The organism is Pantoea sp. SJZ147 (assembly GCF_007828605.1).
Taxonomy (GTDB): Bacteria; Pseudomonadota; Gammaproteobacteria; order Enterobacterales; family Enterobacteriaceae; genus Pantoea; species Pantoea allii.
Genome location: NZ_VIVB01000009.1, coordinates 145,399 through 202,422, shown reverse-complemented (window position 1 = coordinate 202,422; position 57,024 = coordinate 145,399). Strand labels below are relative to the sequence as shown.

General features: G+C 54.8%; 54 protein-coding genes and 1 tRNA gene (1 of these 55 only partly in view). 18 read left to right on the top strand and 37 right to left on the bottom strand.

Annotated elements, in window-relative coordinates; translation table 11 throughout:
- The 10 genes from surE to cysG form a co-directional block, all read right to left on the bottom strand.
- A protein-coding gene (gene surE, locus FBY13_RS14775; protein ID WP_063880729.1) for a 5'/3'-nucleotidase SurE crosses the window boundary here: on the bottom strand, positions 1–558 show its 5' portion. The gene continues 204 nt to the left of window position 1, outside the view; only the first 558 of its 762 coding nucleotides appear in the window; it begins with the start codon at positions 556–558; the stop codon falls past the left edge of the window.
- Between the two features lie 284 nt (positions 559–842).
- Entirely contained in the window at positions 843–1,883 is a 1,041-nt protein-coding gene (gene truD / locus FBY13_RS14770; protein ID WP_063880730.1) for a tRNA pseudouridine(13) synthase TruD, read from the bottom strand.
- Positions 1,880–2,362, bottom strand: a complete 483-nt coding sequence (gene ispF / locus FBY13_RS14765) for a 2-C-methyl-D-erythritol 2,4-cyclodiphosphate synthase (protein WP_063881240.1) — start codon at positions 2,360–2,362, stop codon at positions 1,880–1,882. The genes truD and ispF overlap by 4 nt, the downstream gene beginning before the upstream one ends.
- Complete coding sequence (gene ispD / locus FBY13_RS14760; RefSeq protein WP_096011731.1) at positions 2,362–3,078, bottom strand: 2-C-methyl-D-erythritol 4-phosphate cytidylyltransferase; 717 nt, start codon at positions 3,076–3,078, stop codon at positions 2,362–2,364. The genes ispF and ispD overlap by 1 nt, the downstream gene beginning before the upstream one ends.
- A 3-nt stretch (positions 3,079–3,081) precedes the next feature.
- A complete protein-coding gene (ftsB, locus tag FBY13_RS14755) occupies positions 3,082–3,399 on the bottom strand; it encodes a cell division protein FtsB (protein WP_063881239.1) in 318 nt (105 codons plus the stop codon).
- A 168-nt stretch (positions 3,400–3,567) separates the two neighbouring features.
- Positions 3,568–3,888, bottom strand: a complete 321-nt coding sequence (locus FBY13_RS14750; RefSeq protein ID WP_063880732.1) for a DUF3561 family protein — start codon at positions 3,886–3,888, stop codon at positions 3,568–3,570.
- Between the two features lie 55 nt (positions 3,889–3,943).
- On the bottom strand, positions 3,944–4,549 hold the full coding sequence (cysC, locus tag FBY13_RS14745) for an adenylyl-sulfate kinase (RefSeq protein ID WP_063880733.1): 606 nt from the start codon (positions 4,547–4,549) through the stop codon (positions 3,944–3,946).
- Positions 4,549–5,976, bottom strand: a complete 1,428-nt coding sequence (cysN, locus tag FBY13_RS14740) for a sulfate adenylyltransferase subunit CysN (RefSeq protein WP_063880734.1) — start codon at positions 5,974–5,976, stop codon at positions 4,549–4,551. Before cysN ends, cysC begins: the two co-directional genes overlap by 1 nt.
- An 11-nt stretch (positions 5,977–5,987) precedes the next feature.
- Positions 5,988–6,896 (bottom strand): sulfate adenylyltransferase subunit CysD, encoded by a 909-nt coding sequence (cysD, locus tag FBY13_RS14735; RefSeq protein ID WP_006120739.1) that lies wholly within the window; start codon positions 6,894–6,896, stop codon positions 5,988–5,990.
- Between the two features lie 11 nt (positions 6,897–6,907).
- A complete protein-coding gene (gene cysG / locus FBY13_RS14730; protein ID WP_109717039.1) occupies positions 6,908–8,323 on the bottom strand; it encodes a siroheme synthase CysG in 1,416 nt (471 codons plus the stop codon).
- A 253-nt stretch (positions 8,324–8,576) separates the two neighbouring features.
- Between cysG and FBY13_RS14725 the strand changes: the two genes are divergently transcribed.
- Positions 8,577–9,587 carry an aminopeptidase gene (locus FBY13_RS14725; protein ID WP_063880736.1) on the top strand — a complete coding sequence of 337 codons (1,011 nt, stop codon included), beginning with the start codon at positions 8,577–8,579 and terminating at the stop codon, positions 9,585–9,587.
- A 9-nt stretch (positions 9,588–9,596) separates the two neighbouring features.
- Entirely contained in the window at positions 9,597–9,881 is a 285-nt protein-coding gene (locus FBY13_RS14720) for a YciI family protein (protein WP_145394518.1), read from the top strand.
- Positions 9,882–9,931: 50 nt separating this feature from the next.
- On the opposite strand, the gene FBY13_RS14715 is transcribed toward FBY13_RS14720, so the two are convergent.
- Positions 9,932–10,684 carry an IclR family transcriptional regulator gene (locus FBY13_RS14715; RefSeq protein WP_063880738.1) on the bottom strand — a complete coding sequence of 251 codons (753 nt, stop codon included), beginning with the start codon at positions 10,682–10,684 and terminating at the stop codon, positions 9,932–9,934.
- Between the two features lie 361 nt (positions 10,685–11,045).
- Here FBY13_RS14715 and FBY13_RS14710 point away from each other — a divergent pair, with 361 nt between their 5' ends.
- The 6 genes from FBY13_RS14710 (at position 11,046) to FBY13_RS14685 (ending at position 15,845) form a co-directional block, all read left to right on the top strand.
- Entirely contained in the window at positions 11,046–11,438 is a 393-nt protein-coding gene (locus FBY13_RS14710; protein WP_063880739.1) for a RidA family protein, read from the top strand.
- A 126-nt stretch (positions 11,439–11,564) separates the two neighbouring features.
- Complete coding sequence (locus FBY13_RS14705) at positions 11,565–12,404, top strand: transporter substrate-binding domain-containing protein (RefSeq protein ID WP_145394517.1); 840 nt, start codon at positions 11,565–11,567, stop codon at positions 12,402–12,404.
- A gap of 47 nt (positions 12,405–12,451) precedes the next feature.
- Complete coding sequence (locus FBY13_RS14700; protein WP_145394516.1) at positions 12,452–13,189, top strand: amino acid ABC transporter permease; 738 nt, start codon at positions 12,452–12,454, stop codon at positions 13,187–13,189.
- The gene (locus FBY13_RS14695) at positions 13,186–13,830 is read left to right on the top strand and encodes an amino acid ABC transporter permease (protein ID WP_063880742.1); all 645 of its coding nucleotides are present in this window, start codon (positions 13,186–13,188) and stop codon (positions 13,828–13,830) included. Before FBY13_RS14700 ends, FBY13_RS14695 begins: the two co-directional genes overlap by 4 nt.
- Entirely contained in the window at positions 13,827–14,564 is a 738-nt protein-coding gene (locus FBY13_RS14690) for an amino acid ABC transporter ATP-binding protein (RefSeq protein ID WP_096011739.1), read from the top strand. The genes FBY13_RS14695 and FBY13_RS14690 overlap by 4 nt, the downstream gene beginning before the upstream one ends.
- A 9-nt stretch (positions 14,565–14,573) precedes the next feature.
- Positions 14,574–15,845, top strand: coding sequence for an alanine racemase (locus FBY13_RS14685; RefSeq protein WP_145394515.1), 1,272 nt, complete (start codon positions 14,574–14,576; stop codon positions 15,843–15,845).
- A gap of 120 nt (positions 15,846–15,965) precedes the next feature.
- On the opposite strand, the gene FBY13_RS14680 is transcribed toward FBY13_RS14685, so the two are convergent.
- From FBY13_RS14680 to cysJ, 3 genes are read right to left on the bottom strand one after another with little or no spacing between them, the layout of a single operon-like run.
- A complete protein-coding gene (locus FBY13_RS14680; protein WP_145394514.1) occupies positions 15,966–16,697 on the bottom strand; it encodes a phosphoadenosine phosphosulfate reductase in 732 nt (243 codons plus the stop codon).
- Complete coding sequence (cysI, locus tag FBY13_RS14675; protein ID WP_109717034.1) at positions 16,694–18,415, bottom strand: assimilatory sulfite reductase (NADPH) hemoprotein subunit; 1,722 nt, start codon at positions 18,413–18,415, stop codon at positions 16,694–16,696. Before cysI ends, FBY13_RS14680 begins: the two co-directional genes overlap by 4 nt.
- Positions 18,415–20,217: an NADPH-dependent assimilatory sulfite reductase flavoprotein subunit gene (gene cysJ, locus FBY13_RS14670; RefSeq protein WP_145394513.1), complete on the bottom strand. Its 1,803-nt coding sequence runs from the start codon at positions 20,215–20,217 to the stop codon at positions 18,415–18,417. Before cysJ ends, cysI begins: the two co-directional genes overlap by 1 nt.
- 274 nt (positions 20,218–20,491) lie before the next feature.
- Between cysJ and FBY13_RS14665 the strand changes: the two genes are divergently transcribed.
- Positions 20,492–21,319 (top strand): arylamine N-acetyltransferase, encoded by an 828-nt coding sequence (locus FBY13_RS14665; RefSeq protein ID WP_145394512.1) that lies wholly within the window; start codon positions 20,492–20,494, stop codon positions 21,317–21,319.
- 129 nt (positions 21,320–21,448) lie between these two features.
- Positions 21,449–21,808 carry a 6-carboxytetrahydropterin synthase QueD gene (queD, locus tag FBY13_RS14660; RefSeq protein ID WP_013026939.1) on the top strand — a complete coding sequence of 120 codons (360 nt, stop codon included), beginning with the start codon at positions 21,449–21,451 and terminating at the stop codon, positions 21,806–21,808.
- Positions 21,809–21,931: 123 nt separating this feature from the next.
- Here queD and queE read toward each other — a convergent pair whose 3' ends face one another.
- The 7 genes from queE to rlmD form a co-directional block, all read right to left on the bottom strand.
- On the bottom strand, positions 21,932–22,603 hold the full coding sequence (gene queE, locus FBY13_RS14655; RefSeq protein WP_145394511.1) for a 7-carboxy-7-deazaguanine synthase QueE: 672 nt from the start codon (positions 22,601–22,603) through the stop codon (positions 21,932–21,934).
- Positions 22,604–22,741: 138 nt separating this feature from the next.
- Positions 22,742–23,857, bottom strand: a complete 1,116-nt coding sequence (locus tag FBY13_RS14650) for an endonuclease/exonuclease/phosphatase family protein (protein WP_145394510.1) — start codon at positions 23,855–23,857, stop codon at positions 22,742–22,744.
- A 249-nt stretch (positions 23,858–24,106) separates the two neighbouring features.
- The gene (gene eno / locus FBY13_RS14645; protein ID WP_145394509.1) at positions 24,107–25,402 is read right to left on the bottom strand and encodes a phosphopyruvate hydratase; all 1,296 of its coding nucleotides are present in this window, start codon (positions 25,400–25,402) and stop codon (positions 24,107–24,109) included.
- A gap of 76 nt (positions 25,403–25,478) precedes the next feature.
- On the bottom strand, positions 25,479–27,116 hold the full coding sequence (gene pyrG, locus FBY13_RS14640; RefSeq protein WP_063880753.1) for a glutamine hydrolyzing CTP synthase: 1,638 nt from the start codon (positions 27,114–27,116) through the stop codon (positions 25,479–25,481).
- Between the two features lie 229 nt (positions 27,117–27,345).
- A complete protein-coding gene (gene mazG / locus FBY13_RS14635; RefSeq protein ID WP_145394508.1) occupies positions 27,346–28,134 on the bottom strand; it encodes a nucleoside triphosphate pyrophosphohydrolase in 789 nt (262 codons plus the stop codon).
- Between the two features lie 92 nt (positions 28,135–28,226).
- Positions 28,227–30,458 (bottom strand): GTP diphosphokinase, encoded by a 2,232-nt coding sequence (gene relA, locus FBY13_RS14630; RefSeq protein WP_063880755.1) that lies wholly within the window; start codon positions 30,456–30,458, stop codon positions 28,227–28,229.
- Between the two features lie 32 nt (positions 30,459–30,490).
- Complete coding sequence (rlmD, locus tag FBY13_RS14625) at positions 30,491–31,810, bottom strand: 23S rRNA (uracil(1939)-C(5))-methyltransferase RlmD (RefSeq protein ID WP_145394507.1); 1,320 nt, start codon at positions 31,808–31,810, stop codon at positions 30,491–30,493.
- Positions 31,811–31,896: 86 nt separating this feature from the next.
- Here rlmD and barA point away from each other — a divergent pair, with 86 nt between their 5' ends.
- Positions 31,897–34,626 (top strand): two-component sensor histidine kinase BarA, encoded by a 2,730-nt coding sequence (barA, locus tag FBY13_RS14620; protein WP_063880757.1) that lies wholly within the window; start codon positions 31,897–31,899, stop codon positions 34,624–34,626.
- Between the two features lie 61 nt (positions 34,627–34,687).
- On the opposite strand, the gene FBY13_RS14615 is transcribed toward barA, so the two are convergent.
- The 6 genes from FBY13_RS14615 to FBY13_RS14590 form a co-directional block, all read right to left on the bottom strand.
- Positions 34,688–35,827 carry a glycerate kinase gene (locus tag FBY13_RS14615; RefSeq protein ID WP_145394506.1) on the bottom strand — a complete coding sequence of 380 codons (1,140 nt, stop codon included), beginning with the start codon at positions 35,825–35,827 and terminating at the stop codon, positions 34,688–34,690.
- A gap of 74 nt (positions 35,828–35,901) precedes the next feature.
- Positions 35,902–36,786 (bottom strand): 2-hydroxy-3-oxopropionate reductase, encoded by an 885-nt coding sequence (gene garR, locus FBY13_RS14610; protein ID WP_145394505.1) that lies wholly within the window; start codon positions 36,784–36,786, stop codon positions 35,902–35,904.
- A gap of 17 nt (positions 36,787–36,803) precedes the next feature.
- The gene (gene garL, locus FBY13_RS14605; protein WP_063880760.1) at positions 36,804–37,574 is read right to left on the bottom strand and encodes a 2-dehydro-3-deoxyglucarate aldolase; all 771 of its coding nucleotides are present in this window, start codon (positions 37,572–37,574) and stop codon (positions 36,804–36,806) included.
- A gap of 46 nt (positions 37,575–37,620) precedes the next feature.
- Positions 37,621–38,952, bottom strand: a complete 1,332-nt coding sequence (gene gudD / locus FBY13_RS14600; protein WP_063880761.1) for a glucarate dehydratase — start codon at positions 38,950–38,952, stop codon at positions 37,621–37,623.
- Between the two features lie 10 nt (positions 38,953–38,962).
- Entirely contained in the window at positions 38,963–40,309 is a 1,347-nt protein-coding gene (locus FBY13_RS14595; protein ID WP_109717026.1) for an enolase C-terminal domain-like protein, read from the bottom strand.
- A gap of 9 nt (positions 40,310–40,318) precedes the next feature.
- Positions 40,319–41,662 (bottom strand): MFS transporter, encoded by a 1,344-nt coding sequence (locus tag FBY13_RS14590; protein ID WP_096011748.1) that lies wholly within the window; start codon positions 41,660–41,662, stop codon positions 40,319–40,321.
- A gap of 511 nt (positions 41,663–42,173) precedes the next feature.
- On the opposite strand from FBY13_RS14590, the gene garD reads away from it, so the two are divergent.
- Positions 42,174–43,733: a galactarate dehydratase gene (gene garD / locus FBY13_RS14585; protein ID WP_145394504.1), complete on the top strand. Its 1,560-nt coding sequence runs from the start codon at positions 42,174–42,176 to the stop codon at positions 43,731–43,733.
- Positions 43,734–43,855: 122 nt separating this feature from the next.
- On the opposite strand, the gene FBY13_RS14580 is transcribed toward garD, so the two are convergent.
- From FBY13_RS14580 to syd, 4 genes are all read right to left on the bottom strand, one after another.
- Positions 43,856–44,302, bottom strand: coding sequence for a flavodoxin (locus FBY13_RS14580; protein WP_063880765.1), 447 nt, complete (start codon positions 44,300–44,302; stop codon positions 43,856–43,858).
- A gap of 12 nt (positions 44,303–44,314) precedes the next feature.
- On the bottom strand, positions 44,315–45,094 hold the full coding sequence (gene truC, locus FBY13_RS14575) for a tRNA pseudouridine(65) synthase TruC (RefSeq protein ID WP_063880766.1): 780 nt from the start codon (positions 45,092–45,094) through the stop codon (positions 44,315–44,317).
- Positions 45,088–45,423: a YqcC family protein gene (locus FBY13_RS14570; RefSeq protein ID WP_063880767.1), complete on the bottom strand. Its 336-nt coding sequence runs from the start codon at positions 45,421–45,423 to the stop codon at positions 45,088–45,090. Before FBY13_RS14570 ends, truC begins: the two co-directional genes overlap by 7 nt.
- A gap of 580 nt (positions 45,424–46,003) precedes the next feature.
- Positions 46,004–46,552 (bottom strand): SecY-interacting protein, encoded by a 549-nt coding sequence (gene syd / locus FBY13_RS14565; RefSeq protein WP_145394503.1) that lies wholly within the window; start codon positions 46,550–46,552, stop codon positions 46,004–46,006.
- A 61-nt stretch (positions 46,553–46,613) separates the two neighbouring features.
- Here syd and queF point away from each other — a divergent pair, with 61 nt between their 5' ends.
- The 3 genes from queF (at position 46,614) to xni (ending at position 49,785) form a co-directional block, all read left to right on the top strand.
- Entirely contained in the window at positions 46,614–47,459 is an 846-nt protein-coding gene (gene queF / locus FBY13_RS14560) for an NADPH-dependent 7-cyano-7-deazaguanine reductase QueF (protein WP_063880769.1), read from the top strand.
- Between the two features lie 169 nt (positions 47,460–47,628).
- A complete protein-coding gene (ppnN, locus tag FBY13_RS14555; RefSeq protein ID WP_014605152.1) occupies positions 47,629–48,993 on the top strand; it encodes a nucleotide 5'-monophosphate nucleosidase PpnN in 1,365 nt (454 codons plus the stop codon).
- A 33-nt stretch (positions 48,994–49,026) separates the two neighbouring features.
- A complete protein-coding gene (gene xni / locus FBY13_RS14550) occupies positions 49,027–49,785 on the top strand; it encodes a flap endonuclease Xni (protein ID WP_145394502.1) in 759 nt (252 codons plus the stop codon).
- 39 nt (positions 49,786–49,824) lie between these two features.
- On the opposite strand, the gene rlmM is transcribed toward xni, so the two are convergent.
- The 4 genes from rlmM to FBY13_RS14530 form a co-directional block, all read right to left on the bottom strand.
- Positions 49,825–50,925, bottom strand: a complete 1,101-nt coding sequence (gene rlmM / locus FBY13_RS14545; RefSeq protein WP_063880771.1) for a 23S rRNA (cytidine(2498)-2'-O)-methyltransferase RlmM — start codon at positions 50,923–50,925, stop codon at positions 49,825–49,827.
- Positions 50,918–51,313 (bottom strand): DUF423 domain-containing protein, encoded by a 396-nt coding sequence (locus tag FBY13_RS14540; protein ID WP_096011753.1) that lies wholly within the window; start codon positions 51,311–51,313, stop codon positions 50,918–50,920. The genes rlmM and FBY13_RS14540 overlap by 8 nt, the downstream gene beginning before the upstream one ends.
- Positions 51,314–51,364: 51 nt before the next feature.
- Positions 51,365–52,282: a transcriptional regulator GcvA gene (locus FBY13_RS14535; RefSeq protein ID WP_063880773.1), complete on the bottom strand. Its 918-nt coding sequence runs from the start codon at positions 52,280–52,282 to the stop codon at positions 51,365–51,367.
- Positions 52,283–52,617: 335 nt separating this feature from the next.
- Positions 52,618–52,839: a YgdI/YgdR family lipoprotein gene (locus FBY13_RS14530; RefSeq protein WP_063880774.1), complete on the bottom strand. Its 222-nt coding sequence runs from the start codon at positions 52,837–52,839 to the stop codon at positions 52,618–52,620.
- A gap of 211 nt (positions 52,840–53,050) precedes the next feature.
- Here FBY13_RS14530 and csdA point away from each other — a divergent pair, with 211 nt between their 5' ends.
- Together csdA and csdE are read left to right on the top strand one after the other, a co-directional pair.
- Positions 53,051–54,259, top strand: a complete 1,209-nt coding sequence (gene csdA / locus FBY13_RS14525) for a cysteine desulfurase CsdA (RefSeq protein WP_145394501.1) — start codon at positions 53,051–53,053, stop codon at positions 54,257–54,259.
- A 2-nt stretch (positions 54,260–54,261) separates the two neighbouring features.
- Positions 54,262–54,711 (top strand): cysteine desulfurase sulfur acceptor subunit CsdE, encoded by a 450-nt coding sequence (csdE, locus tag FBY13_RS14520; RefSeq protein WP_063881241.1) that lies wholly within the window; start codon positions 54,262–54,264, stop codon positions 54,709–54,711.
- On the opposite strand, the gene tcdA is transcribed toward csdE, so the two are convergent.
- Together tcdA and mltA are read right to left on the bottom strand one after the other, a co-directional pair.
- Positions 54,708–55,508, bottom strand: coding sequence for a tRNA cyclic N6-threonylcarbamoyladenosine(37) synthase TcdA (tcdA, locus tag FBY13_RS14515; protein WP_063880776.1), 801 nt, complete (start codon positions 55,506–55,508; stop codon positions 54,708–54,710). The two genes, csdE and tcdA, sit on opposite strands and share 4 nt — an antisense overlap.
- Before the next feature lie 49 nt (positions 55,509–55,557).
- Positions 55,558–56,706 carry a murein transglycosylase A gene (mltA, locus tag FBY13_RS14510; RefSeq protein WP_063880777.1) on the bottom strand — a complete coding sequence of 383 codons (1,149 nt, stop codon included), beginning with the start codon at positions 56,704–56,706 and terminating at the stop codon, positions 55,558–55,560.
- A 204-nt stretch (positions 56,707–56,910) separates the two neighbouring features.
- On the opposite strand from mltA, the gene FBY13_RS14505 reads away from it, so the two are divergent.
- Positions 56,911–56,987 (top strand) — tRNA-Met (locus tag FBY13_RS14505).
- The last annotated feature ends 37 nt before the right edge of the window (positions 56,988–57,024 follow it).

Here is a 57,024-nt window from a genome sequence, read left to right as displayed (position 1 = left end):
AATCACCTGATCGGCGGGATGACGGCTGCCGCAGCGCGTCACGCGAATCCCTTTTATTTCCGCCAACGGCAGGTCAGGCACGTTGATATTCAGTATACGTCCGGTGCGCAAGGGCTGTTGCGTCAGCGCTTTAAGAATCGCACAGGTTACCGCCGCGGCGGTGGCGTAGTGCTGATGACCATGTAGCGATACCGCCACGGCAGGTAATCCAAGATGACGGCCTTCCATTGCGGCCGCCACCGTACCGGAATAGATGACATCATCCCCCAGATTGGGGCCAGCATTAATGCCCGACACCACAATGTCTGGCCGGGGTTGCATCAGCGCGTTCACACCCAAATAGACACAATCGGTGGGCGTGCCCATCTGCACCGCGATATCCCCATTTTCATGGGTAAAAGTGCGCAATGGGGTTTCCAGCGTCAATGAGTTAGAGGCACCGCTGCGATTGCGATCCGGTGCCACGACCTGCACCTCGGCAAATTGACGCAAAGCCTTTGCCAGCGTCTGAATACCAGGCGCATGGATACCATCATCGTTGCTGAGCAATATCCGCATTTAATTCTGACCTTTTCTGTTCAACCGGGCCGCCGTTATATGGACCTGTTTTGAGGCATGGCAACAAGTTAAGAGTGGACAGCGACTGTTGCATTCTAGCGGTGAGCGAGAGGAAGTGGTAGGCGAAAATAAACGAGTGGGCAGGAAAAGGGCAGGTACTTGCCGATATCGAAACGATTCAGGGCGACGACATGCACAGATGAGGCAGCCAACGGGCCGGGGAAAACCATCAGAAGCAGGCCATGCGGCTTCCCCTGTGGTGAGGGACAGGGGGAAGCAGCGGCTTATTCGTCAAGCATTTCAAGAGACTCGGTGCTGTTTAACAGCTCTCTGACGACACTGGTGGCAAAGCTGCCTGCGGGCAGCCAAAATTGCATCTCCAGCGTGGCATCATCCTGCCAGCACCAGCGCAGGTCGCGTGGCACAACCAGCATGGCACGCCGCCCGGCATCTACGCGCTCGCGCTCAAGCAGACCTCGCAGCTCGCCGGCATCGGCCAGGCACTGCTGCTCAAACGCCAGCGCATCGGCCTGCGGGCCGGGATCGCCCTGCCCCGGTAACGGGGCCGTAATACGAAGCGCATGCTGATTCACCCGCGCCTGCAGCTCAGCCAGCTCTTCCGGCTGTGCGACGAACCAACTGCCACGACCAGCTAGTTGCAGAGCATCCCCGTTCATCACCTGAGTCAGCCCACCCTGCTGCTGCAAACGCATGCTGGTGACCTGATTAAACAACGCACTGCGCGCTGCAGAAAGCATCAGGCCGCGCTTGTTGCGATCGCGAATCTGAATCTCGTTGCGCGCCAGCCTGACCGCCGTCACCAGGTTGTTGCCATTGCGACCAAAGCGTTGTTCGCCAAAATAGTTGGGTACGCCGCTGTCGCGAAGGCGCACCAGGCGCGCGTCTGTTTCCTCGCGATGGCTGACCTGGCGAATCACCAGCCGGAAGGCGTTTCCCGCCAGCGCGCCAATGCGAAGCTTGCGTTTATGACGCACGACCTCAAGGATTTCCACGCCTTCCAGCGCAAAACCCGCCAGCACAGGCATGGCATTGCCGGGAACGCGAAAGCACAGCGTCTGTTCGGTGACCGCATGACGATCTTTCATACCTGCATAGCTCAGATCGCGAACGTTCACTTTCATAAACTTCGCCAACGCTTCGGCAACAAAACGGGTGTTAGCACCGCTTTTGCGGATACGCACCAGCACATGTTCACCGTCGCCATCAGGCTGATAGCCCAAATCCTCTACGACCACGAAATCGTCCGCTGTCGCTTTGATCACGCCCGTCGCTGTAGGCTTGCCATAAAGGTAATGCAGCGTCATGCCGGTTCCGCTTTCAGCAGTAGCGCGACCGCTTCACAGGCAATGCCTTCACCCCGACCGGTAAAACCCAGTTTCTCCGTGGTGGTGGCTTTGACGTTGACCTGGTCCATATGGCAACCCAGATCTTCGGCAATATTAATGCGCATTTGCGGTACGTGCGGCAGCATCTTAGGTGCCTGGGCAATCAGGGTGACGTCGACATTGCCAATACAGTAGCCTTTGGCCTCAATACGGCGCCAGGCTTCCCGCAGCAGTCCGCGACTGTCCGCGCCTTTAAACGCCGGATCGGTATCCGGAAACAGCTTACCAATGTCGCCCATGGCCACCGCGCCCAACAGTGCATCGGTGAGGGCATGCAGCGCTACATCGCCATCAGAATGGGCGATAAAACCATACTCAAATGGGATTCGCACACCGCCAATCACCAGCGGACCTTCTCCACCGAAGGCGTGAACGTCAAAACCGTGACCGATACGCATCATGTGCTCTCCTTTGACTGAATCTGACTAAGATAAAAAGCCGCCAGGGCTAAGTCTTCCGGGCGGGTAACTTTGATGTTATCGCTACGACCTGTTACCAGCTCAGGATGGTAGCCACAGTACTCCAGCGCGGAGGCTTCATCGGTGATAGTCGCCCCTTCGTGTAGGGCTCGCGTCAGGCTGGCGGTAAGTAAGGCACGGGGAAAGAACTGGGGCGTTAACGCGTGCCACAGGTTGTCGCGATCGACAGTGTGCGCAATCGCCGCCTTACCGGGTTCCCCGCGTTTCATGGTGTCACAGACCGGGGCAGCCAGAATGCCGCCCGTTTTGCTGGTCTCCCGTAACCGCAGCAGGCGCTGTAAGTCATCAGGATGCAGGCAAGGTCGCGCAGCATCATGGACCAGCACCCAGCCGGCACCTTGCGCAGCCTGAAGGCCAGCCAGTACCGATTCAGCACGCGTATCGCCCCCGGTCACGCGAATCACGCGCGGATCGCTTGCCAGAGGCAAAGTGGCAAAATGCCGATCGTCAGGGCTTAAGGCGACAATAACCTGCGTGACAGCAGGATGGGAAAACAGGCGGGCAATGCTGTGTTCCAGAAGTGTGTGCTGACCAATCGTCAGATACTGTTTCGGACAGGTTGCCTGCATGCGGCTGCCGATACCGGCAGCGGGCACAACGGCAATCACATCCGCAGAGTGGGACTGATTGTTCATGTTTTATCGTTGTTGGTTTTGCGCAGCTTGTTGCGCGTTGCGTTTGTTCTGGTCAGGTACCAGACGATAGAAGGTTTCACCCGGCTTAATCATGCCTAATTCGCTGCGTGCGCGTTCCTCAATCGCTTCAGAGCCGCCATTGAGATCGTCAATTTCAGCAAAGAGTTGATCGTTACGCATTTTCAATTTGGCGTTATTCGCCTTTTGTACCGCAACGTCGTCGTCGACGCGCGAAAAGTCATGGATGCCATTCTTACCCAGCCACAATGAATATTGCAGCCAACCTAACAGCACCAACAGCAGTAACGTCAGTTTTCCCATCCCGCCCCCTAAAAACGGCCCAATCATCCCATAACTTTACTCAGGACTCCACACTGGCAGTAAAAATGCCGTGTAATGCCGTTCACGCAGACAAAAAAGGGAAGAAAAGATCGGGCGCAACGCAGGAAAACTTTTGTAACCTGCTGCTGCGTTTAGACATCAGTCTGGCTACCAGCGAGACAGAAACAGGAACAGTAACCAGAACTGACAAGCGACGGCAACGACGCATATCAGAGAGGTCCAGAGCAACTGCCCACGCAGCCATGTATTCAATACCATGCCTGTCAGGACAGAAACCGGAAACAGCGCCAGGAAAAATGGCCAGGTGTAGAGAAAGAAAAACAGGGTGCTTGAGCCGTACAACAGGAAAGGTATGGCAAGCGCACACCAGTAACATACAAAGCCAATGACCCCGCCCGGAAGGACAGAGCGAGGCTCATCTGGTGTGCCGTGGTCTTTGCGTGCCAGCATGGGAGTAATATTCTGCATAAATATCCTGTCAACGCGAAGGCGGCAAAACGAAAGGCGCTTTGCCGCTGTCTGTTCAGGAACTGATAATATCGCGCTGACGCAGCAGATCTAACAATTGGGCCGTCAGTTTTGTAACCAATTGTTCCCCATTAAGCGAGATTTCTGGCTGGTCCGGCGCTTCATAAACGCTATCTATACCGGTGAAGTTTTGTAGTTCACCTGCCCGGGCCTTTTTGTATAACCCTTTAGGATCTCGCGCTTCACAGACCGCCAGCGGCGTATCAACGTAAACCTCGATAAACCGGCCGCTGTCCAGCAGGTCGCGCACCATTTGGCGCTCGGCACGATGAGGCGAGATAAACGCGGTAAGGACCACTAAACCCGCATCCACCATCAGTTTAGCCACCTCACCAACACGGCGGATATTCTCTTTGCGGTGCTCATCGCTAAAGCCCAGGTCGCGACACAGTCCGTGACGAACATTATCCCCGTCCAGCAGATAGGTGCTGACACCGAGGCGGTGAAGCGCCTGTTCCAGCGCCCCCGCTACGGTCGATTTCCCTGACCCCGACAGGCCGGTAAACCACAGCACCACGCCCTGATGGCCGTGCTGCTGTTCACGCGCCTGGCGCGTCACCGGATGGTCATGCCACACGACGTTTTCATCATGCTGGGCCATTACTGACCGCCCAAAAGATCGCGCGCATTCCAGTGTGGGAAGTGGCGACGCACCAGCGCATTAAGTTCAAGTTCGAACGCGCTGAATTCGCCGTTTTGCTGCGGCCGATCGCTCAGTGGCTCATTGATCAGCCCGGCACCCACGGTAACGTTACTGAGGCGATCGATAATGATCATGCCGCCGGTCACGGGGTTTTGCTGATAGCTGTCGAGCACCAGCGGTTCGTCAAACGTAAACTCAGCCAGACCAATCCCGTTCAGTGGCAGGCTGTCCACCTGGCGTTTCTCCAGTGAATTAATCTCAACCTGATGAATGACCTTTTCTACTCGCCCACGGGCTTTCTTGCCGGCAATTTTAACATCGTAGCTCTGACCGGCCTGAAGCGGCTGCTCAGCCATCCAGACGACATCCACTGTGGCGGACTGAACGGCACGCAGCTCGGCGCTGGCGTCCACTAACAGATCGCCACGACTGATATCAATTTCGTCGTTCAGGACAAGAGTAATGGCTTCTCCGGCACCGGCTTCCTGTAGATCGCCGTCAAAGGTTACGATGCGGGCGATGGTGGATTCGACGCCAGAAGGCAGCACTTTAACCTGTTGCCCCACTTTCACCACACCGGATGCCAGCGTACCGGCATAACCCCGGAAATCGAGATTAGGGCGATTCACATACTGCACCGGGAAGCGCATCGGTTGGTTAGCCACCACCGCGTTTAACTCCACGGTTTCCAGCACATCAAGCAACGTCGGACCGCTGTACCATGGCATGCTCTGGCTCTGCGACGCGACGTTTTCGCCTTCCAGCGCCGACATCGGCACAAAGCGAATATCCAGGTCTTCAGGCAATTGCCCGGCAAAGTCGAGGTAATCCTGCTTGATCTGCTCATACACAGCCTGCTGATAATCCACCAGGTCCATTTTATTGATTGCCACGACCAGGTGTTTAATCCCCAGCAGCGTCGAAATAAAACTGTGTCGACGCGTCTGATCCAGCACGCCTTTACGGGCATCAATTAACAGGATCGCCAGATCACAGGTCGATGCGCCCGTGGCCATATTTCGGGTGTACTGCTCGTGCCCCGGCGTGTCGGCAATAATGAACTTACGCTTTTCGGTAGAGAAATAGCGGTAAGCCACATCGATGGTAATGCCCTGCTCGCGCTCGGCCTGTAAACCATCGACCAGCAGTGCCAGATCCAGTTTCTCGCCCTGCGTACCATGGCGTTTGCTGTCGCTCTGTAACGAAGACAGCTGATCTTCATAAATCTGGCGGGTGTCATGCAGCAGGCGGCCAATCAGCGTACTTTTGCCGTCATCCACGCTGCCGCAGGTCAGAAAACGCAGCAGGCTTTTATGTTGTTGTGCGGTCAGCCAGGCTTCAACGCCGCCCTGTTCGGCAATCTGTTGTGCAATTACGGTATTCATCTGGCGTCTCCTTAGAAATAACCCTGACGTTTTTTCAGTTCCATCGAACCGGACTGATCGCGGTCAATCACACGGCCCTGACGCTCGCTGGTGGTAGAAACCAGCATCTCTTCAATAATCTCAGGCAAGGTTTGCGCTTCAGATTCCACCGCGCCAGTCAGCGGCCAGCACCCAAGGGTACGGAAACGGACCATGCGCTGTTTAATGACTTCACCTGGCTGGAGGTTGATACGATCGTCATCGATCATCATCAGCATGCCATCACGTTCCAGCACGGGGCGCGGCGCAGCAAGATAGAGCGGCACAATCTCAATGTTTTCCAGGAAGATGTACTGCCAGATATCCAGCTCGGTCCAGTTAGACAGCGGGAAGACGCGGATGCTCTCGCCCTTGTTAATCTGACCGTTATAGTTGTGCCATAACTCCGGACGCTGGTTTTTTGGGTCCCAGCGATGAAAGCGGTCACGGAAAGAGTAAATACGCTCTTTAGCACGAGACTTCTCTTCGTCACGACGTGCGCCGCCAAAAGCCGCATCAAAACCGTACTTATTCAGCGCCTGCTTCAGCCCTTCGGTTTTCATGATGTCAGTGTGTTTGGCACTGCCGTGCACAAAGGGGTTAATCCCCATCGCCACGCCTTCCGGGTTGCGATGCACCAGCAGTTCGGCGCCCATGGCTTTCACCGTGCGATCGCGGAATTCGTACATCTCACGAAACTTCCAGCCGGTATCGACATGCAGTAACGGGAACGGCAGCGTGCCCGGGTAGAAGGCTTTACGCGCCAGATGCAGCATGACTGAAGAATCCTTGCCGATGGAGTACATCATGACCGGATTGCCGAATTCGGCTGCCACTTCGCGGATAATATGGATGCTCTCCGCCTCCAGTTGACGCAGATGAGTGAGTCGTTTTTGGTCCATCGTTTTTCCTCTCAAGCCAGATTGACAACGGCGGACTCGCGAGCCCCCTGCTGTGCCGAATGCTGAAACCAGGCAAGTTGCCCATGTAAATTAACCACTTCCCCAATCACCAACAGGGCCGGGGAAGGCGCTGACGCTGCCAGCGTCTCAAGATGTTCAAGCGTGCCGGTCAACACCTGTTGGTCAGACCGGGTACCGCGACCAATCACTGCGACCGGCGTTGTTGCGGCGCGCCCATGAAGAATGAGCTGTTTGCTGATGTGAGCCGCCTTCACGGCACCCATATAAATCGCCAGCGTCTGACGCGCACGCGCCAGGGATGGCCAGTCGATATCATCGCTATCCGGACGACAGTGACCGGTAATAAACAGCACGCTCTGCGCATAGTCACGGTGGGTCAGTGGAATACCGGCGTACGCGGTGGCACCGGCCGCAGCCGTGACGCCTGGCACAACCTGAAACGGAATACCCGCCTGCTGCGCCGCCTGCAACTCCTCGCCACCGCGGCCAAAAATAAAGGGATCACCGCCTTTCAGGCGCACCACGCGTTTGCCTTTTTGGGCCAGTTGCACCATCAACTGGTTAATCTCGTCCTGCGGCAGCAGATGCGCGCTGGCACGTTTGCCCACGCAGATACGGTCGGCATCGCGCCGCACCAGATCGAGGACCTCCTCACTGACCAAATGGTCGTAGAGCACCACGTCAGCCAGTTGCATTACCTGTAGACCGCGCAGCGTCAGCAGGCCGCTGTCGCCAGGCCCCGCACCCACCAGAATAATTTCACCCTGTCGGGGCGGCTGATCGCCCAGTTCGCTGTCGAGCGTCTGTTTCGCGGCCTCAACGTCACCTGTTGCCATCTGACTGGCAAAACGGCCGTTAAATATTCTTTCCCAGTAACGACGGCGGTCAGACATACGGCTGAAACGTGCTTTGACCTTGTCACGCCACTGCCCCGCCAGTTCGGCCATTTGGCCCAGATGAGACGGCAACAGCGTTTCGAGTTTCTCGCGGAGCATGCGGGCAAGCACCGGCGCAGTTCCGCTGGAGGAGATAGCCACGACCAGTGGAGAGCGATCAACAATAGAGGGGAAGATAAAGCTGCATTTAGGCTGATCATCCACCACATTGACCAGCTTGTGACGGGCATTCGCCTCGTCGTAGACCTGCGCATTCAGCGCATTGTCATCGGTGGCGGCAATAACCAGAAAGACCTTGTCGAGCTGAGCGGGTTCAAAGGAGGTTGCCAGCCATTCAAGCTGTTGCTCATCCAGTAAAGCCTGCAGCTCCGGGCAGAGTTCGCGTGAGGCGATTTGAATGCGCGCGCCAGCACGACGCAGCAGTTCGATCTTGCGCGCCGCGATATCTCCACCGCCAACGACCAGTACGGGTCGGCCTGCGAGATCGGCAAAAAGAGGCAAATAATCCACGTTAACCCTAGTGTTGTTACGATGCGTTATCGCGACTATACGTTCCCTGGTTTATTGAGATGAAATTACGAATTGGAATGAGTTGTTACTGAATGGAATAACGCCCGGCAAAAGCTCAGAACAAAATGTGCTTAGCAAATGATCTTATGGGCCTTTCCGGACGATTCAAATTGTGTAATCACCGTCACAGTTTCATACTATGGGTGAAAAAATATGACCGTCCTTATAGGGAATGAGCCACAAGGAACCCGACATGTCTGCCTTTCTTCGCCTGGCGACGCTGCTTGTTGGCAGCGTTATTTTCAGCGCTCAGGCCGTGACCGACGTCACCGGACACTTTGCTGAACAACAGGTTCGACATATTTCTACTTACTTTCCCGGTCGCATGAGCGGGAGTCCGGCTGAGTTGATGGCGGCCGACTATCTGCAACAGCAGTTCACCGAACTCGGTTTTGCAACCAATACCCGACAGTTTAATACCGGCTACAGCTGGCATGAAAATGACGGCACGTCGCGCTGGCATAAAATCACGGCCACCTCAGTCATCGCCGCGCGTGAAGGCAGCGCACCTCAGGAGATTCTGGTTGTTGCCAGCCTGGATACCTGGATTCCACTCAGCCGCAGCGAAACGACGCGCAGCCTGGGCGGATTGCGTTTGCAGGGCGTTGATGACAACGCATCCGGGCTTGGCGTAATGCTGGAACTGGCAAAACAGCTCAGCCATCAGCCACTTCATTACGGCGTGCGCTTTGTCGCGCTCAGCGCCAGTGAGTCACAGCTGCACGGCATGGACGACTACGTGGCGCGCATGAGTGAGAAAGAGAAAAAGAATACGCTGCTGGTTATCGATCTCAACAGCCTGATTACGGGCGATCATCTCTATTTCAACAGCGGCATCAACACGCCGCGTGCCGTGCGTAAACAGACCAGCGAACGCGCCCTGCTGCTGGCTCGCCGCTATGGCATTTCTGCCGCCAGCCGCCAGATGCAGGAAAAGGATTTTCAGGGCATCAATCCTTTCGATGCGGCAGGGTTTCCCCTGCTGGATGTCACCGCGCGAAACTGGAACCTGGGCAGCAAGGATGGCGAACAGCAGCGCAGCCGTTCCCGGCATTTTCCCGACGGCACCACCTGGCATCAGACCGATCGCGACAATCTCGACTTTTTAGACCACTGGCTACCCGGCCGCATTGGCCTGCGTACCCATGACAGCGTGAAAGTCCTGCTGCCGTTGCTGAGTGAGCTAACCAATCCCAAAGTGTGAGGACAGACAATGTATGTGGTGTACCTGAACTATTTTCGGCCGATCGAGGAAGTAGACACCCTGCTGGCACCGCACATTACGTGGCTGGATCGCTATTTTAACAGCGGCGTATTTATTGCTGCGGGGCGTAAAGATCCCCGCACGGGCGGCATGATAATGGTGAAAGATATTGCGCGCGCACGGCTGGATGCGATTCTGGCGGAAGACCCTTTCATCGCTGTTGCCCATTATGAGGTTACAAAGGTCAACGTGACGCGCGCAGCCGATGCGCTTGCGGTGCTGAAAGACCTGTAGCCCTTTTACCCTGAGCCGACAGCCCGGGTTTAACCCCATTGCTCGTCGGTTCAGGTGAAGTCGGACAGCTTCTGACCTGCATTGATCAAGGTTTTCAGCAACATTTGACGCCGTTCTTCGGGTGTATCCCGGCTGACCATAAAACAGATGGCTGCCACCGCCAGATCGTTACGGGCGCGAATCGGCGCAGCCATACAGCAGGTAAAACTCTCTGACAGCCCTTCCGTCATGGAGTAGCCAAGATGTCCCGCCCGATGAATGTCGGCCAGAAAATCCTGCTTATTTAGCACCTTCCCGTTCGCCAGCCGATAATCCTCTTCCGGGATCAGGGACAGAATTGCCTCATCACTCCAGTTGCTCAGCAGCAAGCGACCGGTGGCCGTCCAGGGAATAGGAATTTTAACGCCAATATCCGAGGTTATCTTGAACGGATGTGCATTGCTCTCTGACAGCACCACCGTATATTTATTGCCTTCCAGCATACACAGCTGCACGGTTTCACCATGCTCGGCAACCATCTCGATCATTAACTGATGCGCCCGACGAATCAGGGGATTGTGCGCGATGTAATCCGCACCGTAGTAGTGCATTTCACGACCAAAATAGATACTGCCTTCCGAATCGATTTCGACCAGTCCCGCTTCACTCAACAGATTAACCAGTTCATACACGCTTGAGCGGGGCGCGCCAGTGGCCTCGATCAGTTCACGCATCGCCATGGGCTGACGGGCAACGTGTAGCTGACGAAAAATAGCGATCACACGGTCCACGCCGCGCGCTCTGGCGGGTTTATCTTCCTGCATACCCTTCTTCTCCTACCGGGATCGTCACGTTGAGGTTGATTTAATACATCATACACAGGCCACTTTGTTTTACCTACGGGCGTGCACGATAACTGTCGTTTTCTTTTTTCGCTTCATGCTATTTATCGGGGCACTAAAAGAGAGCATGCCATAATTACAAAAAGAGATCCTGATCACTATTTATTTAAAACATTTATCATTAATAACAAATATTCGTGAAGCCGATTGTAAAGCATCAAAATAATCCCGGAACAGCCTATTGCAAAAAAAATAACATTGTGCAAATCTCAACCTATCCGGTATTGCAGATTTAATTCCGGTATACCAGACAAGTTGCAGTGATGATGTTAAGGGCATGAGCATGACAATTAAGCGCTATGGCACAGAAGGAGGTGTCGGTACCGGAGGACAGAAACTGCCTTTCGCTCGCGCCGTAGAAGCCGACGGCTGGCTGTATATCTCCGGGCAGACACCGATGACAGGCGGTGAAGTGGTCGAAGGCGGCATCATTGAGCAGACGCGCCTGGCCTTTGAAAACTGTCTGACCATTATGCGGGAAGCGGGATATCAGATTCAGGACGTGGTGCATGTGACGGCGGTGCTGACCGATGCCCGCTACTTTAGCTCATTTAATAAAGTCTTTAGTGAGCTATTCCATGAAAATCCGCCAGCACGCATTTGCAGCGTGCAAGACCTGGTGGTGGATTGCAAAGTCGAAGTCGATATGAGGTGTTTTAATTCAGGCCGGAAATAACCTTCTCTTCATGTATAACAGGTGAGAACGCATTCACCCGTCAGAATAAATTGATAATTAAAAAAAGTCCCATCCACATTATTTATTGATGTTGGTGATACCACACTTTTATTTGAGATAATAAACATGAACACGACTTCACACCAAAAGGTATTGAACCTGCTGTTTCCGGCCTTGCTGACGGTTGCCGCTCTTGCCGGTTGTACGCCGACAGAAAAGAAAACGGAAGCCGGTGCCGCGCCGCAGTCTACGCTGCAAACCGTGCTGCAGCGTGGCACGTTGCGGGTCGGTGACTGCCTGAGCTTTGCGCCCTTCGGCTTTTACGATAAAGCCGGTAATCCCGACGGCTACGATGTGGATCTGGCAAAATCCTTAGCGAAATCGATGGGCGTAAAACTGGAAGTGGTTAACACCACCAGCGCGAACCGTATCCCTAATCTGCAAACCAATAAAGTGGATGTCGTGTTCTGTAATTTCACGCGTAACCTGGAACGCGCCAAAGAGATTGGCTTCACTCAGCCTTACGTGGTGGCCAGCGAAGCGATGTTGGTCCGCAAAGTAAGCGGGATCAAGTCGGCCCACGATATGGCAGGAAAAACCATTGCAACCGTGAAAGGCTCAACCAACGGTGACGAAGTCCGCAGCATGGGGATCGATGTGAAGATCCAGGAATACGATTCCTCTCAGGCGGCGATTCTGGCCGTTAAGCAGGGGCAGGCCGATGCCATGATTGAAGATAATAACTTCCTTGCCTACCAGGCCAAACTCGACCCCACGCTTGAGGTCACCAACGAAGCGCTGGTTCCGCTGGAATACAACGCGTTCGGTGTGAAGCAAGGGGATCAGGTGTGGACGAACTATCTCAACGAATTCCTGTTTGAAATTAACGCGTCAGGTGAGAACGCTCAGCTCTACCAGAAATGGTTTGGCAGTAAGCCTCGCTATCCGCTGAACCCGCAGTTCTGACAGGCGAGGACGCAGGTCATGCCTGCGTCCTGTTGAGGAGGCTTTCTATGAGCTATCAATGGCTGACACTCTGGCAGTATGCCGACACCTTTCTCGCCGCCACCTGGTTAACGCTTCAGGTGACGCTGCTGGCTTTTATGCTGGCGCTGATGCTGGGATTGCTGGCCGCACTGGCAAAATCTGCGCCTTTTGCCCCCCTGCGCTGGCTAAGCCACGGCTACGTTGAATTTATTCGTAATACTCCCGTGCTGCTGCAAATTTTTATTGTGTTCTTCGGGCTTCCCTCGCTGGGCATCACCATGAGTGCCTTTACGGCGGGCGTACTGGCGCTGGGGATTAACGTCGGTGCCTATCTGGCCGAAATCTTTCGCGCCGGTATTCAGTCGGTACCAAAAGGTCAGCTGGAAGCCGCCTGGATTCTTGGCATCAGTCGCCGCCAGCGGTTTTTAAACGTGGTGATGCCGCAGGCCGCGCGCGCCGTCTGGCCTGCCATTATCAACAATCTGATTCAGTTGCTGTTGGGCACCTCACTGCTGTCAGCCATCGCGCTGCCGGAGCTGACGGGAACCGCCACGGTCATCAATGCGCGTACGCTGCTCTACATCCAGACGTTTAGCGTGGTGGCGCTGGTCTATCTGTTTCTCAGCAACCTGTTTTCCTGGCTGGGCAACGTCGTAGGACGCCGTCTGTTTATGCCGCCGCTGGTGGTATCGGTCAAACGGCCCCTCTGGTCGCAGGCGAAAAAAATGTGGTCCCACACTGTTAAACGGGAGCCTGCCCAATGAGCGAACTGATTCTCAGCAGCCTGCCGCTGTTATGGCGTGGTCTGGTTATTACGTTATTGCTGTCGGTGGCCGCCATTGTGGGCAGTACCCTGCTTGGCCTGTTGGCTGCCATTTTGCGCACCAGCCGCCTGCCTGTCGCCCGACAAATTGCCGTGATCTATACCGAGCTGTTTCGCGGCACGCCCGTACTTATTACGCTCATGTTTATCTACTTTGGCGTGGCCTATTTCGGCTATGACATCAACCTGTTTGCCGCGGGCATTTTGGGATTGAGCATTTATCAGGGTGCCTACATTGCCGAGATTTTTCGTGGCGGTATTGAAGCCGTCCCAAAAGGCCAGTGGGAAGTCTCGTGGATACTTGGGCTCTCCAGACGGCAGACCTTTACCAGCGTGATTTTGCCGCAAACCCGCGGCATCGTCTTACCCCCGCTGGTCGGTCAGTACCTGTCGCTGATTAAAGATACCTCTATTGTCAGCATGATAGGCATGTCAGAGCTGATGCATCAGGGTCAGGCGATCGTCGACCGTATCGGACAACCCGTCGTGGTTTATGGCCTGGTCGCCCTGCTCTATTTCGTTATCTGTTTTCCGCTTTCCCGCTGGGTCCAGCACCAGCAAACCAGGAACCCGTTATCATGAAAAACGCAGCCATTACCCTGAGTCGGATTAGCAAGTCATTTGGCGCGACGCAAGTCCTGAAAGAGATCAGCCTTGATGTCTCGCCCGGAGAGGTACTGGTGCTGATCGGCGCATCCGGTTCCGGTAAAAGTACCGTATTACGGATCATGAGCGGTCTGGAAAAGGCCGACGGCGGAGAGATTTGGGTTAACGGTGTTCCGCTGCATGACCAAAAACGTAATCGTGATATTTGTGGTCAGGTGGGAATGGTGTTTCAGCAGTTCAACCTGTTTCCCCACAAGACGGCGCTCGGTAATGTCACCCTGGCACTGATAAAAGCGCAGAAGCTGTCAACGGCAGAGGCAAACGCACGCGGAATGGCGGCGCTGGAACGCGTCGGACTGGCTGATCGCGCCGATCACTATCCTTCTCAGCTCTCCGGTGGTCAGCAACAACGTGTGGCCATCGCGCGAGCGCTGGCGGTACAGCCCAAAATCATGTTCTTTGATGAAGCCACATCCGCTCTCGATCCCGAATTAGTTGGCGAAGTGATGGAGGTGATGCGCGGGCTGGCGCGTGAGGGCATGACCATGGTGGTAGTGACGCACGAAATGGGGTTTGCCCGCAAAACAGCCGATCGCGTTGTTTTTATGGATCAGGGTGTGATTGCTGAGCAAGGCACGCCGGACGACATTTTTGTCCATCCGCAGAATCCGCGCACTCAGCAATTTCTGTCACGCGTTCTTGAGCACTAAGGAGCCGCTATGTCTTTACGTTTCCCGCTGGTCGCAGACGCGAAGCTGGATCGCGCGCAGCCCTCGCCCCGTTTTAAATCGGTTGCTGGCGCGGGCGATGCACCGCTCGAGGCCGGCACTGCCGTGTTGAGCAGCGGGTCGGTGTTTTCGCCCGTCATGGTGATGAAACAGTCCGCACTGGACAATAACCTGCAGCAGTTGGCGCAATTTTGTCAGGAGAAAGGCGTCATGCTGGCCGCCCATGGCAAAACCTCAATGGCACCGGCGGTCTTGCGCCGGGCCGTGACGCAGGGCCGTGCCTGGGGGATCAGCGCAGCGACGCCCGCTCAGGTGCGCGCCCTGCGTCATTTTGGTATCCGTAACGTGTTTCTGGCTAACGAATTAGTCGATCCTGCCGGGATTCGCTGGATTGGCGAGTGGCAGCGCCAGCATCCCGATCATGGCTTTCTCTGCTACGTTGACTCACTGGCGGGCATCACATTGCTGGAGCAAAACCTGGGCGATACGGCGATTGCCGTAGTGATTGAAGTGTCCATCCCCGGCGGCAGAACGGGCTGCAGAACCGACGAGGAGGCGCTGGCCATTGCTGAACGTCTCGCTCAAAGCCGCCATCTTCATCTTGTCGGTGTGGCAGGCTATGAAGGTGCGCTCGGTGCCGCGCGGGACGCCGCTGGTGTGGCATTAGTTCGGCACTACTGCCATGTGATGCTGGAGTGCGCCAGAAGGCTGGCTGAACGCCAGTTGTTCCACAGCGATACGATTCTGCTCAGCGCCGGTGGCGGAGCATGGTTTGATGTGGTGACAGAATGCTTTACCCAGGCCGTGCTGCCGCTGCCGGTTCAGCCCTTAATTCGCTCGGGTGCCTACATGGCACACGATAGCGGGCTTTATGCGCGTATTGCGCCTTTTGCCCAGCCCGGCGCTGACCACCATTTTGCGGCGGCGCTGGAGATCTGGGGACGCGTTCTTTCCCGTCCTGAACCAGGTCTGGCGCTGCTGGATTTCGGCAGACGAGATGTCCCTTTCGATCAGGATTTACCGATCCCCTTGTGGATTCGCCAGGCTGATGGCACCGCGCCGCGATCCGGCACCCATTTGCACATCAGTGAGGTTAACGATCAACATGCCTATTTACGCTTACCCAATGATGAGCCGCTGATGCCAGGCGACTGGGTGGGATGCGGCATTTCTCATCCGTGCACGGCGTTTGATAAATGGCGTTATCTTCCCCTGGTGGATGATGAATACCGGGTGGTGGACAGTGTAGAGACGGCGTTCTGATCGCCGCGGACACCTGTTACTATTGCACGTCTGTCCCTGGGGTTTTGACGTCAGCGGTGGCCCCATCGCAAAACGGGCGACCCATAAGGATCGCCCGTTGATACCGCTACGCCGCGTGCGTTAGCCTTCGTGCAGGCCGCACTCACGTTTCAGGCCAAAGAAGCGCGTTTCTTCTTCTGCCATGCCTGGCTCCCACTTGCGCGTGGTGTGTGTATCGCCTACCGACAGATAACCCTCATCCCACAGTGGATGGTATTTCAGGTTGTGGGTTTGCAGATACTGATGAATCTGACGGTTGTCCCAGTCAATAATCGGCAGCACTTTAAACACGCCGCGCTGCACGCCCAGTACCGGCAGGCTGGCACGGCTGCCTGACTGATCGCGTCGCAGGCCCGCAAACCAGGTTTGTGCGCCCAGCGTTTCCAGCGCCCGGCTCATCGGTTCAACTTTGTTGATCTGGTTGTACTGCTCAATGCCATCAACCCCTTGCTCCCACAGCTTACCGTAGCGAGCCTCCTGCCACGCGGGCGAGGTTTCTGCCCGGAACACCTGCAGATTAAGGTTAAGCTGGTCGGCCAGCTCATCAATAAAGCGGTAGGTTTCTGGAAACAGATAGCCGGTATCGGTGAGGATGACCGGAATATCGGGTTGCACGCGCGTCACCAGATGCAGCGATACCGCAGCCTGAATGCCAAAGCTGGAGGAGAGCACATAGGCACCCGGCAGGTTTTCCAGCGCCCAACTCACCCGCTCTTCCGCGGTGGCTTTTTCCAGTTGAGCGTTTGTCGCGGCCAGCGCCATCGCGCGCTGGACTTTCGACATTTCATTCAGTGCTGCAAGATCGATACTCATTTTGCCTCCTGCCAGAAGTCGCGCGCAGGGTCCAGTACCGGCGTAACGATGCCCGCACGGATAACAAAGTCACCAAAGCCTTCTGCGGCCTCGCGCTCTTTTGCCCAGCGACCTACCAGCTCATCAAGTGTGGCGAGAATGTCACTTTCCGTAATATTTTCGCGATACATACGTGGAATGCGCGTTCCAATACGGTTACCCCCGATGTGCAGGTTGTAACGACCCGGCGCTTTCCCCACCAGGCCCACTTCTGCCAGCATCGCACGCCCACAACCGTTCGGACAACCGGTAACGCGTAACACTATGTGCTCTTCGCCTACGCCATGGCTGTGCATGATCTCTTCGACTTTCGTCACGAAAGACGGAAGGAAACGTTCAGCCTCCGCCATCGCCAGCGGACAGGTTGGAAACGACACACAGGCCATCGAGTTTTCGCGCTGGGCCGTCACGTTTTCCATCAGGCCATGTTCGCGGGCAATCGCTTCAATCTGTGCTTTTTGGCTTTCCGGCACGCCTGCCACAATCAGGTTCTGATTGGCGGTCAGACGGAAATCGCCCTGATGAATGTTGGCGATTTCGGCTACGCCGCTTTTTAACGGACGGCCCGGATAATCCAGCAGACGACCGTTTTCGATAAACAGCGTCAGATGCCACTTGTTATCGATGCCCTTGATCCAGCCAATGCGATCGCCACGAGTCGTAAATTCGTAAGGGCGCGTTGGCGCAAACGTCACGCCAGCGCGTTTTTCGACTTCCGCCTTAAACGTCTCTACGCCCACGCGTTCCAGGGTGTATTTGGTTTTGGCGTTTTTACGATCGGTACGGTTACCCCAGTCACGCTGTGTCGTCACCACGGCCGCCGCCACGTCCAGGATCTTATCCACCGGGAAGTAGCCAAATTCGCTGGCGGTGCGGGCATAGGTGGCTTTGTTACCGTGCTCAATGGACAAACCACCGCCCACCAGCAGGTTAAAGCCGACCAGCTTGCCGTTTTCCGCAATCGCGATGAAGTTCAGATCGTTAGCGTGCAGATCCACATCGTTATGTGGCGGGATCACCACCGTGGTTTTAAACTTACGCGGCAGATAGGTTTCACCCAGGATCGGCTCCTGGTCGGTGGTTGCGACTTTTTCCTGATCCCACCAGATCTCTGCATAGGCGCGGGTTTGCGGCAGCAGATGTTCTGACAGTTTTTTTGCCCACTCGTAGGCTTCCTGATGCAACTCAGACTCCACGGGGTTGGAGGTGCACAGAACGTTACGGTTAACGTCGTTCGCGGTCGCCAGCGCATCCAGCCCCACTTCGTGCAGCATCTGGTGCGTTGGCTTCACGTTCTTCTTCAGAATACCGTGAAACTGGAAAGTCTGACGGTTAGTCAAGCGGATGCTGCCGTAAAGGGTTTTATCGGTGGCAAATTTATCGATCGCCAGCCACTGTGTTGGCGTGATAATCCCGCCCGGCAGGCGGCAGCGCAACATCATCGCATGGCGAGGCTCAAGCTTTTGCTCCGCACGTTCAGCGCGAATATCGCGGTCATCCTGCTGGTACATGCCGTGAAAACGGATTAGCAGAAAGTTATCGCCGCTGAACCCTCCGGTCAGACCATCATCAAGATCCTCAACGATAGTACCGCGCAGGTAGTTGCTCTCTTTTTTTAATCGCTCAGCGTCAGTCAGTTTGCCTTCAACCACCAGCGGTCCAGGGTATTTTTCAGTCATTAGTAAACGTCTCGCTGATAACGGCGCTCAATGCGCAGCTCACTTAAAAATTCATCAGCCGTTTCACGATCCATAGCACCGTGCTCGACCACCACATCCAGTAATGCCTGCTCTACGTCTTTTGCCATACGGTTGGCATCACCACAGACGTAAAGGTGCGCGCCTTCTTCAATCCAGCGCCACACTTCCGCACCACGGGCGCGGATTTTATCTTGTACGTATATCTTCTCTGCCTGATCGCGCGACCACGCCAGATCGATATGGGTTAACAGGCCATCTTTGACATATTTCTGCCATTCAACCTGATACAGAAAATCATCGGTAAAGTGTGGGTTACCAAAGAATAGCCAGTTTTTACCGCCGGCACCGTCATTATCGCGCTGCTGCATAAAGGCGCGGAACGGGGCAATCCCGGTGCCCGGCCCAATCATGATGACCGGCGCATCCGGGTTGGCGGGCAGGCGGAAGTTATCATTGTGTTCGATGAACACGCGCACCTCGCCCTCTTCTTCAATGCGATCCGCCAGCCAGGTGGATGCGCCGCCGCCGCGCTGACGTCCTTCAATATCAAAGCGAACGGCACCGACGGTGATATGTACTTCGGTATCGGTTTCGGCCTGAGAAGAGGCAATAGAATAGAGACGCGGCGTTAACGGACGCAGTAAGCCGGATAACTGTTCTGCACTCAGCTGCGCGGGTGCCAGGCGAACCATATCAACAATCGGATAGCGTTGCGCATACTGCTGCAGTTTGGCTTTGTCATCCACCAGCGACAGCAGTTCGTCGTTACGTGCTAAGGCTGCGTATTGCGCCACGATTTGCGCGGTGTTAACCGTTAACTCAAAATGTTTCTGCAGCGCCTCTGCCAATGGCAGCGTCTGGCCCTGCACCTCAACCGGCTCATCGCCTTTCAACCACACCAGTTCAAGCAGCTCGTTAACCAGCGCGGCGTCATTTTCATACCAGACGCCCAGCGCATCACCGGGCTGGTAGCGTAATCCTGAATCACCCAGATCGATTTCGATATGACGCACGTCTTTATCCGAATCGCGCCCGGTAATTTTCTGGTTCACCGCCAGGCTGGCACTAAGCGGCTGCTCTTTGGTGTAAGGGCTGGTGAAGACGTCGTTCACACTGCCGGCAACGGTGGCCGCACTCTGCGCCGGGGACGCGGTCGGAACGCGTTCTTTCAGTACCGCAGTGATTGCCGTACGCCAGGCGCTGGCCTGCTCAGCATATTCGACATCGGCATCGACCCGGTCCAGCAGGCGCTCAGCGCCCAACTCAGCCAGGCGGTTGTCAAAATCTTTGCCCGCTTTGCTGAAGAATTCATACGATGTGTCGCCCAGACCAAACACGGCAAAGGCCGCGCCGTCCAGTTTGGGCGCTTTTTTAGACATCAGGAATTTATGCAGCGCAACGGCCTCTTCCGGCGGTTCGCCTTCGCCCTGGGTCGAGGTCACGACGATCAGGATTTTTTCCTGACCAATCTGCTTGAATTTAAAGTCGCCCGCGTTGACCAGATTCACGGTCAGTTTTGCCGCCTGCAGGTCATCGCGAAGCTGCTCGGCCACCCGGCGGGCATTACCCGTTTGTGAGGCAGAAAGCAGCGTAATGGCCGGAGCTTCAGCCTGCGCAGGGGCGCTGGCAACCGCCTGACCCGGCGTTTGATTGACCATGCCCCAGAAATAGCCGGAGAGCCAGGCCAGCTGGGTGGTGGAAAAATCTGTCGTTGCTGCCTGTAAACGAGCAAGTTGCTCCGGAGAGAGCGGAAGCATTGAACCTGGTGCCTGAGTCGTCATCGCGATAAAAATTCCAGTAGCAGAAGTCCGGACCGAATAGTAGCGGAAGAGAAGAAAGGGTACAGGGAGCTATATTAACGATTAAATACGCCTTCGACATATCAAATAACCAAAATGACTAAATGGTTTTTCAGATAAAATTAATCGTTAAAAGTGGTAACGACAGGGTGAGTTAACAAACTTAGCTAATCATACTGTCGGTATGACGTTCCGACTGGTTATCGTGCTAAAGGGATGGCATAAAGACAGGAAAACCGCCACGGAGTGATGACAGATGCCAGACAGTATCACAGCATTACCGGCTGCATTGGCAGAGCAGAGTCTGGAAAAACTTGGCTTCAGCTCGCCTCCTGCCCCTGACGAGGCCGGACTGAGCACGCTTTATCGCGCCTGGTGCCAGTCCGTGCCCTTTGATAACCTTCGCCGACGTCTCATTACAGAAGACGACCGCGCCCTTCCCCTGCCAGGTAGCACGGCCAGCGACTTTTTCACCCACTGGTTAACCTTTGGCACAGGCGGTACCTGCTGGGCTGGCCACGGCGCGTTGTATGCCCTGCTCGCGTATTTGGGGTTTCACGTACAGTTTGGCCTTTCCACCATGCTGTCTCCGCGTCCGGCACCCGTGGGTTCTCCCGGTCATGGCATGTTGATTGTTAAGCTGGATGGACGCACGCTGGTGGTTGACAGCACGCTGCTCCACGGCGATCCGCTTCCGCTGGAGGCCCGGCTGAACCCGCATCCCGTCTGGGGCACCCGCGTCCATCAGCATGATGGCAACTGGTGCATACACTGGAAGCCGCTGGGTCGGGCATGGCTCGACTGTAAAATTCTGGCAACCGACCTCTCCGCTGACGCGTTCCAGTCACGTCATCAACAAAGCCGTAGCAACAGCCGCTTTGACGGTGCCCTGCTGATTCGCCGCGCTAACGGCGAGGCGATCACGGGAATCGTGAAGGGAGAGCAGGTCATCCGGGATCGCCAGGGAAAAGAAAGCGTTACGCCGCTGTCACGTTCAGAACAGCACCGGCTGCTGATTGAGGAGTACGGCATAGCGGAAGCCCTCGTCGCGCGACTTCCGGCTGACGATCCGGTACATCGCTGAGCGCTTTTTAAGGAAAGTGGGGGACGCGTTTTACCATTCTGGCTTAATCGTCGTTAAACGGCGCTTAGCGGATGCGAAAAACCGCCTTTTCAGGTAGAATTCAGCGGTTTTTAATGCCTGAGAGCGATTATGTCTACCACGTTATTTAAAGAGTTCCAGTTCGAAGCCGCGCACTATTTACCCAATGTGCCGGCAGGACACAAATGCGGCCGTTTGCACGGTCACTCATTCCTTGTTCGTCTGGAAATTACCGGTGAAGTGGATGCGCATACCGGCTGGGTCATGGATTTTGCAGAGCTGAAAGCGGCGTTTAAACCCCTCTATGACAGGCTCGATCACTACTATCTTAATGAGATCCCTGGGCTGGAGAATCCCACCAGTGAAGTTCTGGCGAAATGGATTTGGGATCACATGAAGCCTCGTCTGCCGCTGCTGAGCGCGGTGATGATCAAAGAAACCTGCACCGCAGGCTGCACCTATCGCGGTTAATCCGCTTCGCTACGGCCGCTCAGGGTCGATCGCCCGTATCTTCACCTGTTGATCGGCCTGCTGCCGCCTTTCCAGCGCGGCGTCATGTTAACGGTCTGGCGGCAAAAGGCCGCCAGCGTTTTATCAGGCAATATTCAGATATTTATGGGTCTGCATCGACAGTCGCCAGTTGCGCGCAATGCAGGTTTCAATACACAGCTTTGTTGCCTCATCTTTGCGACTAATTGGCTGCAGCGCAATGATGCGTGCTTTGCTGTCGTGGATGCCTGCCAGCAAATCGTCTAACGCATCCACATCACGTTGCCGGGCAACCGGGTGCTTAATTTCATCCGCACGGCTCAGGGCCTGTGCCAGGACGTCATAACCGCCACGCATGTTTACCTTGGGTGAAACGGTCACCCAGGTGGCATCAGCGCAGTGGATTTCGTGGGTCCCGCTGGTTTCAATCTGACACTGGAATCCCGCCGCCTCAAGTGATGCAGTCAGCGGACGCAAATCATAGATCGCCGGTTCACCGCCGGTGATCACCACATGGCGAGCCGTCCAGCCCTGTTGTTGTATGCTGCTCAGAAGCGTCGCCGCATCGGCATTGCCCCAGGCATCGCTTTCCACCGTTTTGACCAGAATATCGCCTAATGATGTTTCCCGATCCGCCTGTTTTTCCCAGGTGTGCTTGGTGTCGCACCAACTGCATCCTACCGGACATCCCTGTAAGCGGATGAAAATAGCCGGCACGCCGGTGTAATAACCTTCGCCTTGCAGCGTCTGGAACATTTCGTTAATCGGGTACTGCATAATGGTCTCTTTGGTTTTTTCAAAACGCGATTATCGCAGAACACCGGGTTGAGATCATGTCAGGTGATGCGAAAGGGCGCGAGCTGTTCGGCACGCGCCAGCACGCAGGTCAGCAGAGGGCTGTGTTCAGCAGCCCGTTCAGACGGACAGATCCACCCAGACCGCCGCATGATCCGAGGCGGCATTAACCTCTTTTTTCAGTTCGGGATAGGTTTCCCACTTTACCGGACGCACGCCAGGCCACATCCCTTTGCGCCATACACCGCCCTTCTCTACCTTTTTCCACAGCGCGGGCGACAGCAAAATATAGTCAATCTTGTTGCTGGCAGTGCAGCCGCCCCAGGTCCCCGGATAGCCGCCGTTATCAAACTTTTCATGGGTGAAGATATCTTTCAGGTCGGTTTCTTTCAGCAGCGGCGACAATGCATCACTGTCCGGCGTATCGTTAAAGTCGCCGGTGATGGCAATCAACGTTTGCCCCTCTTTAATGCGTTGCTGATAAATCGCTTTCACCCGTTCGGCCTGCTGCTTGCGGCGGGCATCGGAACTGGCTTTAGCGCCGTAGCCTTTACTCTTAAAATGGTTAACCAGCACGTGCAGAGTTTGGCCATCGGTCAGCGGAATCGCAAATTCGGGACAGTCGCGAGAGAAAATCAGGTTGCCCTGTTTATCTTTATCATCAACGTGGCTGCGGATGGTGTCGATGGCAAAGCCTGCCGCTGTCATCAGTCCGACATCGATTCCCCGCTCATCGTTGCCGTCAATCACCATGACATGATCAAAAGGCGTTCCCTGGCGGGCCGGCAGCATGGCGTTGTTGAATTCCAGCAGGGCGGGACGGCTTTCTGCCTCCACCACGGTCAGGATATCCGCGTGAAGGTCAATCATGACCTGTGCCGTTAACCCCATGGCAATTTCGTCTACCGGCGCGCGGCGCAACTCCAGCGAACCCACCCAATCGGCGCGGCCTGCGGCAATAATTTTTATTCCGCTGTTGTCTGTCGGTCGGGTCAACAGTTTGCCCCGGTTACGCCGGAGAATAACAAAGGGCCCGGTGTCGGACGTTTGCAGGCCAAGTGCATCCATCAATTCGACCATCTGTTTTTTGTCCGCGTCGCTGTATTCCACCTGTCCCAGCAGGGCATTAAGTTGGGCAAATTTTTCCAGCGTCGGTTTGCCCACTCGCCATTCATTCTGGTTCATTGCTCTGGCGCGATCGAACAGGTTTTCAACGTTATAAGAAGCCAGTCTCATGCGTATCCCCTTTCAGGCAGTCAGAAATGTGAACCTGAAAGCACACGCAGACGCGCTTCAGGCAAGCGGCAAGGTGCATTGTCTGTTACAGGCGCACGGTGCTCGTCGTTCAGTGTCGATGGGTTTTGTGAAGAACGGATGTAAACAGCATAGACGTCGCGGAAAAATGTGAGGTGAACGGCAAAACCTGTGGGCATAAAAAAACCCGCCAGCATGGGCGGGTTTTATCAGAAGTCAGAAGCAGTAAACTTACTGGCCTTTCACTTCTTTCAGACCGTTGAACGGGGCTTTTGCACCCAGCGCTTCTTCGATACGGATCAGTTGGTTGTACTTCGCAACACGGTCAGAGCGGCTCATTGAACCGGTTTTGATCTGGCCTGCAGCTGTACCGACCGCCAGGTCAGCGATGGTCGCATCTTCCGTTTCACCTGAACGGTGAGAGATCACAGCGGTGTAGCCTGCATCTTTCGCCATTTTAATCGCAGCCAGGGTTTCGGTCAGAGAACCGATCTGGTTGAATTTGATCAGGATGGAGTTAGCGATACCTTTGTCGATACCTTCTTTCAGGATCTTGGTGTTAGTGACGAACAGGTCGTCGCCCACCAGCTGGATTTTGCCGCCCAGCACTTTGGTCTGGTAGGCGAAGCCATCCCAGTCAGATTCGTCCAGGCCATCTTCGATAGAAACGATCGGATACTGCTTGGTCAGATCTTCCAGGAAGTGGGTGAACTCTTCTGACGTGAACGCTTTACCGCCCTCACCCGCCAGAACGTATTTGCCATCTTTGTAGAACTCAGAAGCCGCACAGTCCATAGCCAGGGTAATGTCTTTACCCAGCTCATAACCTGCTGCTTTTACCGCTTCCGCGATAACAGCCAGTGCTTCGGCATTAGAACCCAGGTTTGGCGCATAGCCACCTTCGTCACCTACCGCCGTGCTCATGCCTTTGCTTTTCAGCACTTTTGCCAGGTTGTGGAACACTTCAGAACCCATACGGATCGCTTCTTTCACGTTTGAAGCGCCAACCGGCTGAATCATGAATTCCTGGATGTCGACGTTGTTGTCGGCATGTTCGCCACCGTTGATGATGTTCATCATTGGCAGAGGCATAGAGTATTTACCTGGGGTGCCGTTCAGTTCAGCGATGTGCTCGTACAGCGCCTGACCTTTAGAGGCCGCTGCCGCTTTCGCTGCAGCCAGTGACACGGCCAGAATGGCGTTAGCACCGAAGTTAGATTTGTTCTCAGTACCGTCCAGGTCGATCATGATTTTATCGATGTTCGCCTGATCTTTCGCGTCTTTGCCTTTTACCGCTTCAGCAATCGGACCGTTAACCGCAGCAACGGCTTTGGTTACGCCTTTGCCCAGGAAACGGGATTTGTCACCGTCACGCAGTTCCAGTGCTTCACGAGAACCGGTAGATGCACCTGATGGTGCCGCAGCCAGACCAACGAAACCACCTTCCAGGTGAACTTCTGCTTCAACAGTTGGGTTGCCACGTGAGTCGATAATTTCGCGACCGATGACTTTTACGATTTTGGCCATTACGATTTTCCTCAGTACAAGTTAGTCAATTCTAAGACAAACAACGCGCGAAAAGTTCGCGCGTTGTTCGTTAAACTTATTTCGCTAAACGCTTCTGATGCTCATGTGCTGCCTTCACAAACCCGGCAAACAACGGATGACCATCGCGTGGCGTCGATGTGAACTCGGGATGGAACTGGCAAGCAATAAACCACGGATGATTGGGGATCTCAATGATCTCAACCAATTGATCATCACCAGACCGGCCCGCCACACGTAAACCCGCTGCCTCGATTTGCTTCAGCAGCATGTTGTTCACTTCATAACGGTGACGATGGCGCTCAACAATGGTGTCAGAACCGTACAGCTGGCGAACCTTACTTTCCGGGTTTAGCTGACACTGCTGGCTGCCGAGGCGCATGGTGCCGCCCAGATCGCTCTGTTCAGTACGCACTTCCACATTGCCTTCTTCGTCACGCCATTCGGTGATCAGTGCGACCACCGGATACTTACAGTCTGGCACAAATTCTGTAGAGTTTGCGCCTGCCATACCGGCAACGTTACGGGCGAACTCCATCAAGGCCACCTGCATGCCGAGACAGATGCCAAGATAAGGCACGTTGTTTTCACGCGCATATTTCGCGGTCATCAACTTGCCTTCTACGCCACGATAGCCAAAACCACCGGGGATCAGAATGGCATCTAAATCTTTCAGCAATTCGACACCACGGGTTTCAACATCCTGTGAGTCAATCAGCTTGATATTCACGGTCACGCGATTTTTCAGACCGCCGTGCTTCAGCGCTTCTATAACAGATTTATAAGCATCCGGCAGTTCGACATATTTGCCCACCATGCCGATGGTGACTTCGCCGCCTGGATTGGCTTCTTCATAAATCACCTGCTCCCACTCCGCCAGATTGGCTTCCGGGGCGTTCAGGTTGAAACGCTTACAGATATAGTCATCCAGGCCCTGCGATTTCAGCATGCCCGGGATTTTGTAAATCGAATCGACGTCTTTCAGCGAGATAACGGCTTTTTCCGGCACGTTACAGAACAGCGCAATTTTGCCACGCTCATTCGCTGGCACCGCGCGATCGGAACGGCAGATGAGAACGTCAGGCTGAATACCGATGGAGAGCAGCTCTTTAACAGAGTGCTGCGTTGGCTTGGTTTTCACCTCGCCCGCCGCGGCCATGTAAGGCACCAGCGTCAGGTGCATGTACATCGTGTGCTCGCGGCCCACATCCACCGCCATCTGACGAATCGCTTCCAGGAACGGCAAGGATTCGATATCACCCACCGTGCCACCGATTTCGACCAGCACGACATCATGGCCTTCGCCGCCTTCAAGAATGCGCTCTTTGATCGCATTCGTGATGTGAGGGATAACCTGAATGGTGGCACCAAGATAGTCACCGCGACGCTCTTTGCGCAGGACTTCTGAGTAGATACGACCCGTGGTGAAATTGTTGCGGCGCGACATTTTAGTGCGGATGAAGCGCTCGTAGTGACCCAAATCCAGATCGGTTTCGGCACCGTCGTCGGTGACGAACACTTCACCATGCTGAGTTGGGCTCATGGTACCCGGATCGACGTTGATGTACGGGTCCAGTTTCATGATGGTCACATTCAGACCACGCGCTTCAAGAATGGCTGCGAGGGAGGCTGCGGCAATGCCTTTACCCAGAGAGGAAACGACCCCGCCGGTCACAAAAATATAATTCGTTGTCATGCTGAACCTGAGAGTTTAGGTTTAAAGACGGTGGAATAACCAGGACGGGAAAACAGTATACTGGAAACCGCTATCAGCCACAATTGGTGAATCACATCCATCTCCCAACGCATTGCTGCGGGTAACATAGCGGATAGCGGTAAACAAAATTTTGACCTGCGTCACAAATCTGGCGTCAGGCTGAATCGAGTAAGCTCAAGAGAGCAATTTATGCTCGCTGCTGGAATAATCAGCTTTTTTCCTTCGCCTTAACCTGTTGCCAGGCGGCTTCCATTTGCGCCAGGGTGGCGCCCGGCATCGTCAGGCCCTGCGCGGTGATAATGGCTTCTACCGCACGGAAACGGCGCTCAAACTTGTCATTGGCTTTCTGCAACGCCGTTTCGGCCTTGCTGCCCAGATGACGGGAAAGATTTACGGTAGCAAACAGCAGATCGCCAATCTCTTCTTCCAGCTTTTGTGGATCAATCACGCTTTGCTGTGCCTCATGCATCACTTCGTCGATCTCTTCATGCACCTTATCGAGCACCGGGCCAAGCGTGGTCCAGTCAAAGCCCACGTTGTGGCATCGCTTCTGAATTTTATGGGCGCGCATCAGTGCAGGGAGCGCTTTCGGAATATCGTCCAGCGCGGAGTGCTGCGCTTTTTCTGCCCGTTCGGCGCTTTTAATCGCTTCCCAGTTTTTCAACACCTCCGCACTGCTCTCTGCCGTGCCCTCTGCGAAGATATGCGGATGACGGCGCTCCAGCTTGTCACTGATGGCGTGACAAATATCATCAAAGTTAAAACGCCCCTGCTCCTGCGCCATCTGTGCATAAAACACCACCTGGAAAAGCAAATCGCCCAGCTCGCCACGGAGATCCTCAAAGTCTTCACGCTGGATAGCATCCAGCACTTCATAGGTTTCTTCCAGCGTGTAAGGCGCAATAGTGGCAAAGGTCTGCTCGCGATCCCACGGGCAGCCCTGCTGCGGATCGCGCAGGGTTTTCATAATGCCCAGCAGGCGATCAATAGAGGTCATATGGCAATCCTTCAGGTGTTCAGTTGGCGTAACAGCGGTGATAAAAGCAGCCAGGCGCACGTCAGAAAGCACGTGCGCCGGATAACAGAAGTTTAGTGCAGACGTCGGGCATCAATAATATCAGGCACCTGGTTCAGGCGAGACAGGACGCGCCCCAGCACCTGATGATTATAAATTTCAATATCCATATCTATGGTGGCTAACTGTTTTTTCGTATCGCTACGGCTTGAAACCCCCAGCACGTTCACCTTTTCATTGGCGAGGATGGTGGTGATATCGCGTAACAGCCCGCTACGATCGTTGGCCGTGACTCTCACGACCAGTGAATAGCCGCTGGAATAGCTTTCGCCCCACACCGCATCCACGATGCGCTCAGGCGCGGTGGAAATCAGCTCAGACAGCTGATCGCAGTCGGCGCGGTGAATCGAAATGCCGCGTCCGTGGGTGATAAATCCGACGATATCATCGCCCGGAATCGGCTGACAGCAGCGTGCAATGTGGTGCATCAGGTTGCCAACGCCTTCCACCACCACGCGACCGCTCTCTTTGCGTGAGGTGGGCGCGTGCGATTTTTGCGTGAGCTGACGCAGGGCTTCGCGGTCTTGCTCTTCGGCAGTCGGCTTGTTGAGTTTCGCCTGCAGGAAATTCACCATCTGGTGCAGGCGAATATCACCGCCGCCAATAGCGGCCAACAGCTCGTCCAGCGAGGTGACGTTATAGCGCGGCAGCAGCAGCTTCTCGGCCTCACGCAGGCTGATATCCATCTGGTTCAGCTCGTTATCCAGAATCTGGCGGCCGGCCAGGATGTTTTTATCCCGATCCTGTTTACGGAACCAGTTATGAATTTTGGCGCGACCACGGCTGGTGGTGATGAATCCCAGATTCGGGTTCAGCCAGTCACGGCTCGGGTTCGGCTGTTTTTGGGTAATGACTTCAACCTGATCGCCCATCTGCAGTTGATAGGTGAAGGGCACGATGCGCCCGCCAATCTTCGCGCCGATGCAGCGATGACCGATATCGCTGTGAATATGGTAAGCAAAATCCAGTGGCGTAGAACCCGCCGGTAAATCCACCACATCCCCTTTTGGGGTAAAGACATACACGCGGTCGTCAAACACCTGACTGCGCACCTCTTCCAGCAGCTCGCCGGAATCCGCCATCTCTTCCTGCCATGTGATCAGCTTACGCAGCCAGGCAATGCGCTCTTCGTGACCTGCCGCCCCGCGCGCATGGCTGGACGACGGGCCTTCTTTGTATTTCCAGTGCGCGGCCACGCCCAGTTCTGCATCTTCATGCATCTGACGGGTTCGGATCTGGATCTCGACGGTTTTGCCCTCAGGCCCCAATACCACGGTGTGGATCGACTGATAGCCATTGGGCTTGGGATTTGCTACATAGTCGTCAAACTCATTGGGCAGGTGGCGATACAGCGTATGCACCGTGCCCAGTGCGCCATAACAGTCCTGCAGCCGCTCGGCAACGATACGTACCGCGCGCACATCAAAGAGTTCATCAAACGCCAGCGACTTCTTCTGCATCTTGCGCCAGATGCTGTAGATATGCTTCGGACGGCCGTACACTTCTGCCCGCACGCCCTCTTTTGCCATCTCTTTACGCAGGTTATTAACAAAGTTTTCGATGTACTGCTCACGGTCAATGCGGCGCTCGTGCAGCAGCTTAGCAATGCGTTTGTACTCATCAGGATGCAGGTAGCGGAAGCAGTAATCTTCCAGCTCCCACTTAAGCTGACCAATGCCCAGGCGATTCGCCAGCGGTGCATAAATGTTGGTGCTTTCTTTCGCTGCCAGTACGCGCTCATCTTCCGGCGCGTCTTTGACTTCACGCAAGTTCATGATGCGCTCAGCCAGCTTCAGCACGACGCAGCGGAAGTCTTCCACCATGGCCAGCAGCATGCGGCGGACGTTATCCACCTGCTCGGAGGCCATGGAGTCGTTATGAATGGCTTTCAGCTGACGGATGGCGTCCATATCACGAACGCCGTGCACCAGCGAAACGATGCCTTTACCGACGGTTTTTTCCAGCTCTTCTTCGCTGACCACTTCGTCATTAGCAAGGGGGAAAATCAACGCGGCGCACAGGCTTTCGATGTCCATGCTGAGCATCGAGAGGATTTCCACCATCTCGATACCGCGCCACAGCAGTAGCGACTGGTGAGGATGCCCCTGAGTCTGCGCTTCACAATAGCGCCAGGTTTCAGCGAGACGATCACAGGATTGCGGGTTAGCAACGCCAAGGCTGGCGATCCACTGGTCAAGGGCAAACTCCCCTTCCGTATTTAAATGTGCACTTCTAACCGCAACCATATCCTCTCCTGCACAGCGCCCCTGCCGGACACTTATATTTTTTTTCTGAACAGCACCATGGATTCGAGATGACGGGTATGAGGAAACATATCCAGCATCACGACCCTTTCCAATTGGTAACCCGCCGACAGCAAGGTGCTACTGTCACGTGCGAGTGTCACAGGATTACAAGATACATAGACCACGCGTTCTGGCGATAATTTTACGACATGTGCCATAACACCTGCCGCCCCAGCGCGTGCCGGATCAAGTAATACCTTGTTAAAGCCCTGCATAGCCCAGGGCTGATGCGAAACATCTTCTTCCAGATTGTGCTGAAAAAATCTGACGTTTTTAAGATTATTCACGTCAGCATTATACGCTGCCTGTTGCACTAATGCTGCAACGCCCTCCACACCTACGGCACGTTGTACCGATTTTCCTACAGGAAGCGTAAAGTTTCCCATGCCACAAAACAGATCCAGAACCCGATCTTCAGGTTGTAAATCAAGCCATTCGATGGCCTTCGCCACCATCTGCTGGTTGACCGCATCATTGACCTGAATAAAATCCTGTGGACTGAAGATTAGCTCAAGCTGGTGAGAATGATAAAATGGTCGCTGTTCGCTAAATCCGCGCAGCGTCTCACTTCCATCATCCAGAAACAGCATCAGTTGGTGCTGATGCGAAAAACGTTCCAGTTTTGCTATATCGTCGGGGCTTAATGCATCCAGATGGCGCAGTAGCAGCACTGAGCCATTGTCAGCCTGCACCAGTTCAACATGTCCTAACCGTTTGACAGCATTAAGCATGGTGAGACAATTGCGCAGCGGAATAATTAGCGCTTCAAGTTGGGGCGCCATAACAGGGCATTGCTGAATATCGACCAGATCGTTGGTGGATTCCTGGCGAAACCCCATCAGTAACTGCTGACTTTTGTTATGCCATTGTAAACCAAGGCGGGCGCGACGGCGGTAGCCCCAGGTGGGCCCGGCAATAATGTCATCAACCGCCACGGGCTGGTTCGCGGCCTGGGTCAGCATGCGCGCCAGCGCACGCGATTTACTCTGCTGCTGCAACGCTTCATCAGCATGTTGCTGCTGACAGCCACCACAGCGGCTAAAATGAGGACAGCGTGGCTCAACCCGTGACGCGCTGCGGCTGAGCAGGCGCACCGTTTTCGCTCTGGCAAACTGGCGTTTGTCCTCCAGCAGGCTTACCTCCGCCTCTTCGCCAGGCAGCGCACCCGTGACAAACAGGGTTTTCCCTTTGTGCCGGGCCACGCCCTGACCAAACGGGTCGAGGTCTTCAATGGTGACGGTGATCCGTTGTTTGGTCGTCACGCGCTGTTTTGCGGAGTAAAATTGCGCCATAGTGTGGTTCTTTCTCTTTTAGATTCGATGTGCATAAGGTTCAGCGGATGCACAGGGACGTCAATGCCGGACAGCAGGCGACTATTATGACCAAATACAGCCTGCGGGCGCGAATGATGATTTTAATTTTGGCCCCTACGTTGATGGTAGGTTTGCTGCTCAGCTCATTTTTTGTGGTACATCGCTACAACGAGCTACAGCGACAGGTCATTGAGGCGGGTGCCAATATCATTGAACCGCTGGCAATCTCCACCGAATACAGCATGACGTGGCACAATCGTGACGCGCTACGTGAACTGGTTAGTTTACTGCATCGCCGCCATTCCGGGATCGTTCGTGCCATCTCCGTCTTTGACGACAATAATCAGCTCTACGTCACCTCCAACAACAATCAAAACCTCAGTCTGGAATCAAAACAGGCTATTCGCGCGCTTCCTGACGATGTTTCCATCGAAGGCAGCGGCAACCTGCTGATTTTACGTAAGCCGATAACGTCTGAGCGTTACGCCGTTGACGAGCTACCGGAACAGGATGCCAAACCCGCAGGCAATCCTCTGGGCTACGTGGCGATAGAACTGGATCTGCAATCCGTGCGCTTACAGCAATACCGGGAAGTCTTTATTGCCACCCTGATGCTGTTGTTCTGCCTGTGCATTGCCATGCTGTTTGCCTACCGTCTGATGCGGGATGTCACCGGCCCTATCCGTAATATGGTCAGTACCGTTGACCGCATTCGCCGTGGGCAGTTAGACAGTCGGGTGGAAGGTCATATGCTCGGCGAGTTGAGTATCCTGAAAAACGGGATCAACGCCATGGCAATGTCGCTCACCGCTTATCACGAAGAGATGCAGCACAATATTGACCAGGCCACCTGGGATCTGCGGGAAACGCTGGAGCAACTGGAGATTCAGAACGTCGAGCTGGATCTGGCCAAGAAGCGGGCGCAGGAAGCCGCTCGTATCAAATCCGAGTTTCTGGCAAATATGTCTCATGAGCTGCGTACGCCGCTCAATGGCGTGCTGGGCTTTACCCGACAGATGCTGAAAACGCCGCTGCGCACTACTCAACGCGACTACATGCTGACCATTGAGCGCTCGGCCAATAACCTGCTGTCGATCATTAATGACGTGCTTGATTTTTCTAAGCTGGAAGCCGGCAAGCTGATGCTGGAGTCCATTCCCTTCCCGTTGCGCGCCACCCTGGATGAAACCCTGGTTTTACTGGCTCCGTCGGCCCATGAAAAAGGGCTGGAGCTGACCGTGGTGTGCAATAACAGCGTGCCGGATAACGTTATCGGCGATGCGCTTCGTCTGCAGCAAATCCTGATCAACCTGATGGGAAATGCGATTAAATTTACCGAAAAAGGCACGATTAATTTACGCGTAGATCAACACACCATCACGGCGACCCATGTCGAGCTGGAGATTCAGGTTCGCGACACCGGCATTGGCATTTCCGAAGAGCAGCAGGCGCAGTTGTTTCAGGCATTTCGCCAGGCGGATGCCAGTATTTCTCGCCGCCACGGTGGATCGGGGCTGGGGCTGGTGATCACCCAAAAGCTGGTGCGGGAAATGAACGGGGAGATTACTTTCGTCAGCCGCCAGAATCACGGCTCTACCTTTTGGGTGCGCGTTAAGCTCGACCTCAACCCCAATGCACCGAGTATGCCGCGGGTACTGGATGCGCTGTCGAATACGCGCATGGCCTATGTTGAAGCCAACCCAGATGTTGCCAGCGCGGTGGTGGAAATTTTAGCTGCGACGCCGTTGCAGGTTGAGCACAGCTTAACGCTGGAAGGCCTTAGCCAGCCACGCTATCCCATTCTGTTGATGGCAATGCCGGTCAACGCCAGCCAACCGCAGGTGCTTGAGGACAGGCTGATCCATTCCCTGCTGGAAAGCGCGGATCTGGTCATTATGGCGCTGCCGAGTCCGATGATGTTACTGGCCGATGAGCTGAAAGTGCGCGGTATTGATGGCTGTATCACGAAACCCGTCTCGCAAACGCGCCTGCTGCCGATGCTGCTGGAGCTGCATGCGCGTCACAGCAATGAAATGTCCGCTTCGCCTCGCCTGCCGCTGACCGTGATGGCCGTGGACGACAATCCTGCTAACCTGAAGCTGATCGGGGCGCTGCTCGAAGAACAGGTGCAACACATCGTACTGTGTAATAACGCGGAGCAGGCTATTCGCGTCGCCCACCGGCAAGCATTGGACGTCATTTTAATGGATATACAAATGCCGGATATCGATGGCATCCGCGCCAGTGAGATCATCCGTACGCTGCCAAACCATGCAGCCACGCCGATAGTTGCGGTTACCGCTCATGCTATTGATGGTGAACGCGAGCATCTGATCAGGGCAGGAATGAACGACTATCTTGCCAAGCCAATTGATGAAAACAAACTCGCTCAGGTTCTGGCGCGTTATATGCCAAGCCCGACCACCACAGTGCCAGAGCTGCCCCAAATATTGCCAACGCTCGACTGGAAGCTGGCATTACGCCAGGCAGCAAATAAACCGGACCTGGCACGGGATTTACTACGAATGCTGCTGGAGTTCTTACCGGAAGTGCACGGTAAAATGGCGCAGGCCATGGCCGACAATGACGCGATCGCCTTACGCGAGATCATTCATAAACTTCACGGCAGCGCCAGTTACAGCGGCGTGCCACGGATGAAACAGCTGTGTCGTAAGCTTGAGAAAGAGCTTCATCAGGCCAGTGATATCGAAGCGCTGGAGCCAGAACTCCTGGAGCTTCAGGATGAAATGGAGAACGTCGCCACGCAGGCACGGCGCATACTCTCCATGCCTTAAGCAGTACAGGGGGATGACACTACGGCCCTGTCACTGCTGCATGGCGGGGCCGTAAAAACGTTTAGTGAAAACCGGCGATTTTCATCGTAGCGGCCACATTTCGCGCAGTGAGCCGGACATTGTTTTCTGCCCCTTTCAGGGCCTCATCCAGCGAGCAAATACGGTAAAGCACGCTAAACACCGCATCTAAGCCATGCTGATGTACCACACCGACATCGTCAGTCAGGCTGCCAGCAATCCCTATCACCGGAATATTAAAACGCTTGGCGACGTTGGCGACGCCAATGGGCACTTTGCCATTGATACTCTGGCTATCGATGCGTCCCTCGCCAGTGATGACCAGGTCGGCGTCTTTTACCTGTTCTTCCAGTCCCAGTGCTTCGGTAACAATCTCAATCCCGCGACGTAGCTCCGCCTGACAAAAAGCATGCAGTGCAGCGCCCATACCACCGGCTGCGCCGCCGCCACTGACCTGCAGCACATCAATGCCCAGATCACGCTGAATAATGGTGGCGTAGTGCGTCAGTGCCCGATCCAGTTGCTCAACCAACTCGGGCGTCGCGCCCTTCTGTGGGCCAAAAATCGCTGAGGCACCATGAGCGCCCGTCAACGTATTGGTGACGTCACAGGCTACTTCAAAGCGGCAGTGACGGATACGGCTGTCCAGCCCGCTAATATCAATGCTTGCCAGCTCGGGCAAGGCACCGCCGCCCTGACCAATTTGCTTGTGCTGCTTATCCAGCAAGCGGGCGCCCAGCGCCTGCATCATGCCTGCACCGCCGTCATTGGTGGCACTGCCACCAATGCCAATAATGATATGTTTAACGCCTTTATCCAGCGCATTTTTAATCAGATCTCCTGTACCAAACGAGGTGGTGATCAGGGGATCGCGCTGCGCTGCCGGTACCAGCTCCAGGCCGCTGGCCGCCGCCATTTCGATGTAGGCGGTATCTTCATTACCCGATAAGCCATAAAACGCCTCAACGGGTTCACCCAGTGGCCCGGTTACCGTTAACCTGACCCTTTTTCCCTGCGTCGCGGCCACCATCGCTTCAACCGTACCTTCGCCACCATCAGCGACCGGTATTTTCACATAATGGGCATCGGGGAAAACCTCACGGAATCCCGCTTCGATTGCCGATGCCACTTCCAGGGCAGAAAGACTTTCTTTATATGAATCCGGTGCGATTACGATTTTCATAGGCAATCCAGGCGGTATTAATTAACGATTAGAGAGTGAAAGTGGCACGACGTCCGCAGAAGCCGGGCGAGTCATTAACGAGAGATTTCGACGTTGGCTAATTTTTCATAATAGCAGGCCAACGCGCTGTGGTCGGCAGTTCCCTGTCCGTCATTACGCAGCGCCTGCATCATCTCCATCACGGCCGCCGTCAGCGGAAGGTGCGCACCGATGCTGTGCGAGGTATCCAGCGCGTTAGCCAGGTCCTTGATATGTAAGTCAATGCGGAAGCCCGGCTTAAAGTTGCGGTCCATCACCATTGGCGCTTTGGCATCAAGAACGGTACTTCCCGCCAGGCCACCACGAATCGCCTGGTACACCAGTTCCGGACTCACGCCCGCTTTGGTCGCCAGGGACAGGGCTTCTGACATCGCAGCAATATTCAGCGCCACAATCACCTGGTTTGCCAGTTTAGTGACGTTGCCCGCCCCGATGTCACCGGTGTGAACCACCGATCCCGCCATGGCTTTCATGATGTCATAGCACTCGTCAAACACGGCCTTATCGCCGCCCACCATGACCGAAAGCGTCCCTTCAATCGCTTTGGGCTCGCCGCCACTCACCGGCGCATCCAGCATTTTAATCTGTTTTGCCGCCAGCGCATCGTGGATTTCCCGGCTCGCCAGCGGCGCGATGGAGCTCATATCGATCACAATCAGACCCGGTTTAGCGCCGTCGATGATGCCGTTTTCGCCCAGGCAGACTTCTTTCACCTGCGGTGAGTTGGGCACCATGGTGATGACCACGTCACACTGTTGGGCCAGTTCTTTGGCATTCGCCGCCGTTGTCGCGCCGAGCTTCACCAGTTCAGCTTCATTTTCTGCATTGTGATCGCGCACCACCAGTGAATAATCAGCTTTTAACAGGTTTTTACTCATTGGTTTGCCCATGATGCCCAGGCCAATAAAGCCAATTTTCATTTCGTTTCTCCTGATGATTACTTTTTGAATTTGTCACACAACGCCTGAGTGGCACTGCGAAAAACACCGAGATCGCTGCCTACGGCAACGAAAGTGGCGCCCCATTCGAGATAGCGCCGGGCGTCCACCTCAACCGGTGCCAGAATACCGCTGGGCTTGTTAGCCGCTTTTGCCCGCTCAAAGATGTGTTTGATGACCTTCAATACCTCCGGGTGCGCGGGCTGCCCAAGGTAGCCAAGTGCGGCAGACAAATCGCCAGGGCCGACAAAAATGCCGTCCACCCCGTCAACGGCCGCGATAGCATCAATATTGTCCACGGCCTGCTGCGTTTCTATTTGTACTAACACAGCAATGTTGTCGTTAATGGTGCCGTTATAATCCGGCACCGTGCCGTACATGTTGCTGCGATGAGAAACCGACACGCCGCGAATCCCGGCAGGCGGATAGCGCGTTGAGGCCACCGCACGTCTGGCGTCTTCTTCGTTCTCTACAAAGGGGACGAGGATGTTGTTAAAACCAATGTCCAACAGGCGCTTAATAATCACCGGTTCGTTACAGGGTGGACGCACCACCGGCGCACTGGGGCTGCCCTTCAACGCCATGAGCTGAGGCACAAAGGTGGTGATATCGTTGGGTGCGTGTTCACCATCCAGTACTAACCAGTCAAATCCGGCCAGCCCCAACACTTCGGTCGAGAGAGGACTTGCCAGGGCACACCAACTGCCGATCAGGGTTTCACCAGCCAGCAGGCGGCGGCGAAATTCATTTGGCCAGGCTGTATTACTCATGATTTGGCTCCTGTGGAACGGGCTTCCTCAAGGAAGCCCAAAAAAGTTAACGCACCAGGCACGGGCGCTTGTTATCAAACGTCCACTGCGGGATCAGGAACTGCATCGCCTGCGCATCATCACGTGCGCCCAGACCATGCTTTTGATAAAGCGCATTGGCCTGCATGACCTGATCCATATCCAGTTCAATCCCCAGCCCCGGTGCCTGCGGCACCGCGACCATGCCACCTTCAATCTGGAAAGGCGTTTTGGTCAGTCGTTGATTGCCTTCCTGCCAGATCCAGTGTGTATCAATGGCGGTGATCTTGCCCGGTGCGGCAGCGGCAACGTGGGTGAACATCGCCAGTGAAATGTCGAAATGGTTGTTGGAGTGCGAACCCCACGTCAGGCCAAACGCGTGGCACATTTGCGCCACGCGCACGGAACCCTGCATCGTCCAGAAGTGCGGGTCCGCCAGCGGAATATCGACCGACTGCAAAGATAAGGTGTGGCCCATTTGACGCCAGTCAGTGGCAATCATATTGGTGGCGGTAGGCAGGCCGGTTGCCCGTCGGAATTCAGCCATCACTTCGCGTCCGGAATAGCCCTGCTCTGCGCCACAGGGATCTTCTGCATAGGCAAGCACGCCTTTAAGCTGCTTGCCCAGCGTAATAGCTTCGTCCAGCGACCAGGCTCCGTTGGGATCAATAGTGACGCGCGCCTGCGGGAAGCGTTTCGCCAGCGCCGTAATCGCTTCTGCCTCGTCGCTGCCGCTCAGCACGCCACCTTTGAGCTTAAAGTCGTTAAAGCCGTATTTTTCATAGGCGGCTTCAGCCAGACGCACCACCGCATCGGGCGTGAGCGCTTCCTGATGGCGCAGGCGATACCAGTCGCAGGCATCGTTGTCCTGGTTCTGATAGCCCAGTGAAGTCTTATTGCGATCGCCAACGTAAAACAGATAACCCAGCATCTCTACTTTGTCGCGCTGCTGCCCATCGCCCAACAGCGAGGCCACATTAACGCCCAGATGCTGCCCCAGTAGATCCAAGAGTGAGGCTTCGATCCCGGTAACCACATGAATCGTGGTGCGCAGATCAAAGGTCTGATTACCCCGACCGCCGGCATCGCGATCGGCAAAGGTGGTGCGAACCAGGCTCAGGATGTTTTTATATTCGCCAATCGTTTTCCCCACCACCAGCGCCGCGGCATCTTCCAACGTCTGACGGATTTTTTCGCCGCCGGGAATTTCACCTACGCCGGTATGGCCGGCGTTATCGTTAATGATGACGATATTTCGGGTGAAGAAAGGTGAATGTGCGCCGCTCAGGTTCAATAACATGCTGTCATAACCGGCGACGGGAATAACCTGCATGGCGGTAATTTTCGGTGTCGTATTCATCTGTTATCCCTTAAGCAGAGGCCCGGCCAAACGCCGGGCGTTTACGGTCAAATGTCCAGCCGGGTACCAAATACTGCATGGCCGTGGCGTCATTGCGCCCGCCCGCTGGCAGTGATTTGTAGCGTTCGTTTGCCAGGCGGAGTTGTTCCCAGTCCAGTTCAATACCCAGGCCTGGCGCATCTGGCACCGCAATTTTTCCCTGACGGATCTGCAGCGGATTTTTCGTCAGGCGCTGATCGCCCTCCTGCCAGATCCAGTGGGTATCTATCGCGGTAGGTTTACCGGGCGCGGCGGCACCGACATGGGTGAACATCGCCAGGGAAATATCGAAGTGGTTATTTGAGTGACAGCCCCAGGTTAAGCCCCATTCATCGCAAAGTTGCGCGACCCGCACGGCACCGCTTAACGTCCAGAAGTGCGGATCGGCCAGCGGGATATCAACGGCATTCAGCATCAGCGCATGATTCATTTCACGCCAGTTGGTGGCGATCATGTTGGTGGCGACCGGTAAGCCAGTGGCACGACGAAACTCGGCCATCACCTCGCGTCCTGAATAACCCTGCTCAGCGCCACAGGGATCTTCCGCGTAGGTCAGCACATCCTGCATGCCCTTGCACAGCCCGATCGCTTCGTCCAGCAGCCACGCGCCATTGGGATCGACGGTGATTCGCGCCTCGGGAAAACGTTTTTTCAGCGCCTGCGCGGTCGCGATCTCCTGTTCGCCCGGCAGCACGCCGCCCTTGAGTTTGAAATCTTTGAAACCGTATTTATCCTGTGCCGCTTCCGCCAACCGGACAACGGCCTCGCTACTCAGGGCTTCCTGATGACGCAGGTGATACCAGTCATGCTGTGCCTTCTCGCCGGTCAGATAAGGCAAATCGGTTTTACGGCGGTCACCTAAGTAGAACAGGTAGCCCAAAACGGTCACCTCGTCGCGCTGCTGACCCGGACCGAGCAGCTCAGCGACCGGAACCCCCAGACATTGTCCCAGCAAGTCCAGTAATGCAGCCTCCAGTGCCGCGACCGCGTTGACGCGCAGTTCAAACGTCCAGGCGCCTTTGCCAAAGGTATCGAAATCGGCGGACTGGTTCCCCTGATGAACCTGCTGCACCAGCCGGTTCATGCGAGCGACCTGCTGACCAATCACCTGGGGTACGGCGTCCACCAGGGTTTGATAGATGGTTTCGCCGCCTGGCGCTTCACCCAGCCCGGTGTGTCCGGCGCTGTCAGTCAGGATCACGATATTGCGCGTGAAGCAGGCATTATGGGCCCCACCAATATTCAGCAGCATACTGTCATAGCCAGCCACAGGAACGACCTGCATATCGGTAATCACGGGCGTTGATTGCGTATTCATGCTGGCTCCTTAACGTGTTTTCAGTTCGATGCGCTTGATGTTATCCACCAGCACCAGATAACTAAGCACGGCAACGAACGCGTGAATGCCCACATAAACCAGCGCACCGTTATAAGAACCGGTAGACGCAATGATGTAGCCGATTGCGATAGGCGTGACGATGCCGGAGACGTTGCCAAACATGTTGAACAGACCACCGCTCAGCCCGCTGATCTCTTTCGGCGCAGTGTCCGCCATCACGGCCCAACCCAGCGCACCGATGCCTTTACCAAAGAAGGCGGTCGCCATGAACAGAACCACAACCCAGTCCGTCTCAACATAATTACAGACCACCATGGAGGTAGAGAGCAGCATCCCAAGGACAATCGGCGTTTTACGGGCAATATTCAGAGAGCCGGTTTTGCGCATGAGCCAGTCGGATATCACCCCACCGAGCACACCACCGATAAAGCCGCAGAGCGCAGGAACCGAGGCGACAAACCCCGCCTTGAGGATCGACATGCCACGCGCCTGTACCAGATAGACCGGGAACCAGGTGATAAAGAAGTATGTCAGGGCGTTGATACAGTACTGACCGATATACACACCGATCATCATGCGCGATTGCAGCAGTTGCTTAACCTGGAACCACTTATCACTTAAGCTGACTTTTTGCTTCACGCTTTTCTGATCCATGTTGATCAGCGCGCCGCCCTGCTCCATGTATTCCAGTTCTGCTTTGTTCACGCCAGGATGATCGCAGGGATCGTGAATCACTTTGAGCCAGACGAGGCTCAAAATAATCCCCAATCCCCCCATAAACCAGAACACGTGCGCCCAGCCCACGGCAGAGGTCAGCCAGCCCATAACTGGCGCAAAAATCACCGTAGCGAAATATTGTGCAGAGTTGAAAATTGCCACTGCCGTCCCGCGTTCCTGAGCCGGGAACCAGGCCGCGACAATACGGCTGTTGCCTGGGAATGAAGGCGCTTCAGCCAGCCCCACCATAAAGCGCAGCATAAACAGCGCCATCACAATGGTGTAGCCGCTGAACAAGTCCACAAAGCCTTGCAGCAGGGTAAATAACGACCAAAGGAAGATACTCCAGAAATAGACGCGCTTAGAACCAAAGCGGTCCAGCAGCCAGCCGCCGGGGATTTGTCCGATAACATACGCCCACGAAAAAGCAGAGAAGATAAAGCCCATTCCCACCGGGTCGAGGCCGATATCTTTTGCCATCGCCGAACCCGCAATAGACAACGTGGCGCGGTCGCCGTAATTGAATGAGGTCACAATAAACAGCATGACCACGATCCAGTAACGCGCGTTGGTACGTTTTTGTACCGCCTCCGTTGTCTGGTGATAACTACTCATGATGCACTCCTGAAATATAGCGAAAGCCACATTCGCTCTGACTGCATACACATCGCGTTGGGTATCAGAGAGATGTAGGTTAAACACGGCGATTTTTTTAGTGGCAAACCGATAATGCGTCGTGACAAATAACCTGCCCGGGAAAACGGAAATCAGTATATGAAGCTGATTTGGTTGAGGCATTGGAATATCACCCTGGAATAAGGTGAAAAGGAGGGGGCTTTTTTGTGCCGTTGCATAAAACGCTGCGGAACGTTTCACGTATTTTGTAAAAAATCACAAAAAGCGCGCCCAAACGCGAGGAGATAACTGGCTTTGTGAGAATCTTCACTTGATTTAGTAAAAAGACATTAAAACTGCGTCACCAGAACGCCGAATATAGGTCAATTGCACAATGTGCGGGCGGTATTGCCTCTTTATACTGACCCTGGCAGATACCGAACCTGTGACACCTGGCTTATCATAATGAATGCGCCGCGCAAACAAGGCGCTACCCACTGGAAGGTGAGCGATGACCCCAACATCAAAAGAACAACCGCTCTGCATCAAAGTTCATGAAAATGACAATGTTGCGATTGTGGTGAACAGCCTGGGCCTGGCCGCGGGCACCACGTTTAGTGATGGATTGACATTGATTGAGCATGTCCCCCAGGGACATAAGGTTGCGCTGCAGGCGATTCCTCAGGGCCAGGCCGTGCTGCGTTATGGTGAAGTGATTGGCCTTGCGATTCGTGATATTGCCCAAGGCAGCTGGATCGATGAATCACTCATTGCGCTTCCGGACGCGCCCGATTTGCAGAGTTTGCCTCTGGCAAATAACGTTCCGCCTGACCTGCCGCCGCTTGAAGGTTATACCTTTGAGGGTTATCGCAACGCCGACGGCAGTGTAGGCACACGTAATCTTTTAGGCATTACCACCAGCGTTCACTGTGTGGCGGGCGTGGTAGATTATGTGGTGCAAATGATAGAGCGTGATTTACTGCCCCGTTATCCCAACGTGGATGGTGTGGTTGCGCTGAATCATTTGTACGGCTGCGGTGTGGCGATCAACGCCCCTGCGGCGGTCATCCCTATCCGTTCCGTCCACAATCTGGCCCTCAACGCGAATTTCGGCGGCGAAATCATGGTGGTCAGCCTGGGTTGTGAAAAGTTACAACCTGAGCGCTTACTGGCCGGTACGCCCGACGTGCAGCCTGTCTCGCTGGATGAGGAAGATATTGTGCGTTTGCAGGATGAGAAACTGGTGGGCTTTGGCGCGATGGTGGATGAAATCCTTCAGGTGGCAGAACGCCATTTGCAGCGGCTGAATCAGCGCCAGCGTGAAACCTGTCCGGCCTCTGAATTAGTCGTGGGGATGCAGTGCGGCGGCAGTGATGCCTTTTCCGGCGTAACGGCGAATCCCGCAGTGGGGTTTGCGTCCGACCTGCTGGTGCGCAGTGGCGCGACCGTGATGTTCTCTGAGGTTACCGAGGTGCGCGACGCGATTCACTTACTGACACCGCGTGTGATCAATCAGGAAGTGGGGCAGCGGCTGATTGAAGAGATGGCCTGGTATGACAGCTATCTTGATCAAGGCAAAACCGATCGCAGCGCCAACCCCTCTCCCGGCAACAAGAAAGGCGGGCTGGCAAACGTGGTGGAAAAAGCCCTTGGCTCCATTGCCAAATCAGGTCGCAGTCCGATTGTGGAAGTGCTGTCCCCGGGGCAACGCCCTACGCGGCGTGGACTGATTTTTGCCGCCACGCCCGCCAGCGATTTTGTGTGTGGAACCCAGCAACTGGCCTCCGGCATCACCCTGCAGGTTTTTACCACCGGTAGGGGAACGCCTTATGGTCTGGCTGCAATTCCGGTGATTAAAATGGCGACCCGCAATGCGCTGGCGGAGCGCTGGCATGACCTGATGGATATTAACGCCGGCACCATTGCCACAGGTGAAGAAACCATCGAGCAGGTTGGCTGGCGGTTATTCGAATTGATTCTGGACATTGCCAGCGGCAGAAAACAGACCTGGTCAGATCGCTGGGGGATTCGTAATCAGCTGGCCGTCTTTAATCCCGCGCCGATAACCTGAGCAAGATGCCGTTATGACTGCGCTAACGGAACGGCCCGCACGGCCTGATCCCGTTAGTCAGAATGGGCTGCCGCCCGTTTAGCATGGGACGGCAGCGAAACAGCAAGGCTGACATGCGCTTATCAGAGCTGTTTGCCCCATTGCTCAACCCATGGAGTGGTAACGGATTCAGGTTCCGGATCTTCCGTGGCATCCACCAACAACACCTCCCCTACCCGTTTGGCTTGATGCTCCTGCAACAGGGCGTCAAAACGTTTGCCCGCGCCACAGAAGTTTTCGTAGCTGCTGTCGCCTAGCGCAATGACGCCATAGCGCAGTGTCGGCTGGTGGCCCAGTTTGTCCTGCACGTCGTGGAACAGGCCAGAAATCGTATCCGGAAAATCGCCCTGACCCGTGGTTGACGTAATCACTAAGGCGACATCCTCTGCATAGCCTTGCCAGTCGGCTAACCCAGGATCTTCAAAAATCTTCACGTCATGGCCTTGCTGCTGCAAAACCGGTTCTGCTTCTTCTGCCACCAGTAATGCATTGCCATATACGGTGCCTACAAAAATACCAATTTTCGCCATTTCTCTTCCCCTTTATTCCGTCACGCTATCCTGACCTGAGCCAGCCATAAACTCAACCCGTGGCACATCAGGTAAACAGGCCTGCCAGCCAAACTGATCCAGAACGCCCTGCCAGACAGCATCCAGCCCGGCACGAATCACCAGGGGTGCTTTAGTCACAGGATGGCTGAGCGCCAGGCTGCTGGCATGTAACATTAAGCGATTAGCGCCAAAATGCTCAGCTGCGCCGCGGTTCTGACGCAAATCACCATGGGCTGAATCACCGATGATGGGATGGCGCAAATGGGACATGTGCCGACGCAACTGATGTTTACGACCGGTTTTCGGTTTGAGCTCAATCAGGCTGTAACGTGCGGTGGGATAACGACTGACCGCAACCGGCATCTCTACCTTTGCCAGCGCATGATAATCGGTCACAGCAGGCTGTGGCACGCGCGCATCAGTGACAAATTTGTCGGCGATTTTATCCAGTTCTTCAACCAACGGATAATCCAGCCGATCGCTGCCTTCAAGCCAGCCACGTACCACGGCGTGATAGGTTTTCTCCATGTGGTGATGCTCAAACTGCTGTGACAGCAGGCGGCCCACTTCACTGGAAAGGCCCATTAACAGCACGCCCGACGTGGGGCGATCGAGCCGGTGCGCCGTAAAAACATGCTGGCCTATCTGGTCGCGCACCGTCTGCATCACAAACTGGGTTTCGTGGCGATCGAGCCAACTGCGGTGCACCAGCCAGCCGGCAGGTTTATTCACCGCCACCAGCCATTCATCCTGATAAATGATCTCTAACATCCGGCAGACTCATCCTCCAGAAGGGCATCCAACTGCTGTAACGTGAGGAGCAGCAGCGAACGACCGGGCTGCTCAGGCGTTAAGGCGACCTCAAAATAGGGCGCGACCGCGAAGTTCTTTGGCAAAGGTTGCCGGGCATCAATGATGGCCCGAACGCGCGGAATCAGTACCCACTGTAACCATTCCAGCGGTTGAAGTGTGTCGAGGAAAAAAGGTTGCTCGCTGGTGAACGCCTGAGCGTCTGGTGCAGCAGTCTGCCAGAGATTGTGCTCGTGCATTATCGCTTCGACCTGCTCGAGCCGTTGAATAATTAAGTGTTCCAGCGTCATGCATCACCTCTGACTGGGGAAAAATGGGCGGCAAGCATAACCCGCAGGCACAAAAAAAGGGAGCACTGTCATTAAACAGTGCTCCCGGTTCGTTTGCAGCTTTCCGGCTACGTTAGTGCTCCCTGCTCATCCGTGACAACTTTTCCCGTGCGAACTCCATCCGCGTATCATCCTGATCAATCCTTAGCCTCCTGGCCCGCCGCCTCTTCTGAGGGGCTCTCATTCTCCATCCTGGAGGTGTCCATTAACTCAGTCCTGAGTGTCCTGCTTCATCCTGAAGCCTTCCTTGTGACGTAAACTCCGTTACGTTCCGGCCTCCTGGCTACCGTCATCCTGACGGCTCCTGTTGTCCAGGACATCCTGTCCGCGAGTGATATTCTCGTCAGAAACTACTCAAGGCACAAGGTGTTAAAATGATTTATAACCTTACCTTATAGAAGCAGCCCATCAGCGCAGCTAATAAGTTAATGATTTACAATATTTTTACATCTTTTCGGCATGAAGGACGCGTGAATTATAGAGCGATCTCTCACAGAGTTTGTAAGAGATCTCTCACACGGCTGCTAGCAGATATCTGTAACTAGTCACTAAGCGGTTGTAAATTATTGAGAAAAGAGGGGATATCGGACGCCAGCGTGACGCGCTTTTTCTGCCCGGGTGTTTCCAGAATGACATTCCCGCTGATGTTACACAGCGAGATAATGTTCTCTTCAGAATCCGTGGTCGCGATAAACAGGGTCGGGGCCTGTTTCAGACGTCGCTGCATCACTAAATGACCGATCAGGTTTTCCTGCAATCGAACAAAGTCCTCTTCGCTCCAGACCTGCAGTAACGTCAGCCTGTTTTTTTCATAGCTGGCGCGCATGTCTCCGGCGAACTGGCTGGTATAAAATGCGGTGATTTGCGGATCGAGCTGGATCTCCAGCGCTCGCTCAACGGCATCCAGCGATGGCGGCAGGCTAAAGGGCTGGGGCTGCCAGAGGGCACGCTCTCCACGGTTCTCCAGCAGGCAGGGCGAGGGTACGCCATACAAATCACTGCTGGCCGGCGCATGGCCGTAATCCTGCTGCCAGTGCTGGCAGTATCGGGTGGTGAAATCGATTAAGGCGTCAGCCGTTTGCTGCATCATTCAAATTCTCACTTCTGATAGGTTACACTTACTCACTTTGATGACCTCAGTGGTAACCGTTATGTCTTCTTATCAGCCGGACCCGGCGCTTAGCAATCTGACGCTGGGCAAGCCCACAGCTTATCACGATCGCTACGACAACAGCTTATTACAGGCGGTGCCTCGCAGCATGAACCGCGAGCCGCTCGGCCTCTATCCTGATAACCTGCCCTTTACAGGTGCTGATATCTGGACGTTATATGAACTTTCGTGGCTCAACAGTAAAGGTGTTCCGCAGGTTGCGGTGGGCGAAGTGGTGCTTGACGCCCGGAGTCACAATCTTATCGAGTCCAAGAGTTTCAAGCTCTATCTTAACAGCTTTAACCAAACCCGCTTTGCCGACTGGGGCGAGGTACGCCAAACGCTGGAGCAGGATCTGCGTGCCTGCGCGGAAGGTGATGTACGTGTCGCGCTGTTTCGGTTAAATGAAATTGAGGGCCAGCCTGTCGGGCACTTTGCGGGCGACTGCATTGATGAGCAGGATATCGAGATTGAAGATTATGGCTTCAATGCCGATTATCTGGTTGATGCTGCTGGTCAGGAGCGGGTGGACGAAACGCTGGTCAGCCATCTGCTTAAGTCTAACTGCCTGATCACCAACCAGCCTGACTGGGGCTCGGTGATGATTCGCTATAAGGGCCCACGGCTCAATCGCGAAGCGCTGCTGCGCTACATCATTTCATTTCGTCAGCATAATGAGTTTCATGAACAGTGCGTTGAGCGTATCTTCAATGACCTGATGCGTTTTTGTCAGCCGGAACAGCTTACCGTTTACGCACGCTATACGCGCCGTGGCGGACTGGATATCAATCCCTGGCGCAGTAACGTGGCCTTTACGCCCGGTCATTCTCGTCTGGTACGTCAATAGTTTGCGAGATATTTCTCAGGAAGTCAGTCAACTATCCGGTTCCACTTGAGCAAGCCCTGCCCACAAGGCTACTCTGGGCAAGGCGGTTAACAGTGGATTGCCGACCAGGGATTTTCGTCACTGCATTTGCAGTGTCAGCCATCACCCTCGCGGGTGCAAAGGAGTTCATTTGATTACACATGTCAGCCCTCTTGGCTCTATGGATCTGCTCTCCCAGTTGGAAGTAGATATGCTGAAGCGCACAGCCAGCAGCGATTTGTATCAACTCTTCCGTAACTGCTCGCTCGCCGTGCTCAACTCCGGCAGTCAGACTGACAGTAGCCATGAACTGCTGTCGCGTTTTGAGAACTTCGATATCAACGTGCTGCGCCGCGAGCGCGGTATCAAGCTGGAACTGATCAATCCGCCTGAAGAGGCCTTTGTAGACGGCCATATTATTCGTTCACTGCAGGCCAACCTGTTTGCCGTGCTGCGCGATATCCTGTTTGTTAACGGCCAGTTAGCCAGCTCTGGACGCTTACCCTGCGCAGAAGACAACGATTCGGTCATGATTACCAACACCGTGTTTTCCATTCTGCGTAATGCCCGGGCATTGCACGTGGGCGAATATCCCAATACCGTTGTCTGCTGGGGCGGCCACTCGATTAACGCGGTGGAATACCAGTACTGTCGCAACGTGGGCACGCAGTTGGGCCTGCGCGAACTGAATATCTGTACCGGCTGTGGTCCGGGCGTGATGGAAGCCCCAATGAAAGGTGCAGCGGTAGGTCATGCGCAGCAGCGCTATCGCGACAGTCGCTTTATTGGTTTGACCGAGCCGTCGATTATCGCGGCTGAACCGCCTAATCCACTGGTGAACGAACTGATCATCATGCCGGATATCGAAAAGCGTCTGGAAGCGTTCGTACGTATTGCACATGGCATCATCATCTTCCCTGGCGGCGTGGGGACGGCAGAAGAATTCCTTTATCTGCTGGGCATTCTGATGAATCCGCAAAACGAACATCAGGTTCTGCCGCTCATCCTGACCGGGCCGAAAGAGAGCGCGGACTATTTCCGTGTGCTGGATGACTTTATTGTCAGTACGCTTGGGGAGCAGGCACGTAAGCATTATCAGATCATTATCGATGATGCCGCCGAGGTCGCCCGCCTGATGAGAAAAGCCATGCCGCAGGTGAAAGAGCATCGCCGCGAAACGGGTGATGCCTACAGCTTTAACTGGTCAATTCGCATTGCTCAGGATTTGCAGGTGCCCTTTATGCCGACGCATGAAAATATGGCTAACCTCAATCTCTATACCAATCAGCCGCCGGAAAAACTGGCTGCCGACCTGCGCCGGGCGTTCTCCGGTATCGTTGCGGGTAACGTGAAAGAGATGGGCATCCGCGAAATCCGCGAAAAAGGCCCTTATAAACTGCACGGTGATGCCGACATCATGCACCGCATGGATGAGCTGCTACAGGGCTTTGTGGCACAGCAGCGTATGAAACTGCCCGGTACTGCCTATATCCCGTGCTACGAAATCATTAAGTAAACCAGGAGGCAGCCTGCGGGCTGCCCTTACCTTATGTCACATCACTTACTTATTGTTGATGCACTCAATTTAATTCGTCGCCTGCATGCCGTGCAGGGCACGCCCTGTGTGGAGGGCTGCGTTGCGGCGTTGCGCCAGCTTCTGGGACACACGCGCCCCTCACATGTTGTGGCAGTGTTCGACGGCGAGGCCCGTCATCAGGGATGGCGGCATCAGTTGTTACCCGACTACAAAAGTGGCCGACCGCCGATGCCGGAAGAGTTACAGGCTGAAATGCCCGCCCTGCAGGAGGCTTTTCGGGCGGTGGGCGTCAGTTGCTGGATTGCCGAACAGGATGAAGCCGACGATCTGGCCGCCACGCTGGCGGTAAAAATGGCGCGAGCTGGACATCAGGCCACCATTGTTTCTACCGATAAGGGCTACTGCCAGCTTCTCGCTCCGGCGATTCGCATCCGCGATTATTTTCAGAAGCGCTGGCTGGATTTGCCGTTTATTGAAACCGAGTTCGGCGTTGCACCGTCCGTTCTGCCCGACTATTGGGGATTATGCGGCATCAGCAGCAGTAAAATCCCAGGCATCGCGGGCATTGGCCCTAAAAGCGCCCGGGAGCTACTGCTACAGTTTGGTTCACTGGAATCTCTGTATCAGCAGTTGGATCAGGTTCCGACAAAATGGCGTAATAAGCTGCAATCAGGCCAGGAGATGGCGCTCATCAGCCGCGATGTTGCCCGGCTGAAGCAGGATTTAGTGCTGGAAGGGAATCTGAATTTACTGCGTTACCATGGCGATTAACATCACCAGGCCGGGCGCAAGGGCACCCGGCGGTGGTGATTAGCGCTCGTCGCGACGGCCACCCATGGCAGCCCAGATACGACGGATGTGCACCGTTACTTCTTCACGATCGTGGTAGAGCTGGCGCGCGCGAATCTGCGCATTGATCCCATTTTCAGTGAGACGCTCCTCGATCATGGCCAGATTCTGCGTCACTTCTTCATAACGCTTCTTCATGGGCAATTTCAGGTTAAAAATGGCTTCCCGGCACCAGCCATTCACCACCCAGTCCGCCATCAGATTCGCCACGCGTGCAGGTTTTTCCACCATGTCGCACACCAGCCAGCTGATGTTGGTGCGGGGCGGACGGAAGCGGAAACCGTCTTCACGTTCATGGAACACCTGTCCGGTATCCATCAGGCTCGGTGCCATAGGGCCGTTGTCCACCGCATAGACCATCATGCTGCGCTGAACCAGTTGATACGTCCAGCCGCCAGGACAAGCGCCCAAATCGACAGCATACATCCCGCTGCCTAAACGCTCATCCCACTCATCGGCTGGCACAAAAACGTGAAAGGCTTCTTCCAGCTTAAGCGTTGAGCGGCTTGGCGCGTCAGACGGAAACTTAAGACGCGGAATGCCCATATAAAATGGCGAATTGTTTTCTGGCAGCGAATAGCCCACGTAACAGGTGCCGGGGGCGATAAAGAACACATGCACCACCGGACGTTTTGGGCTTTCGTAGTTGAGCAGAATGTTGCTCTCACGCAGGCTGGCACGTAACGGCACGGTAAACTTACGGCAGAATTTGGTCAGCTCTTTTGCCTGGTTGGTGTCCGGAACTTCAACACGCAGCTCTCCGCCTTTCTCCACCACGCCGCTTAACATGCCAACGATGGGCGAAATGCGATCTTCCTGAGGCAGATCGCGCAGCAGTTCACCGACGACCAGCATCTGGCGGGCGAAAATCAACGTGTCGAACGGCAGTTCACGGATCAGCCTTTCCGCATCAGGCTGCTGATAACATTCAAACAGAACATAACCGGCATCCTCTTTTACCCGAGGAAAGCCGTAAACGTTATGCTCTGCAGCTTTAGCACTAATTTCTGCTGCACACTCTTTTTCAAAGCCGGAGCGGCAATACAGTAAAACTTTATTCATGGCGTTCTGCCTTGGTTTTAAGACGCAGCGCGCCAATCAACATCAATAGCCAGCCAATCAGGAAGAACAATCCCCCGACGGGCGTGATAAAGACAAAAAACGTTAAATGCGACAGCGCCAGCGAGTAGAGGCTGCCGCTGAACAATACGGTTCCCAGCGCCATAGATGCACTGCTCCAGTAAAACCAGATGTTACAGCGATACAGCATCGCCGCACCCAGCCCCAGTACAGCCAGCGTATGGTAAGCCTGGTATTCCAGCCCGGTATGAATCCAGGCCATTTCAGTGGCGCCCAGCGTTTTATTCAACACGTGAGCACCAAAAGCACCAAATGCCACCAGGAAAAAACCGCTGATGGCCGCAAAAATAAACATGGCACGTCTGGACATCAACCTATCCTCAAGGTGCGTTTGCAGGTCCCTGCAAAAAAATCAAAAACATTACTGATCATAACGAAAGCGGAATTTTTCTTGTTCGGTTGCCGCTTTGGCGAGAATCCACTGTCGAAAGGCGGCTATTTTACCCAGTTCTGCCTGACTGTCATGACAAACCAGATAAAAAGCATTTTTGCTCACCAAAACGTCATTAAACGGACAAATCAACCGTCCCGCTTCAATTTCGCTTTGCGCCATGACGTTATTGGCTAATGCCACGCCCTGTCCATGAATAGCCGCCTGCAGCACCATGGCGCTGTGACTGAAAATGGGGCCCTGTTGCACGTTGATGTGCTGAACGCCCAACTGGCGAATATAGGACTGCCAGTCGCGGCGCGAGGCATCATGTAGCAGAGTAAAGCGGGCAAGATCCATGGGGGTTTTAAGCGGATTCTCCCCAGTCATCAGCGACGGAGAACACACCGGCAGCAGGTATTCTGCATAGAGTTTTTCTACCCGCAGTCCGGGCCAGTTGCCCCGGCCATAGAAAATCGCCACATCCACATCATCAGCCAGTTTCTCTTCATCCCGGTCCACCGCCTGGATACGGACATCAATGCCCGGATAAGCCATATTAAAGCTGGAAAGGCGCGGCACCAGCCATTGAATAGCAAAACTCGGCAGCAAACTGACCGTGAGCGCGCCTTTAGCACTGCGTGCCTGCAGTTTGCGCGTGGCCTCATTGAGGGCAGTGAAAATTTCTTTGATGTCCAGGTAGTAGCTTTGCCCTTCTTCCGTGAGCAAAAGCGAACGATTCCTCCGCCTGAACAGCTTTAATCCCAGAAAATCTTCCAGCGATTTAATCTGATGGCTGACGGCAGCCTGGGTGACAAACAGCTCTTCAGCGGCTTTTGTAAAGCTTAAATGGCGTGCTGCGGCATCGAATACCCGCAGTGCATTAAGGGGAGGAAGACGTTTTGACATGGTTTTCCGTAGCCAGCCTGGCAAAAAATACGCGAACTAATACAAAGGCATTACGTATTAGAATTTATAATCCGAGACATTATAAATTGTCCGTTGAGGAAGCTCCAGCAAATACCTATAGTTGCGCTACTTCCAGAGCCGGAACGAAAAGTTTTTAGATTTGTGAGTGAGTTCGCAGATTTTCTGAAAGCTTTTGGCTTGTGGTCGTGATGTTGTGTTTGCAATTTTGATCGGACCTTTACAGATCAAGCTTTTTAATTCCTGTAGATTTACCCTGTCTGTCCATTGTGATATTGAGTAGCACCGCAAATTGCGGTGCTTTTTTTATGCGCTGACTACTTCGTTTCAACCATCTCTTTCACATCTGAACGGTTAATTTGCTGCTCATTGCCATTCGCATCTTTATAGCTGATCATACCGGTGTCAGTATCGACCTTTGGTTTGCCTTCAGCGACGATCGTGCGGCCATCATTGGTATGCATCACGTAGTTGCTTGAACAGGCAGCCAAAGTAAAGGCCATTGTACAAACGGCCAACATTGCGGCGAGTTTTTTCATCTTCTATCTCCTTGCAGATTGATTGCACCAAACCCCCCGCGTTACGCTGACCAAAGAGACGGTCAAGTGGGATCGACTGTAAGTATGTCGTATCGCCATGCGGGTTAAGTTTATACCTTGCAATACTCAGCATAACCCGCTTTTCCAGCTTTGCCAGACAGATAGCCATCTTTCAGCCTTAATCTGAAAATTAACAACCTATGAGCCACGTATGAGCGCCTTCAATCCTTCTTCATTTCGTCAGCAGTTTCCAGCGCTAAACGATGCCGATGTTTATCTCGACAGTGCCGCTACCACGCTGAAACCGCAGGCGGTGATAGACGCGACGCAGCAGTTCTACAGTCTGAGCGCCGGTACGGTCCACCGCAGCCAGTTTGCTGCCGCACGCCAGCTGACAGCCCAGTACGAACAGGCGCGTGGCACGGTGGCGCACTGGCTTAATGCCGCCAGCGATCGCCAGATTGTGTGGACGCGCGGCACCACGGAGGCGATTAACCTGGTTGCCCACGGCTGGTTAGCCCCGCGTTTACAACCTGGCGATGAAATTATTGTCAGTGAAGCGGAGCATCACGCCAACCTGGTGCCCTGGCTGATGGTCGCCCAGGCCAGCGGTGCCCGGGTGGTGAAATGGCCGATTGGGCCCGATCGCCTGCCAGATATGTCACAACTGCCCGGATTGATTAACAGCCGGACTCGCCTGTTGGCGATCGGACAGATGTCCAATGTGACCGGCGGCTGTCCGGATTTAGCTCAGGTCATCGCGCTGGCCCACGCGGCAGACGTAAAAGTCATGGTGGATGGCGCGCAAGGTGTGGTGCATTGCCCGCCGGATGTGCAGGCGCTGGATATTGATTTCTATGCCTTTTCCGGGCACAAACTTTACGGGCCAATGGGCATCGGCGTGCTGTACGGGAAAGCCGAACTGCTGGAAGAGATGATTCCCTTACAGGGCGGCGGTAAGATGCTGACGCAAGTAGATTTTACCGGTTTTACCCCGCAACCGGTGCCCTGGCGTTTTGAGGCCGGTACGCCAAATGTTGCGGGTGTGACCGGGTTAAGCGCTGCGCTCAGTTGGTTGCAGCAGCTAGATATGCGCAAAGCCGAGATGTGGAGTCAGCAGTTAGCCAGCCTTGCCGAAGAGCAGCTTGCTGAGCTGCCCGGCTTTCGAAGCTTCCGCTGCGGCAGTGCCAGCCTGCTGGCCTTTGATATTCAGGGCATTCATCACAGCGACATCGTGACGCTACTGGCAGAGCACGGTATCGCCCTGCGAGCAGGCCAGCACTGTGCTCAGCCGCTCATGGCGGCGTTAGGCGTTGAAGGCACGTTACGCGTTTCGTTTGCACCTTATAATAATCTTCAGGATGTGGATGCGCTGCTGCGCGCCATGCACAGCACCATCGCATTGCTATCGGAGTTTTGATGATGACCGCCCCCCTGTTAGCGCCCCACCCGTTCGGTGTGGAAATAACCCCGGCTGATTTGCAGGCAACCTTTTCCCGCTTTCATCAGTGGGAAGATCGCTACCGGCAGTTGATTTTGCTGGGTCGGCAGTTGCCCGCTTTACCCGACGCGTTAAAAACGCCGGATATTGAGCTGAGCGGTTGTGAAAACCGCGTCTGGTTCGGCAGTCAGCTGTGCGAAAAGGGTGCTCTGCACTTTTATGGTGACAGCGAAGGTCGCATCGTGCGCGGTTTGCTGGCCGTGCTGCTGACCGCGGTGGAAGGCAAAACGCCCGCGCAATTGCTGGCGTCCGATCCGCTGGACCTGTTTGAAGAACTGGGCCTGCGCGCCCAGCTCAGCGCCTCACGCAGCAGTGGCCTGAAAGCGCTGGCTGACGCCGTGCAACAAAGCGCACAGCGGTTGCTGGGTTAAGCCTGGCGCGCCGCGCGCGCCAGAAACTTCTTCAGCGCATGGGATACCGCCACAAAGCCGAAGGTGGCCGTCACCATGGTTGCTGCGCCAAACCCCGATTCGCAGTCCATTCTTTTCGGCCCTTCTGCCGTGCTACGTGAGGCGCAAACCGTGCCATCCGCCTGCGGATACACCAGCGCCTCGGTAGAAAACACACAGTCGATGCCCAGCTTGCCTTTGCTGTTCTTTACCACGCCTGACTGCTTCAGACGCTCGCGCAGTTTGGCCGCAAGAGGGTCCTGAATCGTTTTGGCCAGATCGCTCACCTGGATTTGCGTCGGATCGATTTGACCTCCCGCGCCGCCGGTTGTGATCAGTGGGATCTTATTGCGCCGACACCAGGCAATTAACGCGGCCTTGGGGCGGACGCTATCGATGGCATCGATCACATAGTCAAAATCGGCCGCCAGCAGCGTGGCCGTGTTATCCGGAGTAATAAAATCATCAATGCACACCACCTCACAATCAGGATTAATTGTGCGCAGGCGATCCGCCATCACTTCCGTTTTGGCTTTGCCCACGTTGCCGCTAAGCGCATGTATCTGACGATTGGTATTGGTGATACAGACATCGTCCATATCGATCAGGGTTATTTTGCCAATCCCGGTGCGCACCAGCGCCTCTGCGGCCCAGGAGCCAACGCCACCAATACCGATGACGCAGAAATGCGCATCGGCGAACAGCTGCAGCGCCTGCCGGCCATAAAGACGTGCCGTACCACCAAAACGCTGGTGCCAGGCATCGTTTAACACTTTCATAATTAAACCTGTTACAGAGTGCGGGCCAGCGCGCCCGCAGCATCAAGAATTAGTTAGCACCTAACAGCATGGTGCCGTTGTTACCGCTCTGAGCATTGCTGAACAGCGGCTGCCCAGCGCCAGGCGCAGACTTCAGCACCCACACGCGACCATAATGGTTATAGAAACCGGCAAGATGAGCAGCATCCGGACCTACGCCCTGATAAATATCGAAGTGCTGGCCTTTAATTGCACCACCCACATCCAGCGCCACCATCATCCGCATCTCATATTTACCGTTGAATTTGCCCTTTTCATTCAGCTGCGGCACTTCTGCCAGCAACACCGTTCCGGCAGGAATCAGGGAACGATCTGATGCCACAGAGGCTTTCGCCACCAGCGGTACAGCGCTGGCGCCGCGTACCGGCACATAGGATTCAGGTTTGAAGAAGACAAATGAAGGATTGGTTTCTAACAGCGCACGCACTTCCTCTGGGGAATGCTCATCCGCCCACTGGCGAATCGCCTGCATGGACATGTCTTCACGCTTAACTTCGCCACGGTCAATCAGCTCTTTACCGATGCTATGATAACCCCAGCCGTTTTTCCCGCCATAACCAAAAAAGCTCATCGGACGACCGTCGCCGAAATCGACGTAGCCACTGCCCTGCACATCCATAATGAAGTTATCAATAAGTGAATTACTCCAGGCAATCACATAACGATCGTCTAACCCACCACTATATATAGAAGAACGACTGGGCAGCTTTTGTCCGCGTTTGCGTGGCGGCATCCGGTAAATAGGGTACTGGAACTCGCCCTGTCGCGTGTAGCGCGCCTCGACCACCGGTGTGTAATAGCCCGTGAACTGCACGTTGCCGTAATTATCGGTGCCTTCCATCTGAAACGCATTCAAACCAAACTGCCGCAGCTGACGCGTATCGCCACCGGCTATCAACCAGTTCTCGACCGCACTGTACGTACTGTTGTTGCGGCCAAACAGGGCAGATGACGTGGACTGAATCTGCCGCACCTGTTCGCCAAAATCTCTGCCATTAACCGGACGGCCTTTGGCGTTAGGTTGATTGACCAGGGCAAGGGGCTGCTCCAGTTTACCGTCTTTATACTGTTGACCCCGATCGGTTGGCTTAGAACTACAGCCCGCCAGCAGCGCTAAAAATGCGCCAGTAAGTGCATACTTCGCCCAATGTCCTTTCATCTTCATCTCTTTTTATGACTGTTCGCCACGCGACGATAGCAAAGCCATCATCATAATGAAATCCATCCTGTTTGGTCATAATGGATATCGGTTCAATAAATCATCAAACGGGGGAATCCTTCAGCAATTAACAGCAAATTTAGCCTTTTAGGGCAAAAAGGGGTTGCAACAATCATCGTGCGGAGTATAGTGCGCATCCACGGACGCGGGGTGGAGCAGCCTGGTAGCTCGTCGGGCTCATAACCCGAAGGTCGTCGGTTCAAATCCGGCCCCCGCAACCAATTCTTCTGTGATAGTGCTCAGACAGAAGAAACAATG

Bases quoted from the DNA above. Each gene is read 5' to 3' on its own strand.
- truD (WP_063880730.1), bottom strand. From the start codon at position 1,883: ATGACGCTGCATTACCTTTATGGCAAGCCTACAGCGACGGGCGTGATC.
- ispF (WP_063881240.1), bottom strand. From the start codon at position 2,362: ATGCGTATCGGTCACGGTTTTGACGTTCACGCCTTCGGTGGAGAAGGT.
- ispD (WP_096011731.1), bottom strand. From the start codon at position 3,078: ATGAACAATCAGTCCCACTCTGCGGATGTGATTGCCGTTGTGCCCGCT.
- ftsB (WP_063881239.1), bottom strand. From the start codon at position 3,399: ATGGGAAAACTGACGTTACTGCTGTTGGTGCTGTTAGGTTGGCTGCAA.
- FBY13_RS14750 (WP_063880732.1), bottom strand. From the start codon at position 3,888: ATGCAGAATATTACTCCCATGCTGGCACGCAAAGACCACGGCACACCA.
- cysC (WP_063880733.1), bottom strand. From the start codon at position 4,549: ATGGCCCAGCATGATGAAAACGTCGTGTGGCATGACCATCCGGTGACG.
- cysN (WP_063880734.1), bottom strand. From the start codon at position 5,976: ATGAATACCGTAATTGCACAACAGATTGCCGAACAGGGCGGCGTTGAA.
- cysD (WP_006120739.1), bottom strand. From the start codon at position 6,896: ATGGACCAAAAACGACTCACTCATCTGCGTCAACTGGAGGCGGAGAGC.
- FBY13_RS14725 (WP_063880736.1), top strand. From the start codon at position 8,577: ATGTCTGCCTTTCTTCGCCTGGCGACGCTGCTTGTTGGCAGCGTTATT.
- FBY13_RS14720 (WP_145394518.1), top strand. From the start codon at position 9,597: ATGTATGTGGTGTACCTGAACTATTTTCGGCCGATCGAGGAAGTAGAC.
- FBY13_RS14715 (WP_063880738.1), bottom strand. From the start codon at position 10,684: ATGCAGGAAGATAAACCCGCCAGAGCGCGCGGCGTGGACCGTGTGATC.
- FBY13_RS14710 (WP_063880739.1), top strand. From the start codon at position 11,046: ATGACAATTAAGCGCTATGGCACAGAAGGAGGTGTCGGTACCGGAGGA.
- FBY13_RS14705 (WP_145394517.1), top strand. From the start codon at position 11,565: ATGAACACGACTTCACACCAAAAGGTATTGAACCTGCTGTTTCCGGCC.
- FBY13_RS14700 (WP_145394516.1), top strand. From the start codon at position 12,452: ATGAGCTATCAATGGCTGACACTCTGGCAGTATGCCGACACCTTTCTC.
- FBY13_RS14695 (WP_063880742.1), top strand. From the start codon at position 13,186: ATGAGCGAACTGATTCTCAGCAGCCTGCCGCTGTTATGGCGTGGTCTG.
- FBY13_RS14690 (WP_096011739.1), top strand. From the start codon at position 13,827: ATGAAAAACGCAGCCATTACCCTGAGTCGGATTAGCAAGTCATTTGGC.
- FBY13_RS14685 (WP_145394515.1), top strand. From the start codon at position 14,574: ATGTCTTTACGTTTCCCGCTGGTCGCAGACGCGAAGCTGGATCGCGCG.
- FBY13_RS14680 (WP_145394514.1), bottom strand. From the start codon at position 16,697: ATGAGTATCGATCTTGCAGCACTGAATGAAATGTCGAAAGTCCAGCGC.
- cysI (WP_109717034.1), bottom strand. From the start codon at position 18,415: ATGACTGAAAAATACCCTGGACCGCTGGTGGTTGAAGGCAAACTGACT.
- cysJ (WP_145394513.1), bottom strand. From the start codon at position 20,217: ATGACGACTCAGGCACCAGGTTCAATGCTTCCGCTCTCTCCGGAGCAA.
- FBY13_RS14665 (WP_145394512.1), top strand. From the start codon at position 20,492: ATGCCAGACAGTATCACAGCATTACCGGCTGCATTGGCAGAGCAGAGT.
- queD (WP_013026939.1), top strand. From the start codon at position 21,449: ATGTCTACCACGTTATTTAAAGAGTTCCAGTTCGAAGCCGCGCACTAT.
- queE (WP_145394511.1), bottom strand. From the start codon at position 22,603: ATGCAGTACCCGATTAACGAAATGTTCCAGACGCTGCAAGGCGAAGGT.
- FBY13_RS14650 (WP_145394510.1), bottom strand. From the start codon at position 23,857: ATGAGACTGGCTTCTTATAACGTTGAAAACCTGTTCGATCGCGCCAGA.
- eno (WP_145394509.1), bottom strand. From the start codon at position 25,402: ATGGCCAAAATCGTAAAAGTCATCGGTCGCGAAATTATCGACTCACGT.
- pyrG (WP_063880753.1), bottom strand. From the start codon at position 27,116: ATGACAACGAATTATATTTTTGTGACCGGCGGGGTCGTTTCCTCTCTG.
- mazG (WP_145394508.1), bottom strand. From the start codon at position 28,134: ATGACCTCTATTGATCGCCTGCTGGGCATTATGAAAACCCTGCGCGAT.
- relA (WP_063880755.1), bottom strand. From the start codon at position 30,458: ATGGTTGCGGTTAGAAGTGCACATTTAAATACGGAAGGGGAGTTTGCC.
- rlmD (WP_145394507.1), bottom strand. From the start codon at position 31,810: ATGGCGCAATTTTACTCCGCAAAACAGCGCGTGACGACCAAACAACGG.
- barA (WP_063880757.1), top strand. From the start codon at position 31,897: ATGACCAAATACAGCCTGCGGGCGCGAATGATGATTTTAATTTTGGCC.
- FBY13_RS14615 (WP_145394506.1), bottom strand. From the start codon at position 35,827: ATGAAAATCGTAATCGCACCGGATTCATATAAAGAAAGTCTTTCTGCC.
- garR (WP_145394505.1), bottom strand. From the start codon at position 36,786: ATGAAAATTGGCTTTATTGGCCTGGGCATCATGGGCAAACCAATGAGT.
- garL (WP_063880760.1), bottom strand. From the start codon at position 37,574: ATGAGTAATACAGCCTGGCCAAATGAATTTCGCCGCCGCCTGCTGGCT.
- gudD (WP_063880761.1), bottom strand. From the start codon at position 38,952: ATGAATACGACACCGAAAATTACCGCCATGCAGGTTATTCCCGTCGCC.
- FBY13_RS14595 (WP_109717026.1), bottom strand. From the start codon at position 40,309: ATGAATACGCAATCAACGCCCGTGATTACCGATATGCAGGTCGTTCCT.
- FBY13_RS14590 (WP_096011748.1), bottom strand. From the start codon at position 41,662: ATGAGTAGTTATCACCAGACAACGGAGGCGGTACAAAAACGTACCAAC.
- garD (WP_145394504.1), top strand. From the start codon at position 42,174: ATGACCCCAACATCAAAAGAACAACCGCTCTGCATCAAAGTTCATGAA.
- FBY13_RS14580 (WP_063880765.1), bottom strand. From the start codon at position 44,302: ATGGCGAAAATTGGTATTTTTGTAGGCACCGTATATGGCAATGCATTA.
- truC (WP_063880766.1), bottom strand. From the start codon at position 45,094: ATGTTAGAGATCATTTATCAGGATGAATGGCTGGTGGCGGTGAATAAA.
- FBY13_RS14570 (WP_063880767.1), bottom strand. From the start codon at position 45,423: ATGACGCTGGAACACTTAATTATTCAACGGCTCGAGCAGGTCGAAGCG.
- syd (WP_145394503.1), bottom strand. From the start codon at position 46,552: ATGATGCAGCAAACGGCTGACGCCTTAATCGATTTCACCACCCGATAC.
- queF (WP_063880769.1), top strand. From the start codon at position 46,614: ATGTCTTCTTATCAGCCGGACCCGGCGCTTAGCAATCTGACGCTGGGC.
- xni (WP_145394502.1), top strand. From the start codon at position 49,027: ATGTCACATCACTTACTTATTGTTGATGCACTCAATTTAATTCGTCGC.
- rlmM (WP_063880771.1), bottom strand. From the start codon at position 50,925: ATGAATAAAGTTTTACTGTATTGCCGCTCCGGCTTTGAAAAAGAGTGT.
- FBY13_RS14540 (WP_096011753.1), bottom strand. From the start codon at position 51,313: ATGTCCAGACGTGCCATGTTTATTTTTGCGGCCATCAGCGGTTTTTTC.
- FBY13_RS14535 (WP_063880773.1), bottom strand. From the start codon at position 52,282: ATGTCAAAACGTCTTCCTCCCCTTAATGCACTGCGGGTATTCGATGCC.
- FBY13_RS14530 (WP_063880774.1), bottom strand. From the start codon at position 52,839: ATGAAAAAACTCGCCGCAATGTTGGCCGTTTGTACAATGGCCTTTACT.
- csdA (WP_145394501.1), top strand. From the start codon at position 53,051: ATGAGCGCCTTCAATCCTTCTTCATTTCGTCAGCAGTTTCCAGCGCTA.
- csdE (WP_063881241.1), top strand. From the start codon at position 54,262: ATGACCGCCCCCCTGTTAGCGCCCCACCCGTTCGGTGTGGAAATAACC.
- tcdA (WP_063880776.1), bottom strand. From the start codon at position 55,508: ATGAAAGTGTTAAACGATGCCTGGCACCAGCGTTTTGGTGGTACGGCA.
- mltA (WP_063880777.1), bottom strand. From the start codon at position 56,706: ATGAAAGGACATTGGGCGAAGTATGCACTTACTGGCGCATTTTTAGCG.